General features: G+C 72.1%; 44 protein-coding genes and 1 tRNA gene. 38 read left to right on the top strand and 7 right to left on the bottom strand.

Features of this window, described 5'->3' with window-relative positions; genetic code table 11:
* Positions 1 to 134 precede the first annotated feature (134 nt).
* The 4 genes from ACJOT3_RS07600 (at position 135) to ACJOT3_RS07585 (ending at position 3,676) form a co-directional block, all read left to right on the top strand.
* Complete coding sequence (locus ACJOT3_RS07600; protein WP_406970243.1) at positions 135 to 1,307, top strand: DNA polymerase III subunit delta'; 1,173 nt, start codon at positions 135 to 137, stop codon at positions 1,305 to 1,307.
* A 161-nt stretch (positions 1,308 to 1,468) separates the two neighbouring features.
* On the top strand, positions 1,469 to 3,004 hold the full coding sequence (locus ACJOT3_RS07595) for an alpha/beta hydrolase (RefSeq protein ID WP_406970255.1): 1,536 nt from the start codon (positions 1,469 to 1,471) through the stop codon (positions 3,002 to 3,004).
* 94 nt (positions 3,005 to 3,098) lie between these two features.
* Positions 3,099 to 3,171 (top strand) — tRNA-Thr (locus ACJOT3_RS07590).
* 142 nt (positions 3,172 to 3,313) lie between these two features.
* Complete coding sequence (locus tag ACJOT3_RS07585) at positions 3,314 to 3,676, top strand: hypothetical protein (RefSeq protein WP_406970241.1); 363 nt, start codon at positions 3,314 to 3,316, stop codon at positions 3,674 to 3,676.
* Between the two features lies 1 nt (position 3,677).
* Here the strand turns inward: ACJOT3_RS07585 and ACJOT3_RS07580 are convergent, their stop codons facing one another.
* On the bottom strand, positions 3,678 to 3,833 hold the full coding sequence (locus tag ACJOT3_RS07580) for a hypothetical protein (RefSeq protein ID WP_406970239.1): 156 nt from the start codon (positions 3,831 to 3,833) through the stop codon (positions 3,678 to 3,680).
* Positions 3,834 to 3,948: 115 nt separating this feature from the next.
* Here ACJOT3_RS07580 and ACJOT3_RS07575 point away from each other — a divergent pair, with 115 nt between their 5' ends.
* On the top strand, positions 3,949 to 4,176 hold the full coding sequence (locus ACJOT3_RS07575; protein WP_406970237.1) for a hypothetical protein: 228 nt from the start codon (positions 3,949 to 3,951) through the stop codon (positions 4,174 to 4,176).
* Between the two features lie 48 nt (positions 4,177 to 4,224).
* The gene (locus ACJOT3_RS07570) at positions 4,225 to 4,608 is read left to right on the top strand and encodes a hypothetical protein (RefSeq protein WP_406970235.1); all 384 of its coding nucleotides are present in this window, start codon (positions 4,225 to 4,227) and stop codon (positions 4,606 to 4,608) included.
* Positions 4,609 to 4,616: 8 nt separating this feature from the next.
* On the opposite strand, the gene ACJOT3_RS07565 is transcribed toward ACJOT3_RS07570, so the two are convergent.
* Complete coding sequence (locus ACJOT3_RS07565; protein ID WP_406970233.1) at positions 4,617 to 5,192, bottom strand: hypothetical protein; 576 nt, start codon at positions 5,190 to 5,192, stop codon at positions 4,617 to 4,619.
* Between the two features lie 509 nt (positions 5,193 to 5,701).
* Between ACJOT3_RS07565 and ACJOT3_RS07560 the strand changes: the two genes are divergently transcribed.
* Together ACJOT3_RS07560 and ACJOT3_RS07555 are read left to right on the top strand one after the other, a co-directional pair.
* Positions 5,702 to 5,893, top strand: coding sequence for a hypothetical protein (locus ACJOT3_RS07560; protein ID WP_406970231.1), 192 nt, complete (start codon positions 5,702 to 5,704; stop codon positions 5,891 to 5,893).
* A 73-nt stretch (positions 5,894 to 5,966) separates the two neighbouring features.
* Positions 5,967 to 6,548, top strand: a complete 582-nt coding sequence (locus tag ACJOT3_RS07555; RefSeq protein WP_406970229.1) for an RNA polymerase sigma factor — start codon at positions 5,967 to 5,969, stop codon at positions 6,546 to 6,548.
* An 85-nt stretch (positions 6,549 to 6,633) separates the two neighbouring features.
* Here the strand turns inward: ACJOT3_RS07555 and ACJOT3_RS07550 are convergent, their stop codons facing one another.
* Positions 6,634 to 7,161, bottom strand: coding sequence for an inorganic diphosphatase (locus ACJOT3_RS07550; protein WP_406970227.1), 528 nt, complete (start codon positions 7,159 to 7,161; stop codon positions 6,634 to 6,636).
* A gap of 76 nt (positions 7,162 to 7,237) precedes the next feature.
* Between ACJOT3_RS07550 and dacB the strand changes: the two genes are divergently transcribed.
* The 18 genes from dacB (at position 7,238) to ACJOT3_RS07460 (ending at position 25,558) form a co-directional block, all read left to right on the top strand.
* A complete protein-coding gene (gene dacB / locus ACJOT3_RS07545) occupies positions 7,238 to 8,596 on the top strand; it encodes a D-alanyl-D-alanine carboxypeptidase/D-alanyl-D-alanine endopeptidase (protein WP_406970225.1) in 1,359 nt (452 codons plus the stop codon).
* Positions 8,597 to 8,759: 163 nt separating this feature from the next.
* Positions 8,760 to 9,842: a zinc-dependent metalloprotease gene (locus ACJOT3_RS07540; protein WP_406970253.1), complete on the top strand. Its 1,083-nt coding sequence runs from the start codon at positions 8,760 to 8,762 to the stop codon at positions 9,840 to 9,842.
* Positions 9,839 to 10,819, top strand: a complete 981-nt coding sequence (gene tilS / locus ACJOT3_RS07535; protein WP_406970223.1) for a tRNA lysidine(34) synthetase TilS — start codon at positions 9,839 to 9,841, stop codon at positions 10,817 to 10,819. Before ACJOT3_RS07540 ends, tilS begins: the two co-directional genes overlap by 4 nt.
* A 156-nt stretch (positions 10,820 to 10,975) precedes the next feature.
* A complete protein-coding gene (hpt, locus tag ACJOT3_RS07530) occupies positions 10,976 to 11,530 on the top strand; it encodes a hypoxanthine phosphoribosyltransferase (RefSeq protein WP_406970221.1) in 555 nt (184 codons plus the stop codon).
* Between the two features lie 222 nt (positions 11,531 to 11,752).
* A complete protein-coding gene (gene ftsH, locus ACJOT3_RS07525; RefSeq protein ID WP_406970219.1) occupies positions 11,753 to 13,783 on the top strand; it encodes an ATP-dependent zinc metalloprotease FtsH in 2,031 nt (676 codons plus the stop codon).
* 23 nt (positions 13,784 to 13,806) lie between these two features.
* Entirely contained in the window at positions 13,807 to 14,373 is a 567-nt protein-coding gene (gene folE / locus ACJOT3_RS07520; RefSeq protein ID WP_406970251.1) for a GTP cyclohydrolase I FolE, read from the top strand.
* Between the two features lie 108 nt (positions 14,374 to 14,481).
* The gene (gene folP, locus ACJOT3_RS07515; protein WP_406985936.1) at positions 14,482 to 15,396 is read left to right on the top strand and encodes a dihydropteroate synthase; all 915 of its coding nucleotides are present in this window, start codon (positions 14,482 to 14,484) and stop codon (positions 15,394 to 15,396) included.
* Positions 15,393 to 15,842, top strand: a complete 450-nt coding sequence (locus tag ACJOT3_RS07510) for a nuclear transport factor 2 family protein (protein ID WP_406970215.1) — start codon at positions 15,393 to 15,395, stop codon at positions 15,840 to 15,842. Before folP ends, ACJOT3_RS07510 begins: the two co-directional genes overlap by 4 nt.
* The gene (gene folB, locus ACJOT3_RS07505) at positions 15,839 to 16,225 is read left to right on the top strand and encodes a dihydroneopterin aldolase (RefSeq protein ID WP_406970213.1); all 387 of its coding nucleotides are present in this window, start codon (positions 15,839 to 15,841) and stop codon (positions 16,223 to 16,225) included. The genes ACJOT3_RS07510 and folB overlap by 4 nt, the downstream gene beginning before the upstream one ends.
* Positions 16,222 to 16,800, top strand: coding sequence for a 2-amino-4-hydroxy-6-hydroxymethyldihydropteridine diphosphokinase (gene folK, locus ACJOT3_RS07500; RefSeq protein WP_406970211.1), 579 nt, complete (start codon positions 16,222 to 16,224; stop codon positions 16,798 to 16,800). Before folB ends, folK begins: the two co-directional genes overlap by 4 nt.
* Positions 16,797 to 17,288, top strand: a complete 492-nt coding sequence (locus ACJOT3_RS07495; protein WP_406970209.1) for a DUF3180 domain-containing protein — start codon at positions 16,797 to 16,799, stop codon at positions 17,286 to 17,288. Before folK ends, ACJOT3_RS07495 begins: the two co-directional genes overlap by 4 nt.
* A 156-nt stretch (positions 17,289 to 17,444) precedes the next feature.
* Complete coding sequence (locus tag ACJOT3_RS07490; RefSeq protein ID WP_406970249.1) at positions 17,445 to 17,891, top strand: PH domain-containing protein; 447 nt, start codon at positions 17,445 to 17,447, stop codon at positions 17,889 to 17,891.
* Between the two features lie 219 nt (positions 17,892 to 18,110).
* Positions 18,111 to 19,466: a PH domain-containing protein gene (locus ACJOT3_RS07485; RefSeq protein ID WP_406970247.1), complete on the top strand. Its 1,356-nt coding sequence runs from the start codon at positions 18,111 to 18,113 to the stop codon at positions 19,464 to 19,466.
* Positions 19,467 to 19,710: 244 nt separating this feature from the next.
* Positions 19,711 to 19,953: a chaplin family protein gene (locus tag ACJOT3_RS07480; RefSeq protein ID WP_406970207.1), complete on the top strand. Its 243-nt coding sequence runs from the start codon at positions 19,711 to 19,713 to the stop codon at positions 19,951 to 19,953.
* Between the two features lie 289 nt (positions 19,954 to 20,242).
* The gene (locus ACJOT3_RS07475) at positions 20,243 to 21,127 is read left to right on the top strand and encodes a Rossmann-like and DUF2520 domain-containing protein (RefSeq protein WP_406970205.1); all 885 of its coding nucleotides are present in this window, start codon (positions 20,243 to 20,245) and stop codon (positions 21,125 to 21,127) included.
* Positions 21,128 to 21,195: 68 nt separating this feature from the next.
* Positions 21,196 to 22,065 (top strand): pantoate--beta-alanine ligase, encoded by an 870-nt coding sequence (gene panC / locus ACJOT3_RS07470; protein ID WP_406970203.1) that lies wholly within the window; start codon positions 21,196 to 21,198, stop codon positions 22,063 to 22,065.
* 38 nt (positions 22,066 to 22,103) lie between these two features.
* Positions 22,104 to 24,695: an L-aspartate oxidase gene (locus ACJOT3_RS07465; protein ID WP_406970201.1), complete on the top strand. Its 2,592-nt coding sequence runs from the start codon at positions 22,104 to 22,106 to the stop codon at positions 24,693 to 24,695.
* An 83-nt stretch (positions 24,696 to 24,778) separates the two neighbouring features.
* The gene (locus ACJOT3_RS07460; protein ID WP_406970199.1) at positions 24,779 to 25,558 is read left to right on the top strand and encodes a type III pantothenate kinase; all 780 of its coding nucleotides are present in this window, start codon (positions 24,779 to 24,781) and stop codon (positions 25,556 to 25,558) included.
* Between the two features lie 68 nt (positions 25,559 to 25,626).
* Here ACJOT3_RS07460 and ACJOT3_RS07455 read toward each other — a convergent pair whose 3' ends face one another.
* A complete protein-coding gene (locus tag ACJOT3_RS07455) occupies positions 25,627 to 26,586 on the bottom strand; it encodes a cation diffusion facilitator family transporter (protein ID WP_406970197.1) in 960 nt (319 codons plus the stop codon).
* Positions 26,587 to 26,740: 154 nt separating this feature from the next.
* Between ACJOT3_RS07455 and lysX the strand changes: the two genes are divergently transcribed.
* The 7 genes from lysX to ACJOT3_RS07420 all read left to right on the top strand — a co-directional run bounded on the left by lysX (position 26,741) and on the right by ACJOT3_RS07420 (position 35,737).
* Positions 26,741 to 28,249 carry a bifunctional lysylphosphatidylglycerol synthetase/lysine--tRNA ligase LysX gene (lysX, locus tag ACJOT3_RS07450; RefSeq protein ID WP_406970195.1) on the top strand — a complete coding sequence of 503 codons (1,509 nt, stop codon included), beginning with the start codon at positions 26,741 to 26,743 and terminating at the stop codon, positions 28,247 to 28,249.
* A 675-nt stretch (positions 28,250 to 28,924) separates the two neighbouring features.
* Positions 28,925 to 29,245 (top strand): LuxR C-terminal-related transcriptional regulator, encoded by a 321-nt coding sequence (locus tag ACJOT3_RS07445; RefSeq protein WP_073380886.1) that lies wholly within the window; start codon positions 28,925 to 28,927, stop codon positions 29,243 to 29,245.
* A 146-nt stretch (positions 29,246 to 29,391) separates the two neighbouring features.
* Positions 29,392 to 29,982, top strand: a complete 591-nt coding sequence (locus tag ACJOT3_RS07440; RefSeq protein ID WP_406970193.1) for an amino-acid N-acetyltransferase — start codon at positions 29,392 to 29,394, stop codon at positions 29,980 to 29,982.
* A gap of 450 nt (positions 29,983 to 30,432) precedes the next feature.
* Entirely contained in the window at positions 30,433 to 30,714 is a 282-nt protein-coding gene (locus ACJOT3_RS07435; protein ID WP_406970191.1) for a hypothetical protein, read from the top strand.
* A 227-nt stretch (positions 30,715 to 30,941) separates the two neighbouring features.
* On the top strand, positions 30,942 to 31,283 hold the full coding sequence (locus tag ACJOT3_RS07430) for a histone-like nucleoid-structuring protein Lsr2 (RefSeq protein ID WP_406970189.1): 342 nt from the start codon (positions 30,942 to 30,944) through the stop codon (positions 31,281 to 31,283).
* Between the two features lie 739 nt (positions 31,284 to 32,022).
* Positions 32,023 to 34,533, top strand: a complete 2,511-nt coding sequence (locus tag ACJOT3_RS07425) for an ATP-dependent Clp protease ATP-binding subunit (RefSeq protein WP_406970187.1) — start codon at positions 32,023 to 32,025, stop codon at positions 34,531 to 34,533.
* Positions 34,534 to 34,891: 358 nt separating this feature from the next.
* Complete coding sequence (locus ACJOT3_RS07420; protein WP_406970185.1) at positions 34,892 to 35,737, top strand: DUF3105 domain-containing protein; 846 nt, start codon at positions 34,892 to 34,894, stop codon at positions 35,735 to 35,737.
* Positions 35,738 to 35,761: 24 nt separating this feature from the next.
* Here ACJOT3_RS07420 and ACJOT3_RS07415 read toward each other — a convergent pair whose 3' ends face one another.
* Entirely contained in the window at positions 35,762 to 36,637 is an 876-nt protein-coding gene (locus tag ACJOT3_RS07415) for an HhH-GPD family protein (RefSeq protein ID WP_406970183.1), read from the bottom strand.
* A 64-nt stretch (positions 36,638 to 36,701) separates the two neighbouring features.
* Between ACJOT3_RS07415 and ACJOT3_RS07410 the strand changes: the two genes are divergently transcribed.
* Entirely contained in the window at positions 36,702 to 37,481 is a 780-nt protein-coding gene (locus ACJOT3_RS07410) for a hypothetical protein (protein WP_406970181.1), read from the top strand.
* A gap of 88 nt (positions 37,482 to 37,569) precedes the next feature.
* The gene (locus ACJOT3_RS07405; protein WP_406970179.1) at positions 37,570 to 37,962 is read left to right on the top strand and encodes an SSI family serine proteinase inhibitor; all 393 of its coding nucleotides are present in this window, start codon (positions 37,570 to 37,572) and stop codon (positions 37,960 to 37,962) included.
* Here the strand turns inward: ACJOT3_RS07405 and radA are convergent.
* Positions 37,959 to 39,308 (bottom strand): DNA repair protein RadA, encoded by a 1,350-nt coding sequence (gene radA, locus ACJOT3_RS07400; RefSeq protein WP_406970177.1) that lies wholly within the window; start codon positions 39,306 to 39,308, stop codon positions 37,959 to 37,961. The two genes, ACJOT3_RS07405 and radA, sit on opposite strands and share 4 nt — an antisense overlap.
* Positions 39,309 to 39,486: 178 nt before the next feature.
* Between radA and ACJOT3_RS07395 the strand changes: the two genes are divergently transcribed.
* Positions 39,487 to 40,407 (top strand): SGNH/GDSL hydrolase family protein, encoded by a 921-nt coding sequence (locus ACJOT3_RS07395; RefSeq protein ID WP_406970175.1) that lies wholly within the window; start codon positions 39,487 to 39,489, stop codon positions 40,405 to 40,407.
* A 239-nt stretch (positions 40,408 to 40,646) separates the two neighbouring features.
* A complete protein-coding gene (locus ACJOT3_RS07390; RefSeq protein WP_406970173.1) occupies positions 40,647 to 41,216 on the top strand; it encodes a C40 family peptidase in 570 nt (189 codons plus the stop codon).
* A 97-nt stretch (positions 41,217 to 41,313) separates the two neighbouring features.
* Here the strand turns inward: ACJOT3_RS07390 and ACJOT3_RS07385 are convergent, their stop codons facing one another.
* Positions 41,314 to 41,931 carry a class I SAM-dependent methyltransferase gene (locus ACJOT3_RS07385; RefSeq protein WP_406970245.1) on the bottom strand — a complete coding sequence of 206 codons (618 nt, stop codon included), beginning with the start codon at positions 41,929 to 41,931 and terminating at the stop codon, positions 41,314 to 41,316.
* Positions 41,932 to 42,112: 181 nt separating this feature from the next.
* On the opposite strand from ACJOT3_RS07385, the gene ACJOT3_RS07380 reads away from it, so the two are divergent.
* On the top strand, positions 42,113 to 42,683 hold a 571-nt coding region (locus ACJOT3_RS07380), incomplete at its 3' end, for a sugar phosphate isomerase/epimerase family protein (RefSeq protein WP_406970171.1).

Genomic DNA, 42,683 nt, shown 5'->3' with positions numbered 1-42,683 from the left:
CGGGGCCCGGGGGCATGCGCCCCCGGGCCCCTTCGCTTCCCCGGCTTCGGGGAGGCCCTGTGGACAACGCCCCGAGCGTCGCCCCCGGCTTTTATCCTGGAGCCCTGACAGGACGTTCTTCGTGGGGGTGGAGTGTGACGGTCTTCGACGACCTGGTCGGTCAGCGGACCGCGGTGGGCCACCTGCGGCGGGCGGTGGCCGGTGCCGCCGACCTCGTCGCCGGGGGAGCGGGCGCGGGCATGACCCACGCCTGGCTGTTCACCGGCCCGCCCGGCTCGGGGCGATCGGAGGCCGCCCGCGCCTTCGCCGCCGCCCTCCAGTGCCGCGACGGCGGCTGCGGCCACTGCGACTCCTGCCACCAGGTCATGGCCGGGACCCACCCGGACCTGCTGTACGTGCGGCCCAGCGGGCTGAGCTTCGGCGTGGCCGCCACCCGCGAGCTGGTGCTGCGGGCCGGGTCCAAGCCCTCCGGCGGGCGGTTCCGGATCGTGCTGTTCGAGGACGCCGAACGCGCCACCGAGGCGGCCTCCAACGCCCTGCTCAAGGCGGTGGAGGAGCCCTCGCCGCGCACCGTGTGGCTGCTGTGCACGCCCACCCCCGACGACCTGCTCGTCACCATCCGCTCCCGGTGCCGCCTGGTCACCCTCACCACCCCCACCACCGACGAGATCGTCGGCGCGCTCACCCGCGCCGGCGACGTGGACGAGGGCACGGCCAGGGCCGCCGCCGTCGCCTCGGCCGGGCGGATGGACCGCGCCCGGCAGCTGGCCACCGACCCCGAGGCGCGCCGCCGCCGCGAGGAGGTGCTGTCCATCCCCGCCCGGCTCGACGGCATCGGCGCCTGCGTCACCTCCGCCGCCCGGCTCTACGAGATCGCCGAGGCCGAGTCCAAGGCGATCACCGGCGCCCTGGACGAGAAGGAGAAGGACGAGCTCAAGGTCGCCTTCGGCGAGGGCTCCACCGGCAAGGGCGTGGCCAAGGCCATGCGCGGCTCCGCGGGCGCAATGAAGGACCTGGAGGAGCGGCAGAAGCGCCGGGCCACCCGGATCAAGCGCGACTCCTACGACCGCGCCCTGCTGGACCTGGCCGCGTTCTACCGCGACGTGCTCACCCTCCAGCTCGGGGCGTCCGTCGAGCGGTCCACCGGGGAGCGCTCCGGCGACCTGGAGCGCATCGCCCGCTCCAGCACACCCGAGACCACCCTGCGGCGGCTGGACGCCATCATGGACTGCCGTGAGCGCATCGCCGCCAACGTGCACCCGCAGATCGCCATGGAGGCCATGACCTCCGCCCTCTTCATCGGCTGAGGGGCCTGGGCGGTGCCCCGCGCGCACCCCGATACGGTCGGTGTACGGCGCCACCCCGTCGCAACCGGATCGGTTGCGCGGCCGTCACAGGCATCACAGGCATGGGTGGAACCGATCGACGCGAAGGATGGGAACGGGTGGCGACGAGGCTGCGGGCCGCGGTGGCGGTGACGCTCACCGGAACGGTGCTCCTGGTGAACGGCTGTACGGCACAGGCACCGGACGAGGAGGGGCGGGAGCCGGCCGAATCGCTCGGGGCCCTGGGCGACTTCACCGACCAGGAACTCGACTGGGGCGCCTGCGACAGCGGGCCCTCCGACGCCGAGTGCGCCACCTACGAGGTGCCGCTGGACTACGACGAGCCCGAGGGCGACCGCATTGAGATCGCGGTCAAGCGCATGGCCGCCACCGGCGACGACGTCATCGGCTCCCTGCTGGTCAACCCCGGCGGCCCGGGCGGCTCCGGGTACGACTACGTCGACCACGCCTCCTACATCGTCAGCGAGCAGGTGCGCGATCGCTTCGACCTGATCGGCTTCGACCCCCGCGGGGTCGGCCGCAGCACCCCGATCACCTGCCTGTCCGCCGCCGAACTCGACGAGTTCATCGGCGGCGAGGCCGAGTCCGCCGACGGCGACGGCGACATGTCCGAGCTGACCGAGGCCGGGATCACCGACATGGAGGAGGGCAGCCGCGAGTTCGTGGAGGCCTGCCAGGTCAACGCCCCCGACCTCATGCTCAACGTCGGCACCGTCAACGTCGCCCGCGACATGGACGTGCTGCGCGCCCTGCTGGGCGACGAGAAGCTCACCTACCTGGGCGCCTCCTACGGCACCCACATCGGCGCCCACTACGCCGAGCAGTTCCCCGACCGGGTGCGCGCGCTGGTGCTCGACGGCGCCGTCGACCCCACCCTGGACCAGCTCGACCTGAGCGTCGCCCAGGCCACCGGGTTCGAGACCGCGCTGCGCGCCTTCGTCGAGGACTGCCTCACCCGCGCCGACTGCCCGCTGGGCGGCAGCGGCGACTCGGTCGAGGACGGCGTGGCCGCCCTCGACGAGTTCCTGGCCTCCACCGCCGGCGACCCGCTCACCAACTCCGTGGACGACCGGGAGATCAACCGGACCCGCACCGAGCTGGGCGTGCTCGCCGCCCTGTACTCCGAGTCCTGGTGGGACCGGGTCCGCGAGGGCCTCGACGACGCCATGAACGACCGCGACGGCACCGTGCTCCTCCAGCTGGGCGACGAGCTGTACAGCCGCGGCGACATCCAGGAGTACGAGAACTCCACGGCCGCCCTCATCGCGGTCAACTGCTCCGACTCGCCCAGCCCGCGCGGGGTCGAGGCCTACGTGGAGGCCGCCGAGGACGCGGGGGAGGAGTCCCCGATCTTCGGCCCGAGCCTGGCCTGGGGCGCGCTGCCCTGCGCGTTCTGGCCCGAGGAGGCCGTCTACGACGGCGGCCCGCTGGACGCCCCGGGCGCCCCGCCGATCATGGTGGTGGGCACCACCCGCGACTCCGCCACCCCCTACGCCTGGGCCGAGGCCCTGGCCGGGGCGCTGGAGTCCGGCTTCCTGGTCACCCGCGACGGCGACGGCCACACCGGCTACCGCATGGGCGACGTGTGCGTGGACCGCATGGTCGACGCCTACCTGATCGACCTGGAGGTCCCCCAGGACGGGATGGCCTGCGCCTGACCTCGGCGGAGTGCCGGGTCCGAAACCGTGTACCCGGCACTCCGCGAAGACGCTAAACTGGTGATCGCCTCGCCGCGTGAACCCGCGGCGTCGCGCCGCCTTAGCTCAGTCGGCAGAGCGATTCACTCGTAATGAATAGGTCGTCGGTTCGATTCCGACAGGCGGCTCAGCACGAAGGCCCGTCCGGTACCCGGACGGGCCTTCGCCGTTCTCCGGCCCCTGTTCCCCGGGCGCGCACGCCACCCGAGGTGGTCGAATGATGACCTTTCGTGTCCGGTGGCCGGGGGTGAACCGGGGTAGGGGCACCGCATGAGCCTGTTGTTCATGCTGGTGGCGCTGGTGGGGGCGGTGCTCGTGCTGGCGGGCGGCTCCTACGCCCTGCGCCGGGTCATCGCCGCGGTCGCCGCCCGGCTGGAGGCGGACGAGGCGCCGCCCGCCCCGGTGGGGCCGGGGCCGGCGGCACAGGTCGGCGGCTACGTGCCCGCCCCGCGCGTGCCCGGCGAGCTGCCGCCGCAGCTGCGGGCGCGGGTGGCCAACCTCGTGGCGCTGGGGCGCTCGGATGAGGCGGTCCGGCTGGTGCGCGACCGGCTGGACGGGGACGAGGACCAGGCCCGCGGGATCGTCGCGGCGCTGGGCGGCGACGGCGACGGCACCCCCGCGCTCGAACGCTGACTCACATCCGGTTGCGGCTGCGCAGCCCGCTCCACACCGCCGTGGCGACGAACAGGATCGCCGCGATGACGGTGAGCCAGAGCAGGCCCTTGATCACCACCCCCAGGATCGCCAGGAACAGCCACAGCGCGAGCAGGACGAGGATGAGGTAGATCATGTGCCCCCCTGAGATTCCGGTCTACCACCGGCCTACCCGGCCCGGGCGTACGGCACGCCCCGTGCCCGCTTGTGGCGGAGTGTGCGGAACGCGATTCCCGGGGTATGGGGGGTGCATGAGTCTGGAAGAGGCATCACGACAGCTGGAGGCGGCGATCCACGACGCGCGGGTCGCCTTCGACTGCATCCTCCTGGAGGAGCTGGACCGGGCCCACGTCAACGCCATCACCGCCCGGGCCGCGGTCGACGCGGCCGAGCAGGCCATCCGGGTGGAGCTGGAGAGAAAGAACGAGGAGGCCGGGCAGGAGAGAGAGGAGGAGGGGGAGGAGATCTCCTCGGACTGACACCGACTTTTTCGAACAGGATTTCGAACGAACGGGTATGCTCGGAGCATGCCCGATCAGTCGCTGAGTTCGGACTGGCCCGCGAGTGTGCACCCACCCGGGTCGGACTCCTTCGAGCGGACGGCCGCGGTGTGGCTGTTCGACCTCCTGCCCGCCGATTACCGGCTGCACGGGGTCCTGCGGCGGCACCCGGTCGCGCTCGCCCGCCTGGCGCGCCAGTACCTCGCCGCGGTCCTGGCCGCCGGTCGCGAGGGGTACCGCACCGCCCGGGTCGACCTGCGCGACCACTTACCGCCGCACGCGCTCGAACAGGTGATGCGCGCCTATCAGACGGAGGGGCGGCGCACCGCCGCCGTCCTGCGCTCCGTCGAGGCCGTCGACGCGGCCCTGCGCACCCGGCACGACGGCGAGGCGTTCGAGGAGGGGGCGTGAGACCCCCCTCAGGCGGTCACCCGGACCACCACGGCGGTCTCCTCGCCGGTGTTGACCAGGTGCTGGTGCCCGCCCAGGGAGCCGCCGACCACCCGGGCCCGGCCGGGGGCCAGCTCGGCCGCCGCGCGCATGCGCCCGTCGGAGCCGGAGGAGATCAGGTGCGCCTTCCCGCTCACCAGGAACAGCACCTCCATGTCGGCGGCCCGCGGGGACACCGGGCCGGACACGAAGCTGTTGGGCTCCAGCGCCACGGTGCTCACCCGCAGCCGCCCGGTGGCGTGGCGGCGGGCGGCGCGCGGGGCGGGCTGCCAGCGCCCCCGCCTGGTGGGCCACAGGGTGGGCCGGGCCAGGACCGCGGCGGCGCCGCGGGCGGCGGCGACCAGGCGCCCCACGGTGGGGAGCCGGCGCTCGGCGAGGTGGGCGTAACCGGACCGGCGGCCGGCGTCCGCCACGTCGCCGATGCCCTCCACCGACACCCCGTTCGACACGGTGCCGGCGGACGACACGGTGGTGTCGGGCACGGCGCTGTCGAGGGAGGCGCGGGCGGGCGGGGCGGTGCGTACGGAGAGAGCCTGCTGGGCCATTGCGGGAAGATCCTTCGCGTGCGCGCCGTCGACGGCGCGGATGTCGTCCGAGAGCCCCGTCGCACAGGGGACGGGGCGGGAGGTGCCGCACAGGGCACGGGTCACCGCGGTACAAACGCGGGAAGGGGCCGCCGGGATCGGCCGCGCGCGGGCGGACGGGCGGGCCGGGAGCCTACGGGGTCGGTACGCCCCGGAGAGGACTCAGCGACGACAACACGGACACGCCGCACAGGACGGGTGGCAGGGGGCCTGGAGGGCCCTGCGAGCCATGGCGTCGGTGCGGGTGCGCGGATACATGGTTGTAAGGAGACCAGCAAAGGGCGCGGGGAGTCAAGCGATCGTGGAGAATCGCGTGTGTCACCCCTCTCACTTCCCGGTGTTGCGGGAGGCGTCGCGTGGTGGTGACATGTGGAGCCCGAGTACGGCGTGAGAGCACCGCCGGAAAGGCGCAGTCCCCCGAACGCACTGACAGGAGTGGCCGTGTCGGCTCGCACGCCCGGAGGTGCCGGTTGAACCCCGACCCGGCCGGGCCGTGGGTGCGCCTGCTGGTCCGGGCGATCGTGGTGGTGGCGGCCGGGGTGATGGCACTGGGTTTCCTCGGCCCCGGCGCGGCGCTGCTGGTCTGTGTCCTGACCGTGCTGACGTTCGTCCTGCTCTGGCTGCGCGGCCGCCCACGGCGCCCCTGGCTTCCGGATCGTTGACGGAGAGGGTTCTCACACGCGTTTTTCGGCGAAGCGCCGGGCTGCGCGCGGTCGGCGGCGTAGATTCTCGTCCATGACGGACCGGGATCTCCTCCATGCCCTGCTTGCCCACGGCACGCCGTCGGCCGGGACCTACAAGAGGCTGCTCGACGCGTACGGGGAGGAGCTGTTCAGGCGCTGCATCCTGGCCCTGGGCGACCGCGACGCGGCGCACGTGGTGCTGCGCGACACGCTGATCGTCGCCTGCGCGCACATCGGGCGGCTCACCGATCCCGACCGGCTGGGGGAGTGGCTGCACGCCCTGGCGGAGGTGGAGTGCGTCCGCCGCCGCTCCTACGACCTGCGGCTCCCGGGGGAGCACAGCATGCCGGAGAACACCGGGCTGGTGCCGGTCCGCATCCTCAAGGGCATGGCCGCCCCCGAACTGGACGGTTACCGGGCGCACGTGGCCGCCCGCGCCGACCGGTTCGGCCACGACGGGTTCCCCCTGGGCCCGGGGGTTCCGCCGACCCCGCACGGCCCGGCGCTGGCCGGCTCGATCGGACTGGTCATGCTGGTGGTGCTGGTGGCGGCCGTCTGCGCGGGCTACCTGCTGACCCGCACCGCGGAGGCCGAGGGGCCCTGGAGCGGCTCGGTCAGCCTGCTGGGCCGCTAGACCCCCGAGAACTTCCCGAGAAAGAACCGAGGCCCGGCGGGATCCGCCGGGCCGTCGTCACGTCGAGACGCAGTACCGCTCGCCCCTACTTCTCCTTCTCCGCGGAGATGTGGGAGGAGTCGCCGTGCACACCCGCCTCCTCGGCGCGCTTGACCGAGGCGATGATCTCCTGCTCGGCCTCGTGGCGGCCGACCCAGCTGGCGCCCTCGACGGACTTGCCGGGCTCCAGGTCCTTGTAGACCGTGAAGAAGTGCTCGATCTCCAGGCGCTCGAACTCGTTCACGTGGTGAATGTCACGCAGGTGCTCCATGCGCGGGTCCGTGGCCGGAACGCACAGCAGCTTGTCGTCGCCGCCCGCCTCGTCGCGCATCCGGAACATGCCGATGGCGCGGGCGCGGATCAGGCACCCCGGGAAGGTCGGGGCCTTGAGCAGGACGAGGGCGTCCAGCGGGTCGCCGTCCTCACCGAGCGTCCCGTCGACGAAACCGTAGTCGGCGGGGTAGGTGGTGGAGGTGAACAGCATGCGGTCGAGACGGATGCGACCGGTCTCGTGGTCCACCTCGTACTTGTTGCGCTCCCCCTTGGGGATCTCGATCGTAACGTCGAATTCCATGCTGATCTCGGCTCCCATTGCGACTAATGTCGCCGTATAACAACAACGTCAGGCCGCGACACCTCAGGAAGGGCGGGTGCCCCGGGTGCGACGGGTACGAAGTGAGGCCTTCCTCACACTGGCCCTGCTCAACATTTTCGTGCTGATCGCCGGGTTCGCTGCCCTCGATGTGATCGAGGCCCGACCACTCCCCGCGGTGCCCCACCCGGTCGTGAACGCCGAAGGTGCGGCCGCGGCGGAACCCGCGTCCTCGTCCCCGGCGGACCCGGATCGGATCGCGGACGTCATCGATGATCCCATGGCGGAGTCGGGGCTCGCGGAGGGCCTCTCCGCTTTCGTCGTGGACGGCGCCACCGGCGAGCCGCTCTACGAGCGCAGTCCGGACACCCCGGCGGTCCCGGCGTCGACCACCAAGATCGCCACGGCCATCACGGTCCTGGACGCGGTGGGACCCGACCACGTGCTGACCACCACGGTCCACTTCGACTCCGAGCGGGGGATGGTGGTGCTGCGCGGCGCGGGTGACGCCACCCTGACCACGACCGCCGATTCCGCAGCTTACCCGCAGGTGGCCACCCTGGAGGAGCTCGCCGAACGCACCGCGGCGGCACTGGCCGGGCAGGGTGTGGACACGGTCTCGGTGGCCTACGACGACTCGCTGTTCACCGGTCCGGACACCGGCCCCTCCTGGAAGCCCGGCTACATCACGGAGGGCAGCACCGCCTCCGTCCACGCCCTGATGCACGACAGCGGCCGTATCTCCCGGGACACGCACACCCGGGTCCCGGACCCGCCCCGGGCGACGGCCGAGGCGTTCGCCGAGCAGCTGAGGGCGGCGGGGCTCACCGTCGAGGGCGGGGAGCCGAGCGAGGCCCCGGCACAGGGCGAGCCGATCGCCTCGGTCGACTCCGCGCCGATGACGGCCCTGGTCGAGCACATGATGCTGGCCAGCGACAACAACATGGCCGAGGCGCTGGCCCGGATCGCCGCACTGGAGGCCGGCGGCGAGGCGTCCTTCGCGGGCGGGGCCGCGGCCACCCACCGTGTCATGGAGTCCTACGGCATCACCGGGGTCGACCTGGCCGACAACAGCGGGCTGAGCCCGGAGAACCGGATCACCCCGCGCGCCCTGGTGGAGATGCTCAAGGTGGCCTCCGAAAACCCCGAGCTCAACGCGGCGATCACCGGCCTGCCCACGTCCAACTCCACCGGCACCCTGAACAACCGCTACACGGAGGGCACGCTGGTCCACGACGTGGCCGGGCTGATCCGCGGCAAGACCGGGACGCTGAACGACGTGAGCGCGCTCGCCGGGACCGTCCACGACCAGGAGGGCAACATGTTCCTGTTCGCCTTCGTGGCCAACAGCCCGGGCGTCCAGGGCTTCCAGCTCGACCCCCTGGCGGCGGCCCTGGCCCGCTGCGGCTGCTCCTGAACCCAGGCCCCCGCGCCCCCGATCGCCCCCGCTCCCGGTGAGTACAGGGCGCTCGGGGGCGCCGCTTTTCGGTCCGCCTCCGGGTGAACCCGGGGCTTACCCCGAATTGGGACCCCGATCCCCGTGCCGGAAGTCTCTGCGTGGGTAGGCTGCGAGTGTGACTGTGATCGACTGGGACGTAGCCGTCAACACCGGTGTCCGCCTCGTCCGACCGGGCCCGCAGGTGGACCTCGCCGACGCGCGACAGGCCGTCGCGCAGTTGCGCGAGCTCTCCACCGTGGCCGCCGGACACGTGCGCGACTTCACCGGTATGAACCCCTTGGAGCCCACCGGGCCCGCGGTGATCGTCGACCGGCCGGGATGGATCCGCGCCAACGTCGACGGTTTCCGGACCGTCATCGAACCCGTACTCGAACAGATGGGCGCCGAACGCCTCGGCAACGGCGGCACCGCCGCCGCCCTCACCTCCGCCGTCGGCTCCCGGATCACCGGGGTGCAGCTCGGCGCGGTGCTCGCCTACCTGGCCGGGAAGGTCCTCGGCCAGTACGAGCTCTTCCTGCCGCCGGACCCCGACGGCACCCTGCCCACCGGGCGGCTGACCCTGGTCGCCCCCAACATCGTCAACACCGAGCGCGAGCTCGACGTCGACCCGCACGACTTCCGCCTGTGGGTGTGCCTGCACGAGGAGACCCACCGCATGCAGTTCACGGCCACGCCGTGGCTGCGCGGATACGTCCAGGAGCTGATGCGCGAGCTGCTGCTGTCCACGGAGATGGACGCGGGCGACCTCATCACCCGGCTGCGCGCCGCGGGCGAGGCCGTGGCGGACGCCGTGCGCGGCGGCGAGGGCAACCTCCTCACCGCCATCCAGACGCCCGAGCAGAACGAGATCATGGACCGGGTCACCGCCGTGATGAGCCTGGCCGAGGGCCACGGCGACTACGTCATGGACGCGGTCGGCCCTGGTGTCGTGCCGTCGGTGGAGCGCATCCGCGCCCGCTTCCAGAAGCGGCGGGAGGCGGCCAACCCGCTGGACCGGCTGCTGCGCCAGCTGCTCGGCATGGACATGAAGATGCGCCAGTACGAGGAGGGCGCCGCGTTCGTCCGCGCGGCGGTGGCCCAGGTCGGCATGGCCGAGTTCAACAAGGTGTGGACCTCGCCCGAGACCCTGCCCACCATCGCGGAGATCCGCAACCCCTCCGCCTGGGTCAACCGGGTGGTGCGCCCGGCCGCCATCACCGAATGAGCGGTCCACCCCCCGCCGTGGCCGCCGTCCGATCGGCGGTCCGGCGGGCCCTGGCGCCGCTGCCCTCCGACACCGCGGTGCTGGTGGCGTGCAGCGGCGGGGCCGACTCCCTGGCGCTGGCCGGGGCGACGGCCTTCGAGGCGCCCAGGCTGGGGCTGCGGGCGGGGGCGGTCACCGTCGACCACGGGCTCCAGGAGGGCTCGGCCGAGCGCGCGGAGAAGGTCGCCGCGGTGCTGGCCGGGCTCGGCCTGGACCCGGTGTCGGCCCGCGCGGTCGAGGTGACCGGGCCGGGCGGGCCCGAGGGCGCCGCCCGCACCGCCCGCCACGCCGCGCTGGCCGCGGCCGCCGCCGAACAGGCGCCCGCGGTGGTGCTGCTCGGCCACACCCTCGACGACCAGGCCGAGACGGTGCTGCTGGGCCTGGCCCGCGGGTCGGGCGCCCGCTCCCTGGCCGGGATGGCCCCGCGCGTCGGTAGTCTGCTGCGCCCCCTGCTGGACCTGGACCGCGCCACCGTGCGCGCGGCCTGCGCCGCCATGGGGCTGACCCCCTGGGAGGACCCGCACAACGCCGACGCCCGGTTCAGCCGCTCCCGGGTGCGCCACGAGGCCCTGCCCGCGCTGGAGAAGAACCTGGGCCCGGGCATCGCCGCGGCGCTGGCCCGCACCGCCTCCCTGCTGCGCGCCGACGCCGACGCCCTGGACGCGCTGGCCGCGGACCTGGGGGCCCGGGCGCGGGCCGGAGAGGGCCCGGAGGCGGGCCTGTCCGCGGCCGTCCTGGCCGACGCCCCCGAGGCGCTGCGGACCCGGGTCCTGCGCGGGGCCGCGCTCGACGCGGGCTGCCCGGCGGGCGCCCTCACCGCCCGGCACGTGCGGGAGGTCGAGCGGCTGGTCACCGCCTGGCGCGGCCAGTCCCACCTGGACCTGCCCGGCGGGGTGAGGGCCCGGCGTGTCGCCGGTCACGTCCGGTTCGAGCGCTGACGGAACGGAACCCGCCAACAGTCCGGCGTGTCACCCGATATCGGACATCGTCCCGACCGGGCCGGGGTCCGGGGCCACCGGTCGGCGCCCCCGGGACGTTCGGCACGTTTATCCTGGTTGCCGCAAACGGGGAACCCAGCAGCGAGGACAGTGAGCGTGGACGCTAAGGACATGGGCCGGGACCTGGAGAAGGTCCTGGTCACCGAGGAAGAGATCAAGGCGCGCCTGGTCGAGCTGGGAGAACGCATCGACGCCGACTACGCGGGCAGGGACCTGCTGATCGTCGGTGTCCTCAAGGGCGCCGTCATGGTGATGGCCGACCTGGCCCGGGTGCTGCACACGCCCGTCTCCATGGACTGGATGGCGGTGTCCTCCTACGGGGCCGGTACGACCTCCTCCGGCGTGGTCCGCATCCTCAAGGACCTGGAGACCGACATCAAGGACCGCGACGTCCTCATCGTCGAGGACGTCATCGACTCCGGCCTGACCCTGTCCTGGCTGGTCGGCAACCTCAAGTCGCGCGGGCCCCGCTCGGTCGAGGTCTGCACCATGGTCCGCAAGCCGCTGGCCTTCGAGGTCGACCTCGACGTCAAGTACATCGGCTTCGACCTGCCCAACGAGTTCATCATCGGCTACGGGCTGGACTACGCCGAGAAGTACCGCAACCTGCCGTTCATCGGCACCCTCGCCCCGCACGTCTACGAGGGGTAGACCACAGGGGGGAACAAGCGGCGGGGGCGCGATCGTTGCTCTCATGACGGGCCCCCGCCCGGCGCATCCGCAAGAGGTGCGCCCATCGACGGGGTGTACCGTCGATTCGATCCCGGCGTACTCGCGGGGAACGCACGTGTCCGATAAGAGGTCCTGCCTCGGAAAGTCCTCCGGTGCGGGCGGCCTGGTCAGGAGGGACGGACCCGACGGGGTTCCGCTCACATGAATCTGAAGCGCTTTTTCCGCGGCCCGTGGATATGGATACTGGCCGTTCTCGCCATGCTCCTCCTCGTCTTCAACGTCTTCGACCTGGGCGGGGAACCACAGCCCGAAGAGACGGACATCTCGGCCGTCTACCAGCTCATCGAGCGCAACGAGGTGGACAACGCCGAGATCATCGACCGTGACCAGCGCATCGTGCTGACCACCACGGACGACGAGATCTTCGAGGCGTACTGGGTGGCCGGCCAGGGCCTGCAGCTCGCCGACATGCTCCGGGACTCCCTGGAGGAGGAGGGCACCAACCTCAAGGGCTACGAGGTCTCGGTCGCCACGACCCCGCTGTGGACCACGGCGCTCTTCAGCTTCCTGCCGATCCTGCTGATCATCGCCATCTTCTGGTTCGTCTTCAGCCAGATGCAGGGCGGCGGCTCCCGCGTGATGAACTTCGGCAAGTCCAAGGCCAAGCTCATCACCAAGGACACCCCCAAGAACACCTTCTCCGACGTCGCCGGCGCGGACGAGGCCATCGAGGAGCTCCAGGAGATCAAGGAGTTCCTCCAGAACCCGGCCAAGTTCCAGGCGATGGGCGCCAAGATCCCCAAGGGCGTGCTGCTGTTCGGCCCGCCCGGCACCGGCAAGACCCTGCTGGCCCGCGCGGTCGCGGGCGAGGCCGGGGTGCCGTTCTACTCCATCTCCGGTTCGGACTTCGTCGAGATGTTCGTCGGTGTGGGCGCCTCGCGTGTGCGCGACCTGTTCGAGCAGGCCAAGGCCAACGCCCCCGCGATCATCTTCATCGACGAGATCGACGCCGTCGGCCGCCACCGCGGCGCCGGCATGGGCGGCGGCCACGACGAGCGCGAGCAGACCCTCAACCAGATGCTGGTCGAGATGGACGGCTTCGACGTCAAGGGCGGGGTCATCCTCATCGCGGCCACCAACCGGCCCGACATCCTCGACCCGGCGCTGCTGCGCCCGGGCCGCTTCGACCGGCAGATCGTCGTGGACCGCCCCGACATGGACGGCCGCCGCGACATCCTCAAGGTCCACGCCAAGGGCAAGCCGATGGCCGAGGACGTCGACTTCGACGTCATCGCCCGCCAGACCGCCGGGATGACCGGCGCCGACCTGGCCAACGTCATCAACGAGGGCGCCCTGCTGTCGGCGCGCGCGGGCCGGGACACCATCACCCACGCGGTGCTGGAGGAGGCCATCGAACGCGTCATGGCCGGACCCGAGCGCAAGAGCCGGGTCATGTCCGAGCACGAGAAGAAGATCATCGCCTACCACGAGGGCGGCCACGCCCTGGTGGGCCACGCGCAGGCCAACGCCGACCCGGTGCACAAGATCACGATCCTGCCCCGCGGCCGCGCCCTGGGCTACACCATGTCGGTGCCGACCGAGGACAAGTTCCTCACCTCGCGCTCGCAGATGATGGACCGGCTCGCCATGATGCTGGGCGGCCGCGCCGCCGAGGAGCTGGTGTTCCACGAGCCCACCACCGGCGCCAGCGACGACATCGCCAAGGCCACCAGCCTGGCCCGCAACATGGTCACCGAGTACGGCATGAGCGAGCGCCTGGGCGCCCGCAAGTTCGGTTCGTCGAGCAACGAACCGTTCCTGGGCCGGGAGATGTCGCACGCGCGCGAGTACTCCGAGGAGATCGCCTCCATCATCGACGAGGAGGTGCGCCGCCTCATCGAGTCCGCGCACGACGAGGCCTACGAGGTCCTGGTCGAGTACCGCGACGTCCTCGACGACCTGGTCGTGGCCCTGCTGGAGAAGGAGACGCTCTCCCGCGAGCAGGTGCTGGAGATCTTCGCGCCGGTGGACAAGCGCCCGGTCCGCGGCTCCTACACCGGCTACGGCAAGCGCCAGCCCTCCGAGCGGCCTCCGGTGCGCTCCAAGAAGGAGCTGACCATGCTCAACGGGGCCGAGGCCAACGGGTCCGAGCCGGGCACCGCCCTGCACGAGGTCTCCGGCCACGGCGCCGGCAACGGGGCGTCCGGCCCCATCGAAGGGGACGACGCGTGACCGAGCAGGTAGGACCCAGACCCGTGGACCGGGAGCGCATCGAGCGCGCCGTCCGCGAGATCCTCATCGCCATCGGCGAGGACCCCGACCGCGACGGCCTGCTCAAGACGCCCGAGCGGGTCGCCCGGGCCTACGAGGAGCAGTTCGCCGGGCTGGGGCAGAAGCCCGGGGACGTGCTCACCACCGTGTTCGAGGCCGGGCACGAGGAGATGGTCCTGGTCAAGGACATCGAGCTCTACTCCACCTGCGAGCACCACCTGGTGCCGTTCTACGGGGTGGCGCACGTCGGGTACATCCCCGGCTCCGACGGCCGCATCACCGGCCTGAGCAAGCTCGCCCGCCTGGTCGACGTGTTCGCGCGCCGCCCCCAGGTGCAGGAGCGGCTCACCGGGCAGGTGGCCGACGCCATCATGGAGCACCTCAACCCGCGCGGCGTCATCGTCGTCGTGGAGGCCGAGCACCTGTGCATGACGATGCGCGGGGTGCGCAAGCCCGGGGCCCAGACCGTCACCTCGGCGGTGCGCGGGATCTTCCGCGGCAGTGACCGCACCCGCGCGGAGGCGATGAGCCTCATCCTGGACCGCCGCTGACCGGACACGCGCGGGCCGCCGACCGGACACGCGTGACGTAGGGAACAACAGGGGAGGGGCCGGATGCGTACGCACCCGGCCCCTCCCCTTACGAATAGGCTGACCCCCATGGGGCCGAAATACACACTTCCGGGCCTGCCCGATCGCGGGCGGTGCCTGGTCATGGGGGTCGTGAACGTCACCCCCGATTCCTTCTCCGACGGCGGAGCCTGGTTCGACCCCGAGAGGGCGGTCGAGCACGGCCTGCGGCTGGTCGAGGAGGGCGCCGACATCGTCGACGTCGGCGGCGAGTCGACCCGTCCGGGCGCCCAGCGCGTTCCGGCCGAGGAGGAGCTGCGCCGGGTCGAACCGGTGGTCAGGGCCCTCGCCGCGCGCGGAGTGGCCGTCAGCGTGGACACCATGCGGGCCGAGGTCGCCGAGCGGGCCGTGGAGGCCGGCGCCGTCCTGGTCAACGACGTCAGCGGCGGGCTGGCCGACCCGGCCATGGCGCGGCTCGTGGCCGCTTCCGGTGTCTCCTATGTGTTGATGCACTGGCGCGGGCATAGTCATGACATGCAGACCCGTGCCGTGTACACGGATGTCGTCCAGGAGGTCATCGATGAGCTCCGCGACCGTATGGAGGCCATGATCAGTGCAGGCGTCGACCCGGGGCAGCTCGTCCTCGACCCGGGACTCGGATTCTCCAAACGACCCGAGCAGTCCCACAACTGGGCGCTCCTGAGGCATCTCGACCGGTTCCAGGAGCTGGGCCGCCCCGTCCTGGTGGCGGGGTCGCGCAAGCGCTTCCTGAGCCGGCTGCTGAGCGAGCCCAAGGGGGAGGACCGCCCCTTCCTCGAATGCGACGCCGCCACCGCCGCCCTGACCACCCTGTCGGCCGACCGGGGCGCCTGGGCGGTGCGGGTGCACGACGTGCGCGCCAGCGCCGACGCGGTCCGGGTGGCCGCCGCCTGGTCCGACGGCGGGGAGTCCCTCGACGAGGGGCGCTTCGACGACACCGACGGCACGGGTCGGGGTCGCCGGTGAGGTCCCGCCAGGAGGTCATGGAGCGCGTGGCCGAGGCCAACGCGCAGTTCTACAGCGCCATCGAGAACGGCGACATCGACCTGATGCGCAGCGTGTGGGCGGAGGAACACGAGGCCCCCGACCTGGTCTGCGTCAACCCCGGGTGGCCGCTGCTGCGCGGCCGCACCGAGATCATGCGCGCCTGGTCCCTGATCATGGCCAACGTCACCTACATCCAGTACGTCCTCACCGAGACCCACATCGGGGTGGGCGGCGACATCGCCATGGTGACGTGCGAGGAGAACGTGCTCACCGCCGAGGACGGCAACCCCGGGTTCATCGCCGGGGGCCAGGTCGTCACGACCAACCTGTTCGTCGACACCGCCCAGGGGTGGCGGCTGTGGTCCCACCACGCCTCGCCGGTGCTCATGGGCGAGGACGACGAGGACGAGGGCGGGGAGGAATGACCGACCGCATCGCCCTGCGCGGCCTGCGGGCCCGCGGGTACCACGGCGTGTACGACTTCGAGCGCCGCGAGGGGCAGGACTTCGTGGTGGACGCCGTCCTGCACCTGGACCTGGCGCCCGCCGCGGCCTCCGACGACGTGGCCGACACCGTCCACTACGGGATGCTCGCCGACCGGCTGGTCGCGATCGTCACCGGCGACCCGGTGGACCTGATCGAGACGCTCGCCGACCGGCTGGCCTCCGAATGCCTGGCCGACCTGCGGGTGCGGGGGGTCGAGCTGACCGTGCACAAGCCGTCGGCGCCGATCGAGCACGAGTTCGCGGACGTGTCCGTGACCGTGGTGCGCGGCACCGTGGGCCCCCGGGGAGGTGCGGTGCTGTGACGCGCGCCGTCCTGGCCCTGGGGTCCAACCTCGGTGACCGGTGGGCGACCCTGCGCGGCGGGGTGGAGCACGTGCTCGGGGCGGGCGCGCCCGCCCCGGCGGCGCCCCCGTCCTCGGCACCCTTGTCCCCGGTGGCCCCGTCCCTGGTGGCACTGTCGCCGGTGTACGAGACCGCCCCGGTGGGCGGCCCCGAGCAGGGCGCCTACCTCAACGCGGTGGTGGTCGTCGACACCGACGGCACGCCCGAAGAGCTGCTGGAGCGCGCGCAGGCCGCCGAGCGCGCGTTCGACCGGGTGCGCGAGGTCCGCTGGGGCCCGCGCACCCTGGACGTGGACGTCATCGTGTTCGGCGACGTGCGCTCCGACGACCCCGTCCTCACCCTGCCGCACCCGCGCGCCCACCTGCGGGCGTTCGTGCTGCGCCCGTGGCTGGACGCCGACCCCGGTGCCGAGCTGCCCGGGCACGGGCCGGTCGCCGACCTGCTGGCGGCGGTGGAGGCCGCGGACACCGCGGGCGACCAGAGGCTGAACCGGCGCGACGACCTGCGGCTGCTCCCGCCCGGGGGGAGCCGATGACCGACGAGGAGGACGAGCGGCGGATGCACCCCACCGGGTGGCGCACACCGGTGCTGCTCGGGGCCGTCGGCGTGCTGCTGGGGGCGCTGTTCGGGACGGCGCTGCCCGGGCTGCCGCCGATGCCGTGGACGGCGATCCCCACGCTGCTGCTCCTGGCCTTCGCCGAGGCGTTCACCGCCGGGCGGACGCGGCGCCGCATCCGCCGGGCGCCCGGCACCGAGCCCATCCCGCCGCTCAGCGCCGCCCGCCTGGTCGCCCTGGCCAAGGCCAGCGTGCTGGCCGCCGCGCTGTTCGGCGGCTTCTGCGCCGGGGTGGCGCTGACGGTCGTGGACAACCTGGAGCTGCCGGTGCACCGGGAGGTGTTCTTCACCGCCCTGGGCACGTCGCTGGCCGCGGTCGTGCTGGCCGCCGCCGCCCTGTACCTGGAGTACGCCTGCCGGGTGCCCGAGGACGAGGACCGCGACGAGGATCCCCCCGGGGCGGCCTGACCGATCCCGGACCGCCTCCGGACGGGGAGCGGCGGCGGATGGTTGACTGTGCCCGTGGACACCAGCGAACCGACACCGACCGACCCGCCGCCCCCCGAGCCGGAGCGGCCGCTCGACGCGGCCTTCGCCGCGCCCGCGGGCACCGAGTGGATCCGGGTGTCCCCGGCCCTGGCCTGGTATCGCAGGCTGGTGGTGGGGGCCCTGTGCCTGGGCTCGGGTCTGGGCGGGGTGCTGCTCCTGTTCCTGTGGGCGGACCGGGTCTGGGCCGGGGTCTGGGCGGTGGCGGCCCTGGCCGTGTTCGCCGCGGGCTGGGTCCTGGCCGGCCGGTTCCAGCGCTCCTGGGGGTACGTGGAGGGGGAGACGGAGCTGTACCTGACGTACGGGGTGTTCGTCCGCCAGCTGGTGGTCGTGCCCTACGGGCGCATGCAGGTGGTGGACACCACCGCCGACCTGCTCGAACAGGCACTGGGCATCGCCACGGTGCGGGTGCGCACCGCCGCCAGCACCGCAGACACGCGCGTGGTCGGCCTGCCGCTGGCGGACGCGGTGGACCTGCGCGACCGACTGGCCTCCCGCAGCGAGGCCTTCTCCACGGGGTTGTAGATGCACGACCGTCCGGACTCTCCCCGCCCGCAGGGCCCGCCGCCCCAGGCACCTCCGCCGCCCCCGGCGCCGCACGGTCCGCAGGGGCCCGCCCCGCGGCCGCCGGTACCACAGCAGCCGGTGCCGCCGCGGCCGCAGGCCCCGCCGCCGCACCCCGGGTACCCGCCCGCGCCGTCCGGACCCCGGGGGTACGGACCCCACGGGTACGGGCCGCCGGTGATGCTGCCGCCGACGGTGTGGCAGCGCCAGCCCCCGGTCCCGCCCCGGCGCCCGGAGGCGGACGTCACCACCGGCGTGTACCGCGCGCACTGGTCGATGGTGCCGCTCCGGGTCCTGGGTGTGACCCTGGCCTTCGTGGCGCTGGCCGGACCCATCCTCACGATCTTCGGAGACGCGTGGGTGGTGATGCTGACCGTCGCGGTCCTGTTCGGAGCGCTCGCCTACACGCTGCCCGCCTGGTGGTACGCCAGCTTCGGGCTGCGCGAGGACCACCTGGTGGTGCACAGCGGGCTGGTGATGCGCGGCTCCCGGGAGATCCCGCTGAGCAGGCTCCAGGCCGTCGACGTGGTCCGGCCGCTGATGGGCCAGGTGTTCGGCCTGGCCGAACTGCGCATCGAGCTGGCCGGCGGCGACAACAGCGCGGTCCGCCTGCGGTACCTGCGCCACGAGGTCGCCGAGAAGATGCGGGTCGCGGTCCTGGCGCACGCCGCCGGGCTGTCGGGCCGCTCCCCGGAGGCGCCCGAGTGGCCCTTCTACCGGCTGCCGTTCCTGCTCCTGCTGGGCGCGCTCACCTTCCGCATCCCCGTGCTGCTGGCCTCCCTGGGCCTGGCCGCGATGGTCGTCGCCGGGGTGATGTTCCTCGAACCCGGGGTGCTGGGCGCGCTGGTGCCGCTCGCGCTGGGGCTCATCCGGTCGTTCTGGAGCCCGCTGGCCCGCTACACCGACTACTACGCCTCGGTCTCCTCCGACGGGCTGCGGCTGCGCTACGGGATGTTCCAGCGGCGCATGCAGACGGTCCCGCCGGGCCGGGTACAGGCGGTGCGGGTGGTGGAGCCGCTGCTGTGGCGGGCGCTGGGCGTGGCCCGCGTGGAGGCGACGGTGGCCGGCTACGCCGGGGCCCGCCAGGCCGACTCGGCGACGCTGCTGCCGGTGGCGCCCCGGCGCCGGGCCTACGCGCTGGTCAACGAGCTGTTCCCGGAGAGCGAGGTGGCGTACGTGCCGCTGGTCCCGGGCCGGGAGGGCTCGCGGTCGCTGGTGGGTGTGGACGAGCACCTGTTCGTGACCGTCTCGGGGCTGTTCTGCCGGGTGACGGAGGTCGTCCCGATGGAGCGGGTGCAGACCCTGCGGCTGACCGCCGGCCCGCTGGCGCGGTTCACCGGCCGGGTGGCGGTCGGCGTGGGCGTCCCGCCGGGGCCGGTCCGGGCGCGGGCCCAGGGCCGGGAGGCGGCCGAGGGGCGCCGCCTGCTGGACGAGATGGTCGACCTGGGACGACGGGCGCGGGTCCCGGCCGTCGGGCCCGAGCGGTGGGCGACGCGGGCGACGATGACACGCGCGGAGGGCCCCGGGGAAGCCTGATGTGACGTGCGCCACAACAGGGGCGCAAATTGCTGCCTCTAATGGCTCTCATGTCCGACATGAGACATCACTTTGGGTGATACTTCCAGGTCAAGGCCACGAAAAGCTCGCGTGTTCTGGCCTGTGGCGGCCGCCGAGTATGGCTAAATGGTGACCGAACACGTTGAGTGTTCTTGGTTGTACACATGGTCAACGTTATCGACCGATCGGCGCCCCCGCCGTTCGGTCCGACGGGAGAAAACACATGCTGAAGAAGGCTTTCGCCGCCAGTGCCATCGTTGCCGCCGCCGCGGGCGTTCTGTTCACGGGCGCTCCGGCCATGGCCAACAGCAACGTCTTCACCTCCGGCAACGGGAGCATCCTCGGCGGTAACCAGCTGGTGGCCGACCTGGACATCCCGATCAACGTCTGCGGCAACGCGATCGCGATCCTGGGCGTGGCCGGCGCCAACTGCGTGGACTCCGGCGCCACCGTCAAGAACTGGTAGCGACTGCGCACCGGCCCTGACGGGCGGGGGAGTTCCGGCCGGAAGACGTCCCGGCCGAGCCGCCCCGCCCGATCCGGGGGCCGAGTGGACCCGGGCGCCGCTCCGTGACGACGGAGCGGCGCTCTTTCGTGTGTTCGGAAGCAGGTGCGTGTCCGGGACCCCGCGTGTCCGGCACCCCACACCCTTGACCAGGGGCGGCGCGCGGGAGGGGGTGGCGGGGAGGACTATCGTGTGCTCAGGCGTCACGGCCGGGGAGGGCCGGACGCACTCGCGACGAGGGGGCACAGGCATGGAGACCACGCAGGGGCGTCCGGCCCGGCTGCGGATCGGCGTCATCGGTCCCGGCCGCGTCGGCTCGGTCCTGGGCCGGGCGCTGGGCCTGGCCGGGCACAAGGTCGTCGCCGCCGCGGCCGTCTCCGAGGCCTCCAAGGCGCGCGTCGCCGACCGCCTGCCCACCGCGCGCCTGATGGAGCCCGCGCGCGTGGTCGAGGCCGCCGACCTCGTCCTGCTCACGGTCCCCGACGACGCCCTGGCCGAACTCGCCGAGGGGCTGACCACCACCGGCGTCGACCTGCGCGGCAAACTCCTAGTCCACGCCAGCGGCGCCCACGGGTACGGGGTGCTGTCCCCCGCCACCGCCGCCGGAGCCCTGCCGCTGGCCCTGCACCCGGCGATGACCTTCACCGGCCGCGACGAGGACATCGAACGGCTGGCCAACTGCGCGTTCGGGGTCACCGCCCCCGACCCGCTGCGCCCCATCGCCGAGGCCCTGGTGGTCGAGATGGGCGCCGAACCCGTGTGGATCGCCGAGGACAAGCGCACCCTCTACCACGCGGCCCTGGCCGGGGGCGCCAACCACCTGGTCACCCTGGTCGCCGACAGCGCCTCGCTGCTGTCCGCCGCCGGGGTCCCCGAACCCGGCCGGATGCTCGCCCCCCTGCTCAGCGCATCCCTCGACAACGCCCTGCGGCTGGGCATCCACGGCCTGAGCGGCCCGGTCCTGCGCGGCGACGCCGGGACCGTCGCCGGGCACATCGACCAGCTGCGCGCCCACGCGCCCGAGAGCGTCGCCGCCTACATCGAGCTGGCCCGGCTCACCGCCGACCTGGCCATCAACGCCGGGATGCTCAAGCCCGAGGTCGCCGAACCGCTCCTCGACGTGCTGCGCCGCTGACCGTCCGGCCCGCCGCCGCGGCACCCGGACCACCACCGACACGTCACGGACACCCCAGGGGAACCCGCATGACCGCACCCACCGACCGCTCCGCCCCGCTCGTCGTGCGCACGCCCGACGAGCTGCGCCGCGCCCTGGCCGGCGCCGGGCGCACCGCCCTCGTGCCCACCATGGGCGCCCTGCACGGCGGGCACCGGAGCCTCATGCGGATCGCCCGCGAACGGGCCGACACCGTGGTCGTCAGCGTCTTCGTCAACCCCCTCCAGTTCGGCCCGAACGAGGACTTCGACCGCTACCCCCGCGACCTGGAGGGCGACACCGCCACGTGCGCGCGGGAGGGCGTGGACGTGGTCTTCGCGCCGGAGACCGAGACCATGTACCCGGCCGGGCGCCCCGCCGTCACCATCGAGGCGGGGGCGATGGGCGACCGCCTGGAGGGCGCCTCCCGGCCCGGCCACTTCACCGGTGTCCTCACCGTGGTCGGCAAGCTCTTCCACCTGGTCCGGCCCGACCTGGCGGTGTTCGGCGAGAAGGACGCCCAGCAGATCGCGCTGATCCGCCGCATGGTCGCCGACCTCGACTTCCCGGTGGAGATCGTGGGCGCGCCCATCCTGCGCGACCCCGACGGCCTGGCCTCCTCCAGCCGCAACGTCTACCTCTCCGCCGCCGAGCGCACCGCCGCCCTGGCGCTGTCCCGCTCCCTGGAGGCGGCCCGGGGGGCCGCGGACAGGGGGGCCGCCGCCGCCCGCGCCGCCGCCACCGCCGTGCTGGAGGAGGCGGCCGAGGGCGAGCCGCCGGTCGAGCTCGACTACCTGGCCCTCGTCGACCCGGCCACCTTCGTCGAGGCCGCCGACGACCACCGCGGCGACGCGGTGCTGGCGCTGGCCGCCCGGGTCGGCACCACCCGCCTGATCGACAACACCACCCTCGCCTTCTAAGTCACCGAGCCCTGCGCACCCCGCGGAAGAAGATCCCCATGAGCACAGCCACCCCGACCCGGCTCGACGCACCCGCGCCGGGCTGGACCGTCACCGCCGACGTCGTCATCGTCGGCTCCGGCATCGCGGGCCTGAGCACCGCGCTCGGCTACCTGCGCCGCGCCGGGTCCGGGCGGGTCGTGCTCGTGACCAAGGACCGGATCTCCACCGGCTCCACCGCCTACGCCCAGGGCGGCATCGCCGCGGCCGTGGCCCCCGGGGACGACCCGGTCGCCCACATGGTCGACACCCACCTGGCCGGGGCCGGGATGTCCGACCCCTACGCCGTCCACGTCCTGGCCGCCGAGGGGCCCGAGGCGCTGCGCCGCCTCATCGCCCTGGGCGCCGAGTTCGACCGCGACGCCGACGGCGGCCTCTCGCTGACCCGCGAGGGCGGCCACCGCGCCGACCGGATCGCCCACGCCGGGGGCGACGCCACCGGGGCGGAGATCCAGCGCGCCCTGGTCGAGGCCGTGCTCGCCGAGGAGCGCATCGAGATCATCGAGCACGCGGTGGCGCTGGACGCCCTGCGCGACCCCGGCACCGGCGCGGTCTGCGGCATCACGCTGCACGTCATGGGGGAGGGCAGCCGCGACGGCGTCGGCGCCGCCCTGGCCCCGGCCGTGGTGCTGGCCACCGGCGGCCTCGGCCAGATCTTCGCCGCCACCACCAACCCGCGGGTGTCCACCGGCGACGGGCTCGCCCTCGCCGCCCGGGCCGGGGCGCGCCTGCGCGACCTGGAGTTCATCCAGTTCCACCCCACGGTGCTCTGGCTGGGGCCGCAGGCCCGCGGCCGCCAGCCCCTGGTGTCGGAGGCGCTGCGCGGAGAGGGCGCCTACCTGGTGGACGCCGCCGGGAACCGGATCATGGCGGGCGTCCACGAGCTCGCCGACCTGGCCCCCCGCGACGTGGTCGCCCGCACCATCGCCAGGACCATGGCCGAGCAGGGCGTCGACCACGTGTACCTGGAGACCCGCCACTTCGGCGCGGCCGTCTGGGAGAGCCGCTTCCCGACCATCCTGGCGTCCTGCCGCGAGAACGGCATCGACCCGCCGGCCGAGCCGATCCCCGTCGCCCCGGCCGCCCACTACGCCTCCGGCGGGGTGGAGGTGGACATCGACGGCCGCACCGGCGTCCCCGGCCTGTGGGCGGTGGGCGAGGTCGCCCGCACCGGTGTCCACGGCGCCAACCGGCTCGCCTCCAACTCGCTGCTGGAGGGCCTGGTGTTCGCCGAGCGCATCGCCGCCCGGCTGGCCGCCGAGCCGAGACCCCTGCCGACCGGGGGAGTGCCCGCCCCGCAGGTCACGACCCTGCCCGACCCGGCCGTCATCGCCCCGATGCGCGCCCTGATGTCACGCCACGCCGGGGTGCTGCGCACCGGCGAGGGCCTGGCGGAGCTGGTCGCCGAACTGGACGCCCTCACCGCCGCCGCCGACCCGGTCACCCCCGACACGGCGGCCTGGGAGGCCGCCGACCTGCTCACCGTGGCCCGCCTCGTGGCCGCCGCCGCGGCCCACCGCACCGAGAGCCGCGGCGCCCATCAACGCGCCGACCACACCGGACCCCGCCCGCGGTGGCGGGTCCGCCCGGTGATCGTCCGACTGGAAGGGAACACCCCCGTGGCCACCGACGAACCCTGGACCCCCTCGCTGCCGCCGGAGCTGGTCGCCGAGCTCGACGCCATCGCGTTCCCGCTCGCCGCGGACGGCCCCGGGCCGGACGCCCGCGCCGAGTTCACGCTCCCCTGGACCGCGCCCCACCAGGCCCACGTGGACCTGGTCCGCCGGGCCCTGGCCGAGGACCTCACCGGCGGTGCCGGGATCGACGTCACCACCGTCGCCACCATCCCCGCCGACCAGGTCCGCACCGCCCACGTGGTGGCCCGCGCCGACGGCACCGTCAGCGGCCTGCCGCTGGCCGAGCTGGTGTTCTGGCTGGTCTCCGACGGCGCCCTGGAGGTCACCCGGTCGGCGGCCGACGGCGACACCGTCAAGCGCGGCGACGTCCTCATGGCCGTCACCGCCCGCACCCGCGACCTGCTCACCGCCGAGCGCACCGCGCTCAACCTGCTCACCCACCTGTCCGGGATCGCCACCGCCACCCGCGCCTGGGTGGACGCCGTCGCCGGGACCGGCGCCCGGATCCGCGACAGCCGCAAGACCCACGCCGGGCTGCGCGCCCTGGAGAAGTACGCCGTGCGCTGCGGCGGCGGGGTCAACCACCGCTACTGCCTCAGCGACGCCGCGCTCATCAAGGACAACCACGTGGTCGCCGCGGGCGGGGTGGGCGCCGCCGTGCGCGCGGTGCGCGAACGCTTCCCCGGCCTCCCCCTGGAGGTCGAGGTCGACCGGATCGACCAGATCGAGGAGGCCCTGGAGGCGGGCGCCGAGGAGATCCTGCTCGACAACTTCACCGTCCCCGAACTCGCCGAGGCCGTCGCCCTGGTCGCCGGGCGCTCGCGCCTGGAGTCCTCCGGCGGCCTGACCCTGGACGTGGCCGCCGACGTCGCCGCGACCGGGGTGGACTACCTCGCCGCCGGCGCGATCACCCACTCCAGCCCTGCCCTGGACATCGCACTCGATCTGGTGTGACCGGATTCACCACCGGACTTCCCGTGAAGGCCGGGATTGGGAGAGGATTCCCAGAAAAGACACTTCGACCAGGATGAGGGTCCATGCTGCTGGCGATCGACGTCGGTAACTCCGAGACGGTCTTCGGTCTTTTCGAGGGTGAGGACCTGCTCGAACACTGGAGAGTGGGGACCGACACCCGGCGCACCGCCGACGAGTGGTCGGTGGTGCTGCGCGGGCTCCTGGAGGGGAGCTCCCACGGCGGGGTGCGCGACATCGACGGACTGGCCCTGTGCTGCTCGGTCCCCTCGGTGCAGCACGAGATGCGCGACATGTTCCGCCGCCACTTCGACAGTGTCACGGCGGTGATCGTCGAGCCGGGCGTCAAGACGGGCGTGCCGATCCGGATGGACAACCCCAAGGAGGTCGGCAGCGACCGCATCATCAACGCGCTGGCCGCCGACCACCTCTACGGCGGCCCCGCCGTGGTGGTGGACTTCGGCACCGCGACGACGTTCGACGCGGTCAGCGCCAAGGGCGAGTACGTGGGCGGTGCGATCGCCCCGGGCATCGACATCTCGGTGGACGCCCTGTCCCGGCGCGGCGCCCAGCTGCACATGGTGGAGATCGTCCGCCCCCGCGCCGCGATCGCCAAGAACACCACGGAGGCGCTGCGCTCGGGCATCGTGTTCGGGTTCGCGGGCCAGGTGGACGGGATCGTCGACCGGATGGTCGCCGAGCTCACCGACAACCCCGACGACGTCACGGTCGTGGCCACCGGGGGGCTGGCCTCGACGGTGGTGGGGGAGTGCGAGACGGTCGACGTCCACGAGCCCTGGCTGACCCTCATCGGGCTGCGCCTGGTCTTCGAGCGCAATTCCTGAGAACACGCGCGGGGGGTGCCGGCCGGCACCCCCCGCGTCTTTCGTTCCGGTCTGTCCGGTGTTCTGGTCTATCCGGCGGTGTCCGCGGGGGTTCCGGACGCCCGCGCGGTCGCCGCGGAGCGGTCCAGATCGGGCTCGATGTAGATCATCCGCGCGATCGGCACGGCCTCGCGGATGCGCGCCTCCGCCTCGTTGATCGCCCGCGCCACGCGCGCGGCCTCGTCCTGGGCGTCCACCGCGACCTTGGCCGCCACCAGCAGCTCCTCCGGGCCGATGTGCTGCGTCTTCATGTGGATGAGGCGGTCGATGTCCTCGACGGAGATGATCGCCCTCTCGATCTCGCGCACGTGCTCGTCGGTGGCGGACTCGCCGATGAGCAGGCTCTTCATCTCGACGGCCAGCACGATGGCGATCGCCACCAGCAGCAGGCCGATGGCCGCGGTGCCCAGGCCGTCGTAGACGCCGTTGCCGGTGACCAGGGTCAGGCTCACGCCGAGCAGCGCGAACACCAGGCCGAACAGGGCGCCGGCGTCCTCCAGCAGGATGACCGGCAGCTCCGGCGACTTGGCGCGGCGGATGAACTGCACCCAGGTGGCCTTGCCGCGCACCGCGTTCGACTCCTTGATGGCCGTGCGCATGGCGAAGGACTCCAGGACGAGCGCCACCACCAGGACGACGATCGGCACCCACTGCCACCGCGTGATCGGCTCGGGGTGGGAGATCTTGTGCCAGGCCTCGTAGAGCGCGTACAGGCCGCCCACGCTGAACAGGACGATCGCCACGATGAAGGAGTAGATGTAGCGCTCGCGCCCGTAGCCGAACGGGTGCTCCTTGGTCGCGGCGCGCCGGGCGCGCTTGCCGCCCAGCAGCAGCAGCCCCTGGTTGCTGGAGTCCGCGACCGAGTGGATGGACTCGGCGAGCATCGCCGCCGACCCGGTCAGGAGATAGGCGCCGAACTTCGTCACGGCGATCCCCAGATTCGCGCACAGAGCCGTGACGACGGCCTTCGTGCTTCCTTCAACGGCCACGGGTATCTTCCATCTCTCGAAAAGTGCCTGCCGGGCGGCTGGGTCACGGCAGTGTGATCGTAGTGACGGGAGGGGCCGATTTCATCCCTGTGGCCGGTTCCGGCACACGGCGGGAGGGCCTTTCCAGACCCCGCGCGCCGGTAGGATCGCGTGTGTGAATCACACGCACGACGACACCTACGACGACCTGCCCGAACAGATGAGAGTTCGGCGCCAGAAACTGGACCGCCTGCGCGAGGAGGGGATCGACCCCTTCCCCGTGTTCTTCGAGCGGTCCACGTCGATCGGCGCCGTGCGTGACAAACACACCGACCTCCCGCCGGACACCCGCACCGGGGTGGACGTCTCCATCGCGGGCCGCGTGATGCTGTACCGCACCGGCGGCAAGCTGTGCTTCGCCACCCTGCGCGACGAGACCGGCGACATCCAGGTCATGCTGTCGCTGGACCAGGTCGGCCAGGAGCGCCTGGATGCCTGGAAGGCCGACGTCGACCTGGGCGACCACGTGGGCGTGGAGGGCGAGGTCATCACCTCCCGCCGCGGCGAGCTGTCGGTCATGGTGCGCACCTGGACGCTCACGGCCAAGTGCCTGCGCCCGCTCCCGGAGAAGCACAAGGGCCTCACCGACCCCGAGGCCCGGGTCCGGCAGCGCTACGTCGACCTCATCGTCAACCCCGAGTCCCGCGAGATGGTGCGCCGCCGGTCGGCCGCCATCCGCGCGATCCGGGACGGGCTCACCGCGCGCGACTACATCGAGGTCGAGACCCCGATGCTGATGCGCGTGCACGGCGGTGCCACGGCGCGGCCGTTCACCACCCACATCAACGCCTACGACCTGGACCTGTACCTGCGGATCGCCCCGGAGCTGTCGCTGAAGCGGCTGGTCGTGGGCGGTCTGGAGAAGGTCTTCGAGATCAACCGGAACTTCCGGAACGAGGGCGCGGACTCCACGCACAACCCCGAGTTCACGATGCTGGAGTTCTACCAGGCCTACGCCGACTACAACGTCATGGCGGACGTCACCCGCGACCTGATCCAGGACGCGGCCCGCGCCGCGTTCGGCACCACGGTGATCGAGCGCGACGGGGTGGAGTACGACCTGGGCGGGCAGTGGCCGCAGATCACCCTGTACGGGTCGGTGTCCGAGGCGCTGGGCGCCGAGGTCGACCCGCGCACCCCGGTCGAGGAGGTCCGCCGCCTGGCCGGGGCCAGGGGTGTGGAGTACGACCCGGCCTGGGGCCAGGGCAAGCTGATCGAGCACGTCTTCGAGGAGCTGGTGGAGCACACGCTGATCCAGCCCACGTTCGTGCGCGACTTCCCGCTGGAGACGAGCCCGCTCACCCGCCAGCACCGCGAGGACCCGCTGCTCACCGAGAAGTGGGACCTGATCGGGTTCGGCATGGAGCTGGGCACGGGCTACTCGGAGCTGGTCGACCCGGTCGAGCAGCGCCGCCGCCTCACCGAGCAGTCGCTGATGGCCGCCGACGGCGACCCCGAGGCGATGCAGCTCGACGAGGACTTCCTGCGGGCCCTGGAGTACGGCATGCCGCCGACCGGCGGTGTGGGCGTGGGCATCGACCGGCTGCTGATGGCCTTCACAGGCAAGAACATTCGGGAAACTGTTCTTTTCCCGATCGTGAAGCCCGAGGGGAACGACGCCTGATCCTTTTGGCGCCCCATTTGCCGGGACCTTATCCCGGTAGGCGGGATGTCCGAAAGCGGGGGCGGTGACGCGGTGTCCTGAACACCGCGGCGCCGCCCCCGCGGCGTTCCCGGCGCAGGTCGTGAACGCGGCCGGGCGGCGACCGGAGTCCGGGCCCCGCCGCCGTGCCCGGAGCGGGGGCGGCCCGGCGAAGATTTTCCCCGGGTTCGGGTCCGCCCGGGCGCCTTCGGTGGCCCGGATTGTTTGTGCAGGTCAGTGCCGAGAAAGAATTTTCCATTCTGTGACGATGCGACGTATTGCCCCGGTGCTGTCACGCAGGGTGATTTATCTGGCCTTGACGGTATCTACTCCGACGCCTAGCGTGCTGAGAGCGGGTTGAGCCCGCGAGTTCGCCGAAGTGGATCGAGTAAAGCGGAGTGCTTCAGGAGCACCGGGTCTCCCCGGTTCCCCCCTCGTGCACTCGTAGCACCCACCGGTGCGGTCTGTCCGTCCCAGATCGCAACGCTTCCAGGGTCGTGCGACCCGTGTCCGGACAACTCCCCCGTCCCTGTGCCAGAGGGACGGTCGTGAGGTGTCCGAACCACGGGGCCGTGCGTCGGAACCCCGCCCGACGCACTTGCATCACACCAGGTGACGAGTTGATGTTCCGCACTCACATGGATGAGGGAGGACGGAGTGGAACAGGCCACACTCGTACGACGTACCGTTGAGGACCAGGGCGTGCCACAGGCCCGGGAGCACCGTGAGAACGTGGTCCCCCTGCAGAGTCGCCCGCGCGAAGCCGCCGTCGGTCCGTACGCGCCGGTCGAACTGAGTCACGAAGAGATCGAGCTCCTCGCCGAGATCGCGACCGGTGTCACCACCGAGGTCGCCGCCCGGCACCTGGAGCTGAGCGCCCGCACCCTGCGTCGGCGCATCCGCAACATCTGCGACGTGCTCGGGGTCAACACCCCGATCGAGGCGGTCGTCTGGGCCGCCCGGCGCCAGCTGATCTGACGAAGCAGAACGCACCCCTCCCCCCGGCCCCGCCGGGGGACCGACCACGGGCATGCCGGCCCGATGTCCCAGGGGCGCCCGCGTTCACCGGCCGAGAGCGAGCCGGTGATCCCCGCGGGGCCCCGGGGGCATAGTCTGGACCGGCTATGCCCGTTCGTCATGTACAGGTGCGGCGCGCCCGCACCGGCGATGTCGCGCACATCCGCCGCCTCGTCGACACCTACACCGCAGACCGGCGCGTGCTCTCCAAGAGCACGGTCAACCTCTACGAGGACGTCCAGGAGTTCTGGGTCGCCGAGGCCGAGATCGTCCCCGACGACGCTCCCGGGGACCCCCGCCCCGAGGAGGCGCGGGACGTGGAACTGCGATTGGTGGGCTGCGGCGCCCTGCACGTCCTCTGGGAGGACCTCGCCGAGGTGCGCACCGTCGCCGTGGACCCGTCCCTGCGCGGTTTCGGCATCGGCCACCGGATCGTCGCCGTCCTTTTGGACACCGCGCGCGAGTTGGGTGTGCGCCGCGTGTTCTGCCTGACGTTCGAGACCGCTTTCTTCGCGCGCCACGGCTTCGCCCCGATCCAGGGGACCCCGGTCTCCTCCCGCGTGTACGAGGAACTCCTGCGCTCCTATGACGAAGGAGTCGCGGAATTCCTCGATCTGGAGCGCGTCAAACCCAACACCCTCGGGAACACCCGGATGCTCGTTCACCTCGGTGCCGGAGTCGAGAACACCGACGGCTAAAGGTTTTCGTACTCTCTTGGGACCGCGTTCCGGCAATGCCGTCCGCAAACCGGGGGACGCCCCGAACCCGCCGCCGTCCGGCGAAGCCGCGATTGGGCACACCGGGTGGTATGGAAGTGGAAGGGGGAAGGTAATGTGTACCTGCGCCCGGCCCGCCACCAAGGGAGTTCGGCGGATCCGGTCACGAAGGGGCATGATTTCTCCGGTTCCGGTGACCCGTCCCGTCTCTTGGACCCCGGTGCCGGTACATCCGAGCGCACTCCGCATTGACACCCCCCGGTTTGCCGTACCGGGTCCCGGTACCGTCCCGGTCAAAGCGGGGGATACGGTGTCTATGATGTCCGGTATGCGTTTGCCCGTCCCGTCGGGCGCCATCCCCCCAGGAGTGTCCCGACACTGAGTCGGGTATTTGCTGCAATAAGTAACAACCAGGAAGGGTGGACTGCTTCGATGGGTGACTTTTTGTCGTCGGTGCTTCCCCCCGGACTGCTCGACGTATTGTCGGCGCTCATCCCTCCGGTGGTCGTCGCCTTCGTGTTCTGCTACTTCATCCTCAAGGTGCTGCGTCGTGAGATGGCGCCGCGCCGGATGGACGGAAGCCTGGTCGGCAAGGGTGCGCCCGTGTCCTCCGGCGCCGCGGGCGAGAACACTCGGGTGACCGGGGAGACCGGCGCGGCGAACGAGACGGCGAATGTCCGGAGCGCGGAAGGCGACGAATCCGGCGACCGTTGATACGGTCCTTGACCGATCACATCCCCCGGCCGGCCGCCACGGGCCGGTTCCGATGATGTTTCGTGATGAGCACGCGGCCCCCGATCACGCTCCGACCGATCCCTCCCATGGCCGGACGGCGGTGTCCACGGGTGATTTCCGGCACGTCGCCAATTGTGTTCCCGCGGGCCGCGGGATAGCTTTATATTCAGGTGTGGAGACACCGCTCTTCTGAAAGGTTTGATTCCATGGCACAGAAGGTCCAGGTTTTCCTGGTCGACGACCTCGACGGTGGCGAGGCCGAGGAGACGGTCACGTTCGGTCTGGACGGCTCCGTGTACGAAATCGACCTCAGTGCGGGTAATGCGGCCAAGCTGCGCGAGGCCCTTACTCCGTTCGTCGATGCCGCCCGCAAGGCTTCTCCGAAGGCGGGTCGCACGACCGGTCGCCGTGCCGCCAGCCGGAATGCCCCCAGCCGTGAGCGCAGCGCGGAGATTCGCGCCTGGGCGAAGGCCGCGGGCAAGCCCGTCAATGAGCGCGGGCGTATCCCCGCCGCGATCGTCGCCGAATACGAGGCCATCAAGGGCTAGTTCACCCGATCCCGGGTAGCCGAAATGTTGTCGGTTCTTGATCAGATTTCGACCGGCGCCACCCGGTAAGGGCCCGGTCCTCACCGATCCCGCGCGACACGGCCGCGGCCGTGGTGACACGTGGATTCCCGCCGCGACGGGGATCCGGGTGCGGGGAACGGGGGGCACCGGTCCGCGGGGCGAACGCCCCGGCGCGGGACACCCGCGCCGCTCATCGGCGCCGACGCGTCACGGCCCGCCGCCCACGGGGGCGAGCCGGAAGGACGGGAAGCGGTGGGTCCGGATCACCCGCGAGACCACTGCCGGAGCGATCCCGGTGCCTCTCCAGAGACCACCGGACCGGGATCGCCGATCGCTTTCCAGCAATTTCGCTTCCGGCTGAACAACACAGAGCCTGTTCGCTGAGAGCCGATTATTCGGGCCTGTACAAGCAACGACCCGGTCACTCCCGGCATCACGGGAGTACCGGGTCGTTCGCCTTCGGCGTACAGGGAAATCTGACGCCGCAATCGGTAGTTGGATGTTGGGTGAACGCCCTATCGTCGGGGAAAGTCTCTGGCACGGACGGCTTCGGCCGGATCGTGGCGGAGACGGTCCGTCCGCTCGGCAGCCGGTCGAACGGTTCGGACGGGTGCGACAGTGCTCCCCGGGGCGGTTATCCCTGTGGGGCCGATATGCGGAAGAGTCGGGTCGGTGGGAACCGACCCTGCCTGACCGCTCTGTAGAGGAGCGACGAGACATGTTCGAGAGGTTTACCGACCGCGCGAGGCGAGTGGTTGTTCTGGCCCAGGAAGAGGCCAGGATGCTCAACCACAACTACATCGGTACGGAGCACATCCTGCTCGGCCTCATCCACGAGGGTGAGGGCGTCGCCGCCAAGGCTCTGGAAAGTCTCGGTATCAGCCTCGAAGCGGTTCGGCAGCAGGTCGAGGAGATCATCGGTCAGGGCCAGCAGGCGCCGTCGGGGCACATCCCCTTCACGCCGCGGGCCAAGAAGGTCCTGGAGCTGTCCCTGCGGGAGGCGCTCCAGCTCGGCCACAACTACATCGGGACCGAGCACATACTGCTGGGTCTCATCCGCGAGGGCGAGGGCGTCGCCGCCCAGGTCCTCGTCAAGCTCGGCGCCGACCTCAACCGGGTCCGCCAGCAGGTCATCCAGCTGCTCCACGGCTACCAGGGCAAGGAGCCGCAGGCGACCACGGGCTCTTCGGAGTCCACCCCCTCCACCTCCTTGGTGCTGGACCAGTTCGGCCGCAACCTGACCCAGGCGGCCCGGGAGAGCAAGCTCGACCCGGTCATCGGCCGGGACAAGGAGATCGAGCGGGTCATGCAGGTCCTGTCCCGCAGGACCAAGAACAACCCGGTCCTCATCGGCGAGCCCGGCGTCGGCAAGACGGCGGTCGTCGAGGGCCTGGCCCAGAAGATCGTCAAGGGGGAGATCCCCGAGACGCTCAAGGACAAGCAGCTCTACACGCTGGACCTGGGCGCGCTGGTCGCGGGCAGCCGCTACCGCGGTGACTTCGAGGAGCGCCTCAAGAAGGTGCTCAAGGAGATCCGCACCCGCGGCGACATCATCCTGTTCATCGACGAGCTGCACACGCTGGTCGGTGCGGGCGCGGCCGAGGGCGCCATAGACGCCGCCTCCATCCTCAAGCCCATGCTGGCCCGCGGTGAGCTGCAGACCATCGGCGCGACCACGCTGGACGAGTACCGCAAGTACCTGGAGAAGGACGCAGCGCTGGAGCGCCGCTTCCAGCCCATCCAGGTGGACGAGCCGACCATCACGCACGCCATCGAGATCCTCAAGGGTCTGCGCGACCGGTACGAGGCCCACCACCGGGTCTCCATCACCGACAGCGCCCTGGTGGCCGCGGCCAACCTCGCCGACCGCTACATCAGCGACCGGTTCCTGCCGGACAAGGCGATCGACCTCATCGACGAGGCCGGCTCGCGCATGCGCATCCGCCGCATGACCGCGCCGCCGGACCTGCGCGAGTTCGACGAGAAGATCGCCGGGGTCCGCCGGGACAAGGAGTCCGCGATCGACGCGCAGGACTTCGAGAAGGCCGCCTCGCTGCGCGACGACGAGAAGCAGCTGCTGGCCAAGAAGGCGCAGCGGGAGAAGGAGTGGAAGGCCGGCGACATGGACGTCGTGGCCGAGGTCGACGAGGAGCTCATCGCCGAGGTCCTGGCCGCCTCGACCGGCATCCCGGTCTTCAAGCTCACCGAGGAGGAGAGCTCCCGGCTGCTGCGCATGGAGGACGAGCTGCACCGCCGCGTCATCGGCCAGGAGGACGCCATCAAGGCGCTCTCCCAGGCGATCCGGCGTACGCGTGCGGGTCTGAAGGACCCCAAGCGTCCCGGTGGTTCGTTCATCTTCGCCGGCCCGTCCGGTGTCGGTAAGACCGAGCTGTCCAAGACGCTGGCCGAGTTCCTGTTCGGGGACGAGGACGCGCTGATCCAGCTGGACATGTCCGAGTTCATGGAGAAGCACACCGTCTCGCGGCTGTTCGGCTCCCCGCCCGGATACGTCGGCTACGAGGAGGGCGGCCAGCTCACCGAGAAGGTGCGCCGCAAGCCGTTCTCCGTGGTCCTGTTCGACGAGATCGAGAAGGCCCACAACGACATCTTCAACTCGCTCCTGCAGGTGCTGGAGGAGGGTCGTCTCACCGACGCCCAGGGTCGCAACGTCGACTTCAAGAACACGGTCATCATCATGACGACCAACCTGGGCACCCGGGACATCTCCAAGGGCGTGGCCATGGGCTTCGCCAAGGAGGACGACGCCCAGACCAACTACGAGCGGATGAAGGCCAAGGTCGGCGAGGAGCTCAAGCAGAACTTCCGGCCGGAGTTCCTCAACCGCGTGGACGACATCATCGTCTTCCACCAGCTGACCGAGGGCGAGATCTTCCAGATCGTGGATCTGATGATCTCCAGCCTCGACAACCGCCTCAAGGAGCGGGACATGGGCATCGAGCTCCGTCCCGCGGCCAAGAAGCTGCTGTCGGAGCGGGGCTTCGACCCGGTCCTGGGCGCCCGGCCGCTGCGCCGGACGATTCAGCGGGAGATCGAGGACCAGCTCTCGGAGAAGATCCTGTTCGGCGACCTCAAGGCGGGTCAGATCGTCGTGATCGACGCCGAGGGCGAGGGCACCGACGCCAAGCTCACCTTCAAGGGTGTGCCCAAGCCGTCGGCCGTGCCGGACACCCCCGAGGTCGAGGAGTCGGCCGCGGGCAAGGCCGAGTAGTGAACTCGGTATAACGCACTCCGTCAGCGGGGCGCCCACGGGGTTCTGGAGGCCTGGAGCGAACATCTTCGAGGAAAAGTCTGTGGCCGAAGGCCATCCGTTGAGGGTGGCGGTGGGCGACGGGCGGGCGAGGATGTGAGCGTAGGGCCGAAGGTTCCCGTTCTCCGGGCGCCCTGCTAGGTGGCAAGACCGTGGCCGAAGGCCATCCGTTGAGGGTGGTGGTGGGCGACGGGTGGGCCGAAGCGAAGCGGAGGCCCGAAGAGGCAGGGGGCGCCCTTGGGGGCGCCCCCGCCGTCGTTTCCGGGGCCCGTTCTCCCGGCCCTGGGAGGCGGTGCGGGGGAGCGGTTAGGGTGCGAGGGTGACTCAGCCGCATGATCCCCACCACGACCCCAGATACCAGGGCCCGCAGCCGCCCCCGCAGCAGCCCGGCCCGCCGCCGGGTTACGGCCCACCGCAGGGCGCCCCGCCCCCCGGTTACGGACCGCAGGCCCCGCAGCCCGGCTACGGCCCCCCGCCGCAGCAGCCGGGCTACGGCCCGCAGCAGCCCGGGTACGGGCCGCCGCCCGGCGGTTACCCGCCTCCGCAGAAGAAGTCCTCGGCCGGGCTGATCATCGGCATCGTCGCCGGTGCCCTGGTCCTGGTGCTGCTCATCGGCGGCGCCGGTGTGTGGTTCTTCGCCCAGGGCGCCGAACCCGACGGGCCCGGGGGCACCGCGTACGGCGACGCGGAGGTCCTCACCTTCGAGGACCTGGACGCCTCCCACGTCGAGGTGGGGGAGACCGTCGAGTACGACGTGTTCCCGCCGGCGGGCGGGCCGCACTACCCGTCCTGGCAGGACTGCGGCGTGTACTCCGAGCCGCTGGTCGACGAGTTCGCCGTCCACTCGCTGGAGCACGGCGCGGTGTGGATCACCTACGACCCGTCGCTGTCGCCCGACGAGGTGGCCGAGCTGGAGGGGCTGTACGCCCCCGGCGACTACCTGGTGATCAGCCCGATGGACGGGCTGCCCTCCCGGGTGGTGGCCTCCGCCTGGGGCTCGCAGATCCGGCTGGACGACCCCGCCGACCCGGCGCTCGCCGAGTACCTGCGCACGTACGTCCAGGGCCCGGACACCCCCGAGCCCGGCGCGCCGTGCAGCGGCGGGGTCAGCGAGAGCGGGGACGCCGCCGAGGCCCTCGTCACCGGGAGCGCCACCACGGCCTGAGGCCGCCGGGGCCGCCCGGGCGGCTCAGGAGGGCAGCGCGTAGCGGCCGTCCTCCAGCGGGTCCACGAGGCCGTCGACGACCAGGGCGTCCAGCGCGCGCTCGCGCTGGACGCCGTCGTCCCAGACGGCGTCCAGGGCGTCCTTGGGCACGGGGCCGGCCGAGTCGCGCAGCACCGCCAGCAGCCGGCCGCGGACCTGGCGGTCGGTGCCCGCGTAGGTCTGGCCGCGCCGGGGCGGTCCGCTGTGCGCGGGCCGCCCCGCCGCCGTCCAGGCGCACTGGTTCGCGATGGGGCAGCCGACGCACTTGGGGGAGCGGGCGGTGCACACCAGGGCGCCGAGCTCCATCACGGCCACGCCCCAGCGGGCGGCCACGGACGGCTCGGGCGGCAGCAGCGACTCGGCGAGGGTCACCTCGGCCTTGGTCTGGGATTTCGGCGGGTACTCGACGCCTGTTTCGGCCCTGGCCAGGACCCGGCGCACGTTGGTGTCCAGAATGGCGTGGCGCTGGCCGAAAGCGAAGCTCGCGACGGCCGCCGCCGTGTACGCGCCGATGCCCGGGAGCCCCAGCAGGGTGGCGTGGTCGTCGGGGACGACCCCGTCGTGCTCCTCGGTGATGGCCGTCGCGCAGGCGTGCAGGCGCAGCGCCCGGCGCGGGTAACCCAGCCGGTTCCACATCCGGACCGCCTCACCCGGCGAGTCTTTCGCCAGGTCGGCGGGGGTGGGCCAGCGTTCCATCCAGGCCTGCCAGGCGGGCAGCACCCGCACGACCGGGGTCTGCTGGAGCATGATCTCGCTGACCAGGATCGACCAGGGCGAGGCGCCCGGCTCCCGCCAGGGGAGGTCGCGGGCGTTGGCCTCGTACCAGGCCAGAACGGCGGTGCTGTAAGGGTTATCGCTCATCTTTAAACCGGGGATCGGCGGGTTGAGTAGGTGGCGCGCCCGCAAAACCGCAATACTACGGGCCATGGCGTCAAGTACCGGACATCCCGTCAGCCCCGAGACCTACTGGAAGCGGCGAGCTCTCGTGCTGGCCGGGGTGATGCTGGTGCTCACCCTCATCGTCTTCGCCTGCCGTCCGAACGGCGGGGACGAAGGGGAGCCGACCCGCTCCGACGCGAGCGTGGGCGATGACGCCTCCCCCAGTGTGACACCGGAGGAGTCCCCCGCGTCACCGGAACCGTCGGACGAGCCGTCCGAGGGCGACGCCTCCCCGAGCGACGACCCGTCCGCCTCCGACGAACCCTCCGACGCCGAGGCGTCCGAGGGCGGCGGTGGCGAGGGCGGATCCGGCGGCGGAGACGGCGGCGGCGGTGGCGGCGTGGCCGCGCCCGAGAAGCCGGAGGACCCCTGCCGTCCCCAGGACGTGGTGGTGAGCTTCGGCTTCGCGGACTCCGACAAGGAGGTCTACGGCGCCGGCCAGAAGCCCGCCTTCAAGATCACCGTGGTGAACACCGCCGAGCAGACCTGCACCGTCGACGTGGGGCGCGAGGCCATGGAGCTGCGCATCCACTCTGGTGACGACCGCATCTTCTCCACCGCGGACTGCGCCGAGGGGGAGACCCGCGAGGAGCGCCAGCTGAGCCGGGGCGTGCCGCACGAGTACACGATCACCTGGGACCGGGTGCGCTCCTTCACCGACTGCCGCAACGACCTGCCCGCGGCCAAGCCCGGCACCTACCGGGCCAACCTGCACGGGGACTACGCGGGCTCGACCGGCCAGAAGGTGTTCCACCTGAGGGGCTGAGCCGGACCCGGCGAATTCGAACACGGACGGCACTCATATGACTACTATGAGTGTCGTCCCTGTTTTTCCACCCGGGAGTCAGACCACCGTGAAACGCCTCGCCGCCTGCGGCCTCGCCCTGCTCACCGCCCTCGCGCTCACCCCCGGAACGGCCTCGGCCGAGCGCCACGCCCCCAGCCGGTACGTCCTGTCCGTCACGCAGGGGGAGGTGGCGGACACCGAGCACGCCGCCACGACCACCCTGGAGTGCTCCCCGACCGGCGGTGACCACCCCAGGGCCGATGAGGCGTGCCGGGCCATCGCCGAGGCCGGGTCGATCGAGGCCATCGCCCCGGGCGACGGCGCCTGCCTCATGCTGTACGACCCGGTCACCGTGACCGTCACCGGTGACGAGGAGTTCGAGCGGACCTACGGCAACAGCTGCCAGCTGGCCCTGGCCAAGGGCCCCGTCTTCGACTTCTCCTCCGCCGGCGAACACTAACGCCGTCGGGCGACCCGCATCAGGGCCTCGCTGAGCTCCTCCACCTCGTGGACGCGGATGCCCGGGACCGGGTCGCCGAAGTGCTTGGGCACGATCGCCTCGGTGAAGCCCAGGCGCTGGGCCTCGGCCACCCGGCGGCGGGCGCCGGTGACCGTGCGCACGTCCCCGGCCAGGCCGACCTCGCCGACCACCACCAGGCCGCGGGGCAGCGCCACGTCGTTGTGCGAGCTGCCCGCCGCCATCGCCAGCGCGAGGTCGATCGCGGGCTCGGTCAGCCGCACCCCGCCCACCGTGGACGCGTACACGTCCAGGCTGGCCAGCTTCATCCCGGTGCGCTTCTCCAGCACCGCCAGGATCATGTTCACCCGTGAGGTGTCCAGGCCCGAGGTGGCCCGGCGGGGCGCGGGCAGCGGGGTGGGCGCCACCAGCGCCTGGACCTCGGCGATGATCGGCCGCCGCCCCTCCAGGGCCACCGTGATGCAGGTGCCCGGGACCGGGTCCGTGCGCTCGGTGAGGAACAGGCCGCTGGGGTCGGCCAGCCCCACGATGCCGCTCTCGGTCATCTCGAAGCAGCCGATCTCGTCGGTGGGGCCGTAGCGGTTCTTGACCGCGCGCAGCAGGCGCAGCTGGGAGTGGCGCTCGCCCTCGAAGTGCAGCACCACGTCCACCAGGTGCTCCAGCAGGCGCGGGCCGGCGATGGAGCCGTCCTTGGTCACGTGTCCGACCAGGATCGTGGCGATCCCGCGCTCCTTGGCGATCTGGATGAGCGCGCCGGTCACCTGCCGCACCTGGGTAACGCCGCCCGGGACGCCGGTGGTGTCGGGGGACATCATGGTCTGCACCGAGTCGACGATGATCAGCCCCGGCCCCACCGCGTCCACGTGCGAGGCGACGGTGGCGATGGAGGTCTCCGCCGCCAGGTAGAGCTTGTCCGACAGCGCCCCCAGGCGCTCGGCGCGCAGCCGGACCTGCCCGGCCGACTCCTCGCCGGTCACGTACAGGACCGGGCCCGCCTGGGCGCGTTTGGCGGCCACCTCCAGCAGCAGGGTGGACTTGCCGACACCGGGCTCGCCGGCGAGCAGGACCACGGCGCCCGGGACGGCGCCGCCGCCCAGCACCCGGTCGAGTTCGTCGATGCCGGTGGGGACGGCCTCCGCGGTCTCCACGCTGATCTCGGTGATGGGGCGGGCCCGGGAGGTCACCGCGGCGGGGGTGACCGCCATGGGCGCGGGGGCCCCGGCCTCCTCGACCGTGCCCCACGCCTGGCACTCCCCGCAGCGGCCCACCCATTTGAGGGTGGTCCAGCCGCACTCGGCGCACCGGAACATCGTCTTCGCTTTGGCCATGTCCGACACGCTAACGCCTGCCGGAGACCCTCGGGACGGGGCTGTGGACGACGGGTGAAAAGTGCAGTGCGCCACATGAAAGTTACCTACGGGTTAGGACACTTTCCGTGAAGGTCGTGTTACAGAATTCCTAGGGTCCGAAAACTCCCACCCCCCGCTCCCTGGAGAGGAGACCCGCGTGCCCCGCACCGACACGCCGTCCACGTCCCCCCGAGTCCCCTTCACCCCGGAACCGCCCGCGAAGACGCGACGCTCCCGCAAGGTCGCCCTCGTCGCCGCCGCCGTGCTGGGCCTGTCCCTGGTCGCCGCCCCCGCGGCCGCCGAGGAGGCTGCCTTCGAGCACTACGTCGCCCTGGGCGACTCGTTCACCTCCGGCCCGCTGATCCCGCCGTACGCGCCCGGCTCCGACCCCCGCTGCCTGCGCTCCTCGGCCAACTACGCCCAGCTCGCCGCCGACCGGCTGGGCGTCTCCGCGTTCACCGACGTCAGCTGCTCGGGCGCGGTCACCGCCGACTTCTACGAGTCCCAGCACTCGGGGGTCGCCCCGCAGTTCGACGCCCTCACCCCCGACACCGACCTGGTGACGGTGGGGATCGGCGGCAACGACTTCGGGTTCATCGACGTCCTCACCACCTGCGCCAAGCGCAGCCTGGAGAACCCGCTGGGCAACCCCTGCCAGCGCTACTACGGCGACGAGCTGGACCGGCGGGTGGAGGACCTGCGCGACGAGATCTCCGGTGTGTACGGGGAGATCGCCACCCGCAGCCCCGGCGCGACCGTGGTCGCGGTCGGCTACCTCCAGATCCTGCCCGAACGCAACGGCTGCTGGCCCCGGGAGCCCATCGCCCGCGGCGACGTGGCCTTCCTGGACGGGGTGCAGACCGCGCTCAACCGGATGATCGCCGAGGAGTCCGCCGCCCACGGCGCGGTCTTCGTCGACGTCCTGGAGCGCGGCCACGACATCTGCGCCCCGGCCGCCTCGCGCTGGGTGGAGGGGATCGTCCCGGCGAACTCCGCGGCCCCGGTGCACCCCAACGCCGCGGGGATGGCCGCGGTCGCCGACCGCGTCTCCGGCGCGCTGGGCGCTCCGACCCCCTAGCACGGTCCGACACGGTGGGTGACGGGGCCGGATCGGGCAAAAGGCGGTTGGCCATGGCCTGACCCGGTTTCATCACCCTCCGTCAAGGATGCTTTACCTTTTTTGGAGACCGATTAGACTACGGAGAGTGATTTCTCGTGGTGTCTGTGTGACGAATGAAATGGACGTCGTGACCGACCCATCCGTGTCGCAGGGACACGGACGCCGCGGCGAACCGACATTCGGCATGTGGAGGACCAGTGCGACTACCGCGACACCACGAGCGAACGCAGGCCTGTCGTCCCACGGACCCGGGGCGACAGGCCGCGCCCTCCCGGCGGCCCCGGGCGGGGGCGCGAGCGCTCACCGTCGCCGCCCTCGCCGCGGCGCTGGCGTTCGGCGCCGCACCCGGACTCGCGCAGGCGGCCCCCGCCGCCCCGGCGGCCCCGGGCGAGCGCGTCCACCAGCTCTCCTCCGCCACCGCGGAGCGGGCGATCGAGGCCGCCGAGTCCCAGAAGGGGACCCCCTACGCGTGGGGCGGCAGCAAACCCGGCGGCTTCGACTGCTCCGGGCTCGTCCAGTGGTCGTTCAAGCAGGCCGGGGTCAACCTGCCCCGGGTCGCCCAGGACCAGGTCGGCCACGGCACCCGGGTGAGCTACGCCAACGCCAGAAGGGGTGACCTCCTGTACTGGACCGACAGCGGCGGCTACGCCTACCACGTCGCCATCTACCTCGGCAACGGCCGCATGATCGACGCGCCCCGGACGGGCGACAAGGTCCGCGAGCGGGACGTCACCCGCTACAACCTCGCCGGAGCCGTGCGGCTGTGACGCCGCCCCCGCAGGCCGCGCGCACGGCGCCGGCGGCCGCGGGCACACGCTCTCCCGGGGGGTGACCCCGGCGGCCCGCACCCCGGACCCGGTGCCCTCAGTACCTCCGCCACCAGAGATTGACCGCGTAGTCCACCGCGGTCCCCGGATGGTCCGCGACGATCTCCGCGGCCAGGGCCGGAGGGAACTCGATCCCCACCACCGCCTCGAAGGCGCGGCGGTCGGTGAAGTCCCAGCGCATCGTCAGGGCCTCGCGCCCGAATCCGTGGGAGGACCAGAAACGCTCGACGGCGGCTGGGTCGTACGACGGCAGGGACCGTCGGAACCAGCCGCCGAACGTGGAGCGGGTCGCGTCGTTGTCGATCACGAACGCGACCCCTCCGCGGCGCATCACCCGCTCCAGCTCGGCCAGGCCGGGCTCGCAGCCGGGACCGAAGAAGTAGGCCCAGCGGGCGTGCGCGACCTCGACGACGGAGTCGGGGACGGGCAGCCGCTGGGCCACCCCGTTCAGCACCTCGACGTTGGCCAGCCCGGCCACCCGGGCCCGGGCCCGCGCCGCCAGCGCGGGGTGGGGCTCCACCCCGGTCACCCGGGCCGCGCCCGCGGCGAACCGGGGCAGGTGGAACCCGGTGCCGCAGCCGATGTCCAGCACCCGGGCGCCCGCCATCGGGCGGATGCGCCCCATCGCCGCCTCAATGACCCCGTCCGGGTCCACGGCGAGGTTCTCCAGCTCGTAGACGTCGGGGTTGCGCCAGATGTTGGGGCTGGGGACGGCCTCCCTGGGGATCATGACCGGAGAGCCTACTAGGGCGTCTTTCGGGGGGCGCGGGTCACCGGCACGCCGCGTTCACACGGCGGCCACGCACGGGGCGGCCAGGAGCGCATACCCTGTCCACGTGAGCGCTATCCAGGTACCAGACGCGCCCGTCGTCCTCTCGACGGCGTCGGTCTACCCTGAGAAGACCCCGGCCGCCTTCGAGATCGCCGCGAAACTGGGGTACGACGGCATCGAGGTGCTCGTCTCCTCCGACCCCGCCAGCCAGGACATCGACCTGCTGCGGCGGCTCTCGGACTACCACCAGATCCCGGTCACCGCAGTCCACTCCCCGTGTCTCGTCCTCACCCAGCGGGTGTGGGGGCGCGAGCCCTGGGGCAAGCTCGTCCGCTCCAAGGAGATGGCCGAGGCCCTGGGCGCCACGACCATCGTGGTCCACCCCGCCTTCCGCTGGCAGCGCGACTACGCCCGCGAGTTCGAGATCGGCGTCGCCCGCATGCAGGAGGAGACCGACGTCGTCTTCGCCGTCGAGAACATGTACCCGGTGCGGGTGCGCGACCGCGAGGTCGTGCCCTACGCGCCGAGCTGGAACCCCCTCGACCGCGACTACGCCGACGTCACCCTCGACATGTCGCACACCGCGATGTCGGGCTCCGACGCCCTGGACATGGCCAAGCGGCTGGGCGACCGGC

Source organism: Nocardiopsis protaetiae, from assembly GCF_045446735.1.
In the GTDB taxonomy this organism is placed as follows: Bacteria; Actinomycetota; Actinomycetes; order Streptosporangiales; family Streptosporangiaceae; genus Nocardiopsis; species Nocardiopsis protaetiae.
Note: the sequence above shows the minus strand (reverse complement) of the source record. Positions and strands in the feature narration are given on the sequence as shown.

Excerpts from the sequence above, each read along its gene's own strand:
- ACJOT3_RS07585 (WP_406970241.1), top strand. The coding sequence starts at position 3,314 with ATGAGCCTGTTGTTCATGCTGGTGGCGCTGGTGGGGGCGGTGCTCGTG.
- ACJOT3_RS07580 (WP_406970239.1), bottom strand. The coding sequence starts at position 3,833 with ATGATCTACCTCATCCTCGTCCTGCTCGCGCTGTGGCTGTTCCTGGCG.
- ACJOT3_RS07575 (WP_406970237.1), top strand. The coding sequence starts at position 3,949 with ATGAGTCTGGAAGAGGCATCACGACAGCTGGAGGCGGCGATCCACGAC.
- ACJOT3_RS07570 (WP_406970235.1), top strand. The coding sequence starts at position 4,225 with ATGCCCGATCAGTCGCTGAGTTCGGACTGGCCCGCGAGTGTGCACCCA.
- ACJOT3_RS07565 (WP_406970233.1), bottom strand. The coding sequence starts at position 5,192 with ATGGCCCAGCAGGCTCTCTCCGTACGCACCGCCCCGCCCGCCCGCGCC.
- ACJOT3_RS07555 (WP_406970229.1), top strand. The coding sequence starts at position 5,967 with ATGACGGACCGGGATCTCCTCCATGCCCTGCTTGCCCACGGCACGCCG.
- ACJOT3_RS07550 (WP_406970227.1), bottom strand. The coding sequence starts at position 7,161 with ATGGAATTCGACGTTACGATCGAGATCCCCAAGGGGGAGCGCAACAAG.
- tilS (WP_406970223.1), top strand. The coding sequence starts at position 9,839 with ATGAGCGGTCCACCCCCCGCCGTGGCCGCCGTCCGATCGGCGGTCCGG.
- ftsH (WP_406970219.1), top strand. The coding sequence starts at position 11,753 with ATGAATCTGAAGCGCTTTTTCCGCGGCCCGTGGATATGGATACTGGCC.
- folP (WP_406985936.1), top strand. The coding sequence starts at position 14,482 with ATGGGGCCGAAATACACACTTCCGGGCCTGCCCGATCGCGGGCGGTGC.
- folB (WP_406970213.1), top strand. The coding sequence starts at position 15,839 with ATGACCGACCGCATCGCCCTGCGCGGCCTGCGGGCCCGCGGGTACCAC.
- ACJOT3_RS07495 (WP_406970209.1), top strand. The coding sequence starts at position 16,797 with ATGACCGACGAGGAGGACGAGCGGCGGATGCACCCCACCGGGTGGCGC.
- ACJOT3_RS07485 (WP_406970247.1), top strand. The coding sequence starts at position 18,111 with ATGCTGCCGCCGACGGTGTGGCAGCGCCAGCCCCCGGTCCCGCCCCGG.
- ACJOT3_RS07480 (WP_406970207.1), top strand. The coding sequence starts at position 19,711 with ATGCTGAAGAAGGCTTTCGCCGCCAGTGCCATCGTTGCCGCCGCCGCG.
- ACJOT3_RS07475 (WP_406970205.1), top strand. The coding sequence starts at position 20,243 with ATGGAGACCACGCAGGGGCGTCCGGCCCGGCTGCGGATCGGCGTCATC.
- panC (WP_406970203.1), top strand. The coding sequence starts at position 21,196 with ATGACCGCACCCACCGACCGCTCCGCCCCGCTCGTCGTGCGCACGCCC.
- ACJOT3_RS07465 (WP_406970201.1), top strand. The coding sequence starts at position 22,104 with ATGAGCACAGCCACCCCGACCCGGCTCGACGCACCCGCGCCGGGCTGG.
- ACJOT3_RS07460 (WP_406970199.1), top strand. The coding sequence starts at position 24,779 with ATGCTGCTGGCGATCGACGTCGGTAACTCCGAGACGGTCTTCGGTCTT.
- ACJOT3_RS07440 (WP_406970193.1), top strand. The coding sequence starts at position 29,392 with ATGCCCGTTCGTCATGTACAGGTGCGGCGCGCCCGCACCGGCGATGTC.
- ACJOT3_RS07435 (WP_406970191.1), top strand. The coding sequence starts at position 30,433 with ATGGGTGACTTTTTGTCGTCGGTGCTTCCCCCCGGACTGCTCGACGTA.
- ACJOT3_RS07430 (WP_406970189.1), top strand. The coding sequence starts at position 30,942 with ATGGCACAGAAGGTCCAGGTTTTCCTGGTCGACGACCTCGACGGTGGC.
- ACJOT3_RS07425 (WP_406970187.1), top strand. The coding sequence starts at position 32,023 with ATGTTCGAGAGGTTTACCGACCGCGCGAGGCGAGTGGTTGTTCTGGCC.
- ACJOT3_RS07415 (WP_406970183.1), bottom strand. The coding sequence starts at position 36,637 with ATGAGCGATAACCCTTACAGCACCGCCGTTCTGGCCTGGTACGAGGCC.
- ACJOT3_RS07410 (WP_406970181.1), top strand. The coding sequence starts at position 36,702 with ATGGCGTCAAGTACCGGACATCCCGTCAGCCCCGAGACCTACTGGAAG.
- radA (WP_406970177.1), bottom strand. The coding sequence starts at position 39,308 with ATGGCCAAAGCGAAGACGATGTTCCGGTGCGCCGAGTGCGGCTGGACC.